At 55.0% G+C, this 56,628-nt stretch carries 54 protein-coding genes and 1 other annotated feature (2 of these 55 only partly in view); of the genes, 32 read left to right on the top strand and 22 right to left on the bottom strand.

From position 1 onward, the window contains the following. Positions 1-1,150 carry the 3' portion of a two-component system sensor histidine kinase CreC gene (gene creC / locus HYQ67_RS02880; protein ID WP_202301335.1) on the top strand. The gene continues 269 nt to the left of window position 1, outside the view, so 1,150 of the gene's 1,419 nt are visible here — the last part of the coding sequence; the start codon falls outside the window, past its left edge; the stop codon is at positions 1,148-1,150. 88 nt (positions 1,151-1,238) lie between these two features. Then, positions 1,239-2,597 (top strand): cell envelope integrity protein CreD, encoded by a 1,359-nt coding sequence (gene creD, locus HYQ67_RS02875; protein WP_202301333.1) that lies wholly within the window; start codon positions 1,239-1,241, stop codon positions 2,595-2,597. Positions 2,598-2,668: 71 nt separating this feature from the next. On the opposite strand, the gene arcA is transcribed toward creD, so the two are convergent. Further along, complete coding sequence (gene arcA, locus HYQ67_RS02870; RefSeq protein WP_034459438.1) at positions 2,669-3,385, bottom strand: two-component system response regulator ArcA; 717 nt, start codon at positions 3,383-3,385, stop codon at positions 2,669-2,671. A gap of 90 nt (positions 3,386-3,475) precedes the next feature. On the opposite strand from arcA, the gene yjjY reads away from it, so the two are divergent. The 7 genes from yjjY to HYQ67_RS02835 all read left to right on the top strand — a co-directional run bounded on the left by yjjY (position 3,476) and on the right by HYQ67_RS02835 (position 10,272). Next, positions 3,476-3,616 (top strand): YjjY family protein, encoded by a 141-nt coding sequence (gene yjjY, locus HYQ67_RS02865; protein ID WP_202301331.1) that lies wholly within the window; start codon positions 3,476-3,478, stop codon positions 3,614-3,616. A 398-nt stretch (positions 3,617-4,014) separates the two neighbouring features. After that, complete coding sequence (locus tag HYQ67_RS02860; RefSeq protein ID WP_202301329.1) at positions 4,015-4,719, top strand: tRNA/rRNA methyltransferase; 705 nt, start codon at positions 4,015-4,017, stop codon at positions 4,717-4,719. Between the two features lie 180 nt (positions 4,720-4,899). Beyond that, entirely contained in the window at positions 4,900-4,968 is a 69-nt protein-coding gene (gene thrL / locus HYQ67_RS02855) for a thr operon leader peptide (protein ID WP_072009468.1), read from the top strand. Then, positions 4,907-5,023: a sequence feature (Thr leader region), on the top strand. (Overlaps the previous gene by 62 nt.) A 26-nt stretch (positions 5,024-5,049) precedes the next feature. Then, the gene (gene thrA / locus HYQ67_RS02850) at positions 5,050-7,512 is read left to right on the top strand and encodes a bifunctional aspartate kinase/homoserine dehydrogenase I (protein ID WP_202301327.1); all 2,463 of its coding nucleotides are present in this window, start codon (positions 5,050-5,052) and stop codon (positions 7,510-7,512) included. Position 7,513: 1 nt separating this feature from the next. Continuing rightward, entirely contained in the window at positions 7,514-8,443 is a 930-nt protein-coding gene (gene thrB / locus HYQ67_RS02845) for a homoserine kinase (RefSeq protein WP_202301325.1), read from the top strand. A gap of 3 nt (positions 8,444-8,446) precedes the next feature. Beyond that, entirely contained in the window at positions 8,447-9,733 is a 1,287-nt protein-coding gene (gene thrC / locus HYQ67_RS02840) for a threonine synthase (RefSeq protein WP_202301323.1), read from the top strand. Between the two features lie 242 nt (positions 9,734-9,975). Beyond that, on the top strand, positions 9,976-10,272 hold the full coding sequence (locus HYQ67_RS02835; RefSeq protein WP_202301321.1) for a DUF2502 domain-containing protein: 297 nt from the start codon (positions 9,976-9,978) through the stop codon (positions 10,270-10,272). Positions 10,273-10,371: 99 nt separating this feature from the next. Here the strand turns inward: HYQ67_RS02835 and yaaA are convergent, their stop codons facing one another. Next, on the bottom strand, positions 10,372-11,145 hold the full coding sequence (gene yaaA, locus HYQ67_RS02830; protein WP_202301319.1) for a peroxide stress protein YaaA: 774 nt from the start codon (positions 11,143-11,145) through the stop codon (positions 10,372-10,374). A gap of 69 nt (positions 11,146-11,214) precedes the next feature. Next, a complete protein-coding gene (locus HYQ67_RS02825; RefSeq protein ID WP_202301318.1) occupies positions 11,215-12,660 on the bottom strand; it encodes an alanine/glycine:cation symporter family protein in 1,446 nt (481 codons plus the stop codon). A gap of 216 nt (positions 12,661-12,876) precedes the next feature. Between HYQ67_RS02825 and tal the strand changes: the two genes are divergently transcribed. From tal to HYQ67_RS02810, 3 genes are all read left to right on the top strand, one after another. After that, positions 12,877-13,830, top strand: coding sequence for a transaldolase (tal, locus tag HYQ67_RS02820; protein ID WP_202301317.1), 954 nt, complete (start codon positions 12,877-12,879; stop codon positions 13,828-13,830). Between the two features lie 110 nt (positions 13,831-13,940). Continuing rightward, on the top strand, positions 13,941-14,528 hold the full coding sequence (mog, locus tag HYQ67_RS02815; protein WP_202301316.1) for a molybdopterin adenylyltransferase: 588 nt from the start codon (positions 13,941-13,943) through the stop codon (positions 14,526-14,528). A 125-nt stretch (positions 14,529-14,653) separates the two neighbouring features. Further along, entirely contained in the window at positions 14,654-15,967 is a 1,314-nt protein-coding gene (locus tag HYQ67_RS02810) for an MFS transporter (protein ID WP_202301315.1), read from the top strand. A 50-nt stretch (positions 15,968-16,017) separates the two neighbouring features. Here the strand turns inward: HYQ67_RS02810 and satP are convergent, their stop codons facing one another. After that, entirely contained in the window at positions 16,018-16,584 is a 567-nt protein-coding gene (gene satP / locus HYQ67_RS02805; protein WP_202301314.1) for an acetate uptake transporter, read from the bottom strand. A 123-nt stretch (positions 16,585-16,707) separates the two neighbouring features. On the opposite strand from satP, the gene HYQ67_RS02800 reads away from it, so the two are divergent. The 5 genes from HYQ67_RS02800 to HYQ67_RS02780 all read left to right on the top strand — a co-directional run bounded on the left by HYQ67_RS02800 (position 16,708) and on the right by HYQ67_RS02780 (position 21,746). Next, positions 16,708-16,884 (top strand): hypothetical protein, encoded by a 177-nt coding sequence (locus HYQ67_RS02800; protein WP_202301313.1) that lies wholly within the window; start codon positions 16,708-16,710, stop codon positions 16,882-16,884. Further along, positions 16,885-18,801: a molecular chaperone DnaK gene (gene dnaK / locus HYQ67_RS02795; protein WP_202301312.1), complete on the top strand. Its 1,917-nt coding sequence runs from the start codon at positions 16,885-16,887 to the stop codon at positions 18,799-18,801. An 83-nt stretch (positions 18,802-18,884) separates the two neighbouring features. Next, a complete protein-coding gene (gene dnaJ / locus HYQ67_RS02790; RefSeq protein ID WP_202301311.1) occupies positions 18,885-20,018 on the top strand; it encodes a molecular chaperone DnaJ in 1,134 nt (377 codons plus the stop codon). 324 nt (positions 20,019-20,342) lie between these two features. Further along, complete coding sequence (locus HYQ67_RS02785; RefSeq protein WP_202301310.1) at positions 20,343-21,272, top strand: LysR family transcriptional regulator; 930 nt, start codon at positions 20,343-20,345, stop codon at positions 21,270-21,272. A gap of 150 nt (positions 21,273-21,422) precedes the next feature. Continuing rightward, complete coding sequence (locus HYQ67_RS02780) at positions 21,423-21,746, top strand: phage holin family protein (RefSeq protein ID WP_202301308.1); 324 nt, start codon at positions 21,423-21,425, stop codon at positions 21,744-21,746. A gap of 49 nt (positions 21,747-21,795) precedes the next feature. Here HYQ67_RS02780 and HYQ67_RS02775 read toward each other — a convergent pair whose 3' ends face one another. After that, entirely contained in the window at positions 21,796-22,338 is a 543-nt protein-coding gene (locus HYQ67_RS02775; protein WP_202301306.1) for a glycoside hydrolase family 108 protein, read from the bottom strand. Positions 22,339-22,359: 21 nt separating this feature from the next. After that, a complete protein-coding gene (locus HYQ67_RS02770; RefSeq protein WP_202301304.1) occupies positions 22,360-22,806 on the bottom strand; it encodes a winged helix-turn-helix domain-containing protein in 447 nt (148 codons plus the stop codon). A 409-nt stretch (positions 22,807-23,215) separates the two neighbouring features. Between HYQ67_RS02770 and HYQ67_RS02765 the strand changes: the two genes are divergently transcribed. From HYQ67_RS02765 to nhaR, 3 genes are all read left to right on the top strand, one after another. Next, on the top strand, positions 23,216-25,279 hold the full coding sequence (locus HYQ67_RS02765; protein WP_202301302.1) for a glycoside hydrolase family 18 protein: 2,064 nt from the start codon (positions 23,216-23,218) through the stop codon (positions 25,277-25,279). 405 nt (positions 25,280-25,684) lie between these two features. Further along, positions 25,685-26,854 carry a Na+/H+ antiporter NhaA gene (gene nhaA / locus HYQ67_RS02760; RefSeq protein ID WP_202301300.1) on the top strand — a complete coding sequence of 390 codons (1,170 nt, stop codon included), beginning with the start codon at positions 25,685-25,687 and terminating at the stop codon, positions 26,852-26,854. A gap of 73 nt (positions 26,855-26,927) precedes the next feature. Further along, positions 26,928-27,815, top strand: a complete 888-nt coding sequence (gene nhaR, locus HYQ67_RS02755; RefSeq protein ID WP_202301298.1) for a transcriptional activator NhaR — start codon at positions 26,928-26,930, stop codon at positions 27,813-27,815. A 67-nt stretch (positions 27,816-27,882) separates the two neighbouring features. Here nhaR and rpsT read toward each other — a convergent pair whose 3' ends face one another. Beyond that, positions 27,883-28,146: a 30S ribosomal protein S20 gene (rpsT, locus tag HYQ67_RS02750; protein WP_202301296.1), complete on the bottom strand. Its 264-nt coding sequence runs from the start codon at positions 28,144-28,146 to the stop codon at positions 27,883-27,885. A 326-nt stretch (positions 28,147-28,472) separates the two neighbouring features. On the opposite strand from rpsT, the gene ribF reads away from it, so the two are divergent. From ribF to ispH, 5 genes are all read left to right on the top strand, one after another. Further along, positions 28,473-29,405 (top strand): bifunctional riboflavin kinase/FAD synthetase, encoded by a 933-nt coding sequence (gene ribF, locus HYQ67_RS02745; RefSeq protein WP_202301294.1) that lies wholly within the window; start codon positions 28,473-28,475, stop codon positions 29,403-29,405. A 28-nt stretch (positions 29,406-29,433) separates the two neighbouring features. Next, positions 29,434-32,250 (top strand): isoleucine--tRNA ligase, encoded by a 2,817-nt coding sequence (gene ileS, locus HYQ67_RS02740; protein WP_202301292.1) that lies wholly within the window; start codon positions 29,434-29,436, stop codon positions 32,248-32,250. Continuing rightward, on the top strand, positions 32,250-32,750 hold the full coding sequence (gene lspA, locus HYQ67_RS02735) for a signal peptidase II (protein ID WP_202301290.1): 501 nt from the start codon (positions 32,250-32,252) through the stop codon (positions 32,748-32,750). The genes ileS and lspA overlap by 1 nt, the downstream gene beginning before the upstream one ends. A gap of 74 nt (positions 32,751-32,824) precedes the next feature. Continuing rightward, positions 32,825-33,295: an FKBP-type peptidyl-prolyl cis-trans isomerase gene (fkpB, locus tag HYQ67_RS02730; protein ID WP_202301288.1), complete on the top strand. Its 471-nt coding sequence runs from the start codon at positions 32,825-32,827 to the stop codon at positions 33,293-33,295. Beyond that, entirely contained in the window at positions 33,276-34,223 is a 948-nt protein-coding gene (gene ispH, locus HYQ67_RS02725; RefSeq protein ID WP_202301286.1) for a 4-hydroxy-3-methylbut-2-enyl diphosphate reductase, read from the top strand. The genes fkpB and ispH overlap by 20 nt, the downstream gene beginning before the upstream one ends. A 76-nt stretch (positions 34,224-34,299) precedes the next feature. On the opposite strand, the gene HYQ67_RS02720 is transcribed toward ispH, so the two are convergent. The 9 genes from HYQ67_RS02720 to HYQ67_RS02680 all read right to left on the bottom strand — a co-directional run bounded on the left by HYQ67_RS02720 (position 34,300) and on the right by HYQ67_RS02680 (position 43,907). Continuing rightward, entirely contained in the window at positions 34,300-35,082 is a 783-nt protein-coding gene (locus tag HYQ67_RS02720; protein WP_202301285.1) for an SDR family NAD(P)-dependent oxidoreductase, read from the bottom strand. Between the two features lie 39 nt (positions 35,083-35,121). Then, positions 35,122-36,027, bottom strand: a complete 906-nt coding sequence (locus HYQ67_RS02715; protein WP_202301284.1) for a dihydrodipicolinate synthase family protein — start codon at positions 36,025-36,027, stop codon at positions 35,122-35,124. Further along, positions 36,027-37,733, bottom strand: a complete 1,707-nt coding sequence (ilvD, locus tag HYQ67_RS02710) for a dihydroxy-acid dehydratase (RefSeq protein WP_202301283.1) — start codon at positions 37,731-37,733, stop codon at positions 36,027-36,029. The genes HYQ67_RS02715 and ilvD overlap by 1 nt, the downstream gene beginning before the upstream one ends. A 17-nt stretch (positions 37,734-37,750) precedes the next feature. Beyond that, positions 37,751-39,151: an MFS transporter gene (locus tag HYQ67_RS02705; RefSeq protein WP_202301282.1), complete on the bottom strand. Its 1,401-nt coding sequence runs from the start codon at positions 39,149-39,151 to the stop codon at positions 37,751-37,753. A 54-nt stretch (positions 39,152-39,205) separates the two neighbouring features. Beyond that, a complete protein-coding gene (locus HYQ67_RS02700; protein WP_202301281.1) occupies positions 39,206-40,630 on the bottom strand; it encodes a sugar porter family MFS transporter in 1,425 nt (474 codons plus the stop codon). Between the two features lie 26 nt (positions 40,631-40,656). Then, a complete protein-coding gene (locus tag HYQ67_RS02695; protein WP_202301280.1) occupies positions 40,657-41,526 on the bottom strand; it encodes an SMP-30/gluconolactonase/LRE family protein in 870 nt (289 codons plus the stop codon). 4 nt (positions 41,527-41,530) lie between these two features. After that, a complete protein-coding gene (locus HYQ67_RS02690) occupies positions 41,531-42,178 on the bottom strand; it encodes a 2-dehydro-3-deoxy-6-phosphogalactonate aldolase (protein WP_202301279.1) in 648 nt (215 codons plus the stop codon). Beyond that, positions 42,175-43,077 (bottom strand): 2-dehydro-3-deoxygalactonokinase, encoded by a 903-nt coding sequence (locus HYQ67_RS02685; protein ID WP_202301278.1) that lies wholly within the window; start codon positions 43,075-43,077, stop codon positions 42,175-42,177. The genes HYQ67_RS02690 and HYQ67_RS02685 overlap by 4 nt, the downstream gene beginning before the upstream one ends. Before the next feature lie 98 nt (positions 43,078-43,175). After that, the gene (locus HYQ67_RS02680) at positions 43,176-43,907 is read right to left on the bottom strand and encodes a FadR/GntR family transcriptional regulator (RefSeq protein ID WP_202301276.1); all 732 of its coding nucleotides are present in this window, start codon (positions 43,905-43,907) and stop codon (positions 43,176-43,178) included. A gap of 95 nt (positions 43,908-44,002) precedes the next feature. Between HYQ67_RS02680 and rihC the strand changes: the two genes are divergently transcribed. From rihC to HYQ67_RS02665, 3 genes are all read left to right on the top strand, one after another. Further along, on the top strand, positions 44,003-44,920 hold the full coding sequence (gene rihC, locus HYQ67_RS02675) for a ribonucleoside hydrolase RihC (protein ID WP_202301274.1): 918 nt from the start codon (positions 44,003-44,005) through the stop codon (positions 44,918-44,920). Positions 44,921-45,020: 100 nt separating this feature from the next. After that, entirely contained in the window at positions 45,021-45,584 is a 564-nt protein-coding gene (locus HYQ67_RS02670; RefSeq protein ID WP_202301272.1) for a glucose-6-phosphate isomerase family protein, read from the top strand. Continuing rightward, positions 45,577-46,359: a glucose-6-phosphate isomerase family protein gene (locus tag HYQ67_RS02665; RefSeq protein WP_202301271.1), complete on the top strand. Its 783-nt coding sequence runs from the start codon at positions 45,577-45,579 to the stop codon at positions 46,357-46,359. Before HYQ67_RS02670 ends, HYQ67_RS02665 begins: the two co-directional genes overlap by 8 nt. Positions 46,360-46,435: 76 nt before the next feature. Here HYQ67_RS02665 and HYQ67_RS02660 read toward each other — a convergent pair whose 3' ends face one another. The 6 genes from HYQ67_RS02660 to HYQ67_RS02635 form a co-directional block, all read right to left on the bottom strand. Further along, positions 46,436-47,101, bottom strand: coding sequence for a glycosyltransferase family 25 protein (locus tag HYQ67_RS02660; protein WP_237391050.1), 666 nt, complete (start codon positions 47,099-47,101; stop codon positions 46,436-46,438). Between the two features lie 256 nt (positions 47,102-47,357). Beyond that, entirely contained in the window at positions 47,358-48,173 is an 816-nt protein-coding gene (locus tag HYQ67_RS02655) for a PTS system mannose/fructose/sorbose family transporter subunit IID (protein WP_202301270.1), read from the bottom strand. Beyond that, positions 48,173-48,967, bottom strand: coding sequence for a PTS mannose/fructose/sorbose/N-acetylgalactosamine transporter subunit IIC (locus HYQ67_RS02650; protein ID WP_202301269.1), 795 nt, complete (start codon positions 48,965-48,967; stop codon positions 48,173-48,175). Before HYQ67_RS02650 ends, HYQ67_RS02655 begins: the two co-directional genes overlap by 1 nt. 11 nt (positions 48,968-48,978) lie before the next feature. Continuing rightward, positions 48,979-49,473 (bottom strand): PTS sugar transporter subunit IIB, encoded by a 495-nt coding sequence (locus HYQ67_RS02645; protein ID WP_202301268.1) that lies wholly within the window; start codon positions 49,471-49,473, stop codon positions 48,979-48,981. 9 nt (positions 49,474-49,482) lie between these two features. Further along, positions 49,483-49,911: a PTS sugar transporter subunit IIA gene (locus HYQ67_RS02640; RefSeq protein ID WP_202301267.1), complete on the bottom strand. Its 429-nt coding sequence runs from the start codon at positions 49,909-49,911 to the stop codon at positions 49,483-49,485. 4 nt (positions 49,912-49,915) lie between these two features. Beyond that, positions 49,916-51,661, bottom strand: a complete 1,746-nt coding sequence (locus HYQ67_RS02635) for a class I mannose-6-phosphate isomerase (RefSeq protein WP_202301266.1) — start codon at positions 51,659-51,661, stop codon at positions 49,916-49,918. Between the two features lie 196 nt (positions 51,662-51,857). Between HYQ67_RS02635 and HYQ67_RS02630 the strand changes: the two genes are divergently transcribed. From HYQ67_RS02630 to carB, 4 genes are all read left to right on the top strand, one after another. Then, complete coding sequence (locus HYQ67_RS02630) at positions 51,858-52,865, top strand: LacI family DNA-binding transcriptional regulator (protein WP_202301265.1); 1,008 nt, start codon at positions 51,858-51,860, stop codon at positions 52,863-52,865. Between the two features lie 152 nt (positions 52,866-53,017). Further along, complete coding sequence (gene dapB, locus HYQ67_RS02625) at positions 53,018-53,839, top strand: 4-hydroxy-tetrahydrodipicolinate reductase (RefSeq protein ID WP_202301264.1); 822 nt, start codon at positions 53,018-53,020, stop codon at positions 53,837-53,839. Between the two features lie 458 nt (positions 53,840-54,297). After that, positions 54,298-55,458 carry a glutamine-hydrolyzing carbamoyl-phosphate synthase small subunit gene (gene carA / locus HYQ67_RS02620; RefSeq protein ID WP_202301263.1) on the top strand — a complete coding sequence of 387 codons (1,161 nt, stop codon included), beginning with the start codon at positions 54,298-54,300 and terminating at the stop codon, positions 55,456-55,458. Between the two features lie 18 nt (positions 55,459-55,476). Continuing rightward, positions 55,477-56,628, top strand: partial view of a carbamoyl-phosphate synthase large subunit gene (gene carB / locus HYQ67_RS02615; RefSeq protein WP_202301262.1) — the beginning only. 2,073 nt of this gene lie beyond the right edge of the window; 1,152 of the gene's 3,225 nt are visible here — the first part of the coding sequence; the start codon lies at positions 55,477-55,479; its stop codon lies off the right edge, out of view.

Here is a 56,628-nt window from a genome sequence, read left to right as displayed (position 1 = left end):
AAACGAGTACCGGGTCTACCTGACGGATGCTAAAGGCATCGTTTTATTCGACTCCAGCGGGGTTGCTGTCGGGCAGGACTATTCGCGCTGGAACGATGTCTGGCTGACGCTGCAGGGAAAATACGGCGCGCGCAGCTCACCGCAGGATGCCAGCAACCCTGAAAGCACCGTCATGTACGTCGCGGCCCCTGTCCGTGACGGCACCACGCTGCTTGGCGTGCTCAGCGTAGGCAAACCGAACAGCGCGATGGAGCCGGTTATCCGCCGCAGCGAACGCCGTATTCTGTGGGCCGGCGTGGCGCTGTTGGGGATTGCGTTGCTGATTGGCCTTGGGGTTGTGTTGTGGATTAACCGTTCAATCGGCGGCCTGGTGCGCTATGCGGACTCCGTTACCGATGAGCATCCTTTGCCGCTGCCGAAACCCGGCAGCGGCGAACTTCGCAAGCTGGCGCTGGCTCTGGAAAGTATGCGGCTTAAACTTGAAGGGAAAAGTTATATCGAAAAGTACGTGCATGCCCTGACGCATGAGCTAAAAAGCCCGCTGGCAGCCATCCGCGGTGCGGCAGAAATTCTGCGTGAGGGGCCGCCACCGGCCATCGTAGAAAAATTCTCTGCCAATATTCTCCAGCAAAATCTCCGCATGCAGCGGCTGGTGGATAATCTGCTGCAGCAGGCCAGACTTGAAAGCCGCGCCGAAATTGTGCCGCAGACAGTTGATACCGCTCTGCTGTTTAGAACGCTCTGTGAGCAGCGTGAGGCGATCGTCAGCACTAAGCAGGTCTCTTTGCACGTTATTACCGATGTCGTCTTTGTACGGGGCGATGCAGCGCTGCTGGAGCAGGCCGTTGGCAACCTGCTTGATAATGCGCTGGATTTCACCCCTGCCGGAGGAGAAATAACGCTATCGGCAAAGCAGGCTGGCGGACAAACGATTATTACGGTGGCGGATAACGGCAGCGGGATCCCGGATTATGCACAGGATCGCGTTTTTGAACGCTTCTATTCGCTCCCGCGCAGCAACGGGCAGAAGAGCAGCGGGCTGGGGCTGGCGTTTGCTCAGGAAGTGGCTCGCCTGCATCGCGGAACTCTCACGCTTGATAATCGCCCGCAAGGCGGAGCGCAGGCCCGCCTGACGCTGCCGGAAAAATAATTCATCCACTTCACCGTCCCTTCACACAACTTCATTTATCCCCCACATACGCCGGCTAACCTCGCCATATCAAAAAATGGAGGGGACTATGTTGAAATCTACGCTGTTCTGGAAAGTCATGACGCTGGTGGGCTGTATGCTGCTGCTGTTAATCCCGCTGAGCATGCTCAGCTCGCTGATTGCCGAACGCAGCAGCTATCGGGACGATGTTGAGCAGTCTCTGCGCCAGAGCACCAGCGGGCCGCAAATGCTGGTTGGCCCGCTGATAGCTATCCCGGTGACGGAACTGACAACCGTGCTGGAAGATAAAAAAGAGGTCAAAAAAGAGCGCCGCTTCATCCGTTATTATCTGCCGGAGAATCTGGTCGTGTCGGGAAAGCAGGCCGTTGAACCACGCCGCATTGGGATTTATGAAGGACAGATCTGGCGGACCGATCTGACGTTCAGCGCCACGTTTAACCGTGAGATGCTGGAGGGCAACAATGAAGGCGTGGAAACGCATACGGGTACGCCTTACGTTGTGCTGTCGGTGGGCGACTCCCGCGGCATCGGTAAAGTCGGTGAACTTGAAATTAATGGCAAAGCCTTTCCGCTTGAGCCAGGCGGTAACCTGCGGGGGCTTGAACAAGGGCTGCACGCCGAAGTTCCCCCGACGCTGCTCGATAGCGACAAGCTTAACCTGCGCTTTACGCTCGGGCTGATGGGGACGAAACAGCTCGCTGTCGTGCCGCTTGGGCGCAATAGCCAGTTTGGGTTAACCAGCAACTGGCCTCATCCGAACTTCGTCGGGGATTTCCTGCCGCAGGAGCGTGCGCTTACGCCGAAAGGATTTACCGCCGGCTGGCAGAGCACCTGGTTTGCCAACAACCTGAACCTGAGCTTTGCAGAGGGAAGCCGGATCGTGGTGGAGCAGCTTCCCGCATTCAGCGTGACGGTCGCTAATCCCGTCGATCAATATCAGCTCACTGACCGGGCCGTAAAATACGCCGTCCTGCTGATTGGCCTGACGTTTATGAGCTTCTTCCTGCTGGAAACGCTGACCGGGCTGCGGGTTCACCCGATGCAGTATCTGCTGGTGGGGCTGTCGCTGGTCATGTTCTATCTTGTGCTGCTGGCGCTCTCCGAACATATCGGTTTCAACGCGGCATGGCTGCTGGCAAGCCTGGTCTGCGCGGGAATCAACGGTTTCTATCTTAAGGCGGTGCTGAACGGCTGGAAGATTAGCCTGATGTTTACGGCGGGGTTGCTGACGCTGGAAGCGATTCTCTGGCAGCTGTTACAGTCCGAAGACAGCGCTTTGCTGCTGGGCACGGGAATTCTGTTGGCGGCGCTGTCGGCTATTATGCTGCTTACCCGCGGCGTTGACTGGTACAGCGTTAGCAGGAAATCTATTGAAAAGGCCACGGCAGCGACGGAGGATGCGGACCGCTTCAGGCTGTGGAAATAGTGCTAAAAAGAGAAAAGAAAAAGGGCGGATAATCCGCCCTTTCGCATGAAAAAACCGCTGTAAACCGGAAGTTATTCCTGCAGATCGCCGCAGAAACGGTAACCTTCACCGTGGATGGTAGCGATGATTTCTGGGGTGTCCGGCGTGGATTCGAAATGTTTACGAATGCGGCGGATGGTCACGTCAACGGTACGATCGTGCGGCTTCAGCTCGCGGCCGGTCATTTTCTTCAGCAGCTCTGCGCGGGACTGAATCTTGCCCGGATTTTCGCAGAAGTGCAGCATGGCGCGGAATTCACTGCGCGGCAGCTTATACTGTTCACCGTTCGGGCTGACCAGAGAACGGCTGTTAATATCCAGCTCCCAGCCGTTGAACTTGTAGCTTTCAACAGAGCGGCGTTCTTCGCTGATCGCACCCAGGTTCATGGTACGGGACAGCAGGTTGCGCGCACGAATGGTCAATTCACGCGGGTTGAACGGCTTGGTGATGTAATCATCAGCGCCAATTTCAAGCCCGAGGATCTTGTCCACTTCGTTGTCGCGGCCAGTCAGGAACATCAGCGCCACGTTAGCCTGCTCGCGCAGTTCACGTGCCAGCAGCAGGCCATTTTTGCCCGGCAGGTTGATGTCCATAATGACCAGGTTAATGTCATTGTCTGACAGGATTTGATGCATCTCTGCGCCATCAGTCGCTTCAAAGACATCGTAGCCTTCAGCTTCGAAAATGCTTTTTAACGTGTTGCGTGTTACTAACTCGTCTTCGACGATAAGAATGTGCGGGGTCTGCATGTTTGCTACCTAAATTGCCAACTAAATCGAAACAGGAAGTACAAAAGTCCCTGACCTGCCACATGTCATAAATTAACATGTCGGGCTAACATGACTAAAGTACGTAATTGCGTTCTTGATGCACTTTCCATCAACGTCAACAACATCATTAGCTTGGTCGTGGGTGCATTCCCTCTGGACCCGACGGTGTCAAAAACGGCTGCTATCCTAACCATTTTAACAGCAACATAACAGGCACGACCGCTTTAGACATCTGATAAAACTACGCTTCGTTGACATATATCAATTCCAATTGTAGCACGTTAACAGTTTGATGAAATCATCGTAGCGAATTGTTAGCGCTCGTCACAATTTTTTAATAATCAATGTAGTTACGTGAAATTTTCTATGAAATTACACCATCCAATTTACTTATGATATTTACCCTGATTTTAGTGATAATAAACAGTAACATATCAATATGGTGAATGACTTTTCAGCCGTTGGTTAGCTGAATACATATGCAAATCATTTATGTTTTTATAACTTATATTTCCAACGTGTATGTTGCAATAAAGTAAATTTGTGACGCGCATTATCATTTTTTAGCACCGGTTACACTCGTAATCGGATTTTTTAAGAGAGTAATCATGCAATTTCCTGTCATTCTGGTCTCTCCCGCCAGGGACGAAAACATCGGTGCCGCCGCCCGCGCCATGAAAACTATGGGGTTTTCTGAGCTTCGTATCGTGGCAAGTGATGCTTATTTGAAACCGGAGGCGCGATGGGTTGCCCATGGCTCCGGGGATATCCTTGATAATGTTCAACATTTTTCAACGCTGGCCGATGCGCTTCACGATGTAAATTTCACTATCGCCACGACCGCACGTAGCCGAGCCAAATTCCATTATTACGCCACTCCCCAGGAACTGGTGCCAATGCTGGAAGAGAAACGTCAATGGGTAGGGAAGGCAGCACTGGTCTTTGGGCGTGAGGATTCCGGTTTGACCAACGAAGAGCTGGAGCTGGCGGATGTGCTCACCGGTGTGCCCATGGTGGCAGATTATCCTTCGTTGAACCTGGGGCAGGCGGTGATGGTGTATTGCTACCAGCTGTCCTCATTAATGCAACTGCCCGTCGTGGAAGAACATAAAGCAGATGCTCAACAATTGAGCGCCTTACGTCAGAGAGTCTCCGCTTTGACGACCCGCCTGAACGTTGAGGATGACCAAAAAATGGCCGACTGGCTGCAGCAGCGATTAGGCCGGTTGGCCCAACGAGATACCGCAATGTTGCACCGTTTGCTGCATGACATAGAAATAAATCTTCCAGTTAAAAATGCTGCTGATAAGTGATGTGGTAGTCAAATGGCCAGGTTTTTACCCGGTGTTACTGGTGTAATGACGCACTCCTGGCGATTAAATCAGAGAGTGGTGAGATAGTAACTTTAGGTGACAAACTTAAAAAATAATTGACTTCACCTGACGGATACTTTAACCAATATAGGTAAATCAGATTAAGAGCACACAACATCCATGATCCGCATCAGCCCGATGACCACAATTATTACAACCACCATTACCACAGGTAACGGTGCGGGCTGACGCATAAAGGAAAAACGAAAAAAGCCCGCACCTGAACAGTGCGGGCTTTTTTTTCGACTAAAAATCAAAGGGTAATATCTTATGCGAGTGTTGAAATTCGGCGGTACATCGGTGGCAAATGCGGAGCGTTTTCTTCGCGTTGCCGATATCCTGGAAAGTAATGCCAAACAGGGGCAGGTGGCGACGGTACTGTCTGCCCCGGCAAAAATTACTAACCACCTGGTGGCGATGATTGAAAAAACCATCGGCGGCCAGGACGCACTGCCGAATATCAGCGATGCGGAGCGCATTTTCAGCGAGCTGCTCAATGGGCTCGCCGAAGCGCAGCCGGATTTCCCGCTGGCAAAACTCAAAGCTTTCGTCGAGCAGGAGTTCGCCCAGCTCAAGCATGTTCTGCACGGCATCAGCCTGCTGGGGCAATGCCCGGACAGCATCAACGTGGCGATCATCTGCCGGGGCGAAAAGCTCTCAATCGCCATCATGGCGGGGCTGCTGGAGGCTCGCGGCCATAAAGTGACCGTGATCGATCCCGTTGAAAAACTCCTCGCCGTTGGGCATTACCTCGAATCCACCGTTGATATCACTGAATCCACCCGCCGCATTGCCGCCAGCCGCATTCCCGCTGACCATATGGTGCTCATGGCTGGCTTCACCGCCGGTAACGACAGGGGCGAACTGGTCGTGCTGGGCCGTAACGGCTCGGATTACTCTGCCGCGGTGCTGGCCGCCTGCCTGCGGGCAGACTGTTGTGAAATCTGGACCGACGTCGATGGGGTCTATACCTGCGACCCGCGCCAGGTGCCCGACGCCAGGCTGCTGAAGTCAATGTCGTATCAGGAAGCCATGGAGCTATCCTACTTCGGCGCTAAAGTTCTTCACCCCCGCACGATTACCCCCATCGCCCAGTTCCAAATCCCTTGCCTCATCAAAAATACCGGTAACCCGCAGGCGCCAGGCACCCTGATTGGTGCAGAAGGCGACGAAGACGGCCTGCCGGTGAAGGGCATCACCAACCTTAACAATATGGCGATGTTTAACGTTTCCGGCCCCGGCATGAAAGGGATGGTAGGCATGGCGGCTCGCGTGTTTGCCGCCATGTCCGGAGCGGGGATCTCCGTTGTGCTGATCACCCAGTCCTCTTCTGAATACAGCATCAGCTTCTGCGTGCCGCAGGGCGACTGCCATCGTGCCCGTCGTGCGATGGAAGAAGAGTTCTACCTTGAGCTGAAAGAAGGCCTGCTGGAGCCGCTGGCCATCATGGAGCATCTGGCCATTATCTCCGTAGTTGGCGACGGCATGCGCACTCTGCGGGGGATTTCCGCTAAATTCTTCGCGGCGCTGGCTCGCGCAAATATCAATATCGTGGCCATTGCTCAAGGCTCGTCCGAGCGCTCAATCTCCGTTGTTGTCAGCAATGATGACGCCGTGACCGGCGTGCGCGTGACTCACCAGATGCTGTTCAATACCGACCAGGTTATTGAGCTGTTCCTGATTGGCGTGGGTGGTGTGGGGGCGGCATTGCTCGAGCAGGTTAAGCGTCAGCAGACCTGGCTTAAGCAAAAGCACATCGACCTGCGCGTATGCGGCGTGGCGAACTCGAAAGCGCTACTGACTAACGTTCACGGGCTGGACCTGGAGAACTGGCAGGCGGAGCTGGCGGAAGCCAAAGAGCCCTTTAATCTGGGCCGCCTGATTCGCCTGGCAAAAGAGTACCATCTTCTCAACCCGGTCATCGTCGACTGTACTTCCAGCCAGGCGGTTGCCGATCAGTATGCTGACTTCCTGGGCGAAGGTTTCCACGTGGTGACGCCAAACAAAAAGGCGAACACCTCCACCATGAATTACTACCATCAGATGCGCAACGCGGCGGCGAAATCCCGTCGTAAATTCCTCTACGACACCAACGTGGGCGCGGGCCTGCCGGTTATCGAAAACCTGCAAAACCTGCTCAACGCGGGGGATGAACTGCAGCGCTTCTCGGGTATTTTGTCCGGCTCGCTGTCGTTTATCTTCGGCAAGCTGGATGAAGGCGTGAGTCTGTCAGAAGCAACCCGGGTCGCTCGCGAGTTGGGTTATACCGAACCCGATCCGCGCGACGATCTTTCCGGCATGGACGTGGCGCGCAAGCTGCTGATTTTGGCTCGTGAAACGGGCCGAAATCTTGAGCTTTCGGACATCATCATCGAACCGCTGCTGCCGGAATCCTTTGATGCAACGGGCGATGTGGAATCTTTCATGGCCCGCCTGCCGCAGCTGGATGATGAATTTGCGGCCCGCGTCGCGAAAGCGCGTGACGAGGGCAAAGTGCTGCGCCTGGTCGGTGCCATCGAAGAAGACGGCAGCTGCAAAGTTAAAATTGACGCCGTGGACGGTAACGATCCACTGTATAAAGTGAAAAACGGCGAGAACGCCCTGGCCTTCTACAGCCACTATTATCAGCCGCTGCCCCTTGTGCTGCGCGGCTACGGCGCGGGCAACGACGTCACTGCTGCCGGTGTCTTTGCGGACCTGCTTCGCACCCTGTCATGGAAGTTAGGAGTTTAAGATGGTTAAAGTATTTGCACCGGCTTCCAGCGCCAACATGAGCGTCGGCTTTGACGTGCTCGGGGCCGCCGTCACGCCCGTTGATGGCTCGCTGTTAGGGGATTACGTTACGGTCGAAGCGGCAGACTCGTTCAGCCTGAACAACGTCGGGCGGTTTGCCAGCAAGCTGCCGGCCGAACCGCGTGAGAACATCGTTTATCAGTGCTGGGAGCGCTTCTGCCAGGAGATTGGCAAAAACGTTCCCGTGGCGATGACGCTGGAAAAAAGCATGCCGATTGGCTCGGGGCTGGGATCCAGCGCCTGTTCGGTGGTGGCAGGCTTAGTGGCGATGAACGAGTTCTGCGGCAGGCCGCTGAACGAAACTAAGATGCTCACGCTGATGGGCGAGCTGGAAGGGCGCATTTCCGGCAGCGTGCATTATGACAATGTGGCACCGTGCTACCTTGGCGGCATGCAGCTGATGATCGAAGAAAACGGCATTATCAGCCAGTCGGTACCGGGCTTTGACGAATGGCTTTGGGTGCTGGCCTATCCGGGCATCAAGGTGTCGACAGCCGAAGCGCGCGCCATTCTTCCTGCTCAGTATCGTCGTCAGGACTGTATCAGCCACGGTCGTCATCTGGCGGGCTTCATTCACGCCTGTCATACCCGTCAGCCGCTGCTGGCGGCAAAGCTGATGCGTGACGTCATTGCCGAACCTTACCGCGCAAAACTGCTGCCCCGCTTTAACGAAGCGCGTCAGGCGGTGGCCGATATCGGCGCGCTGGCAAGCGGCATCTCGGGCTCCGGCCCAACCCTATTTGCGCTGTGTGATAACACCGATACCGCACAGCGAGTGGCCGACTGGTTAGGCCAACACTATTTGCAGAACCAGGAAGGTTTTGTACATATCTGCCGTCTGGATACGGCTGGCGCACGAGTTTTGGGATAACGCATGAAACTGTATAACCTTAAAGATCATAACGAACAGGTCAACTTTGCCCAGGCAATTACCCAGGGCCTTGGCAAACAGCAGGGGCTCTTTTTCCCGCACGATCTGCCAGAATTTGAACTGACCGAAATCGACGAAATGCTGAAGATGGATTTCGTCTCCCGCAGCAGCAAGATCCTCTCCGCTTTTATCGGCGATGAAATTCCGCCGGAGCTTCTGGAAGAGCGCGTGCGTGCAGCGTTTGCCTTCCCTGCGCCGGTGAAAAGCGTCGAGCCGGATATTGGCTGCCTTGAGCTGTTCCACGGCCCTACGCTTGCGTTTAAGGATTTCGGCGGGCGCTTTATGGCGCAGATGCTGACCCACATCAGCGGCGACAAGCCTGTCACTATTCTGACCGCGACCTCCGGTGATACCGGTGCCGCAGTAGCCCACGCCTTCTACGGCCTGAAGAATGTTCGCGTGGTGATCCTCTACCCGCGCGGCAAAATCAGTCCGCTACAGGAAAAGCTGTTCTGTACCCTGGGCGGCAACATTGAAACCGTGGCAATTGACGGCGATTTCGATGCTTGTCAGGCGCTGGTTAAGCAGGCCTTCGACGATGAAGAGCTGAAGGTGGCGCTGGGGCTTAATTCCGCCAACTCCATTAACATCAGCCGTCTGCTGGCGCAAATTTGCTACTACTTTGAAGCCGTCGCGCAGCTGCCGCAGGAAGCCCGCAACCAGCTGGTGGTCTCCGTACCTAGCGGTAACTTCGGCGATCTTACTGCTGGCCTGCTGGCAAAATCTCTTGGCCTACCGATCAAGCGCTTTATTGCCGCAACCAACGCCAATGATACCGTTCCGCGCTTCCTGGCCGACGGGAAATGGACGCCGAAAACCACCGTTGCCACGCTTTCTAACGCGATGGACGTTAGCCAGCCGAACAACTGGCCGCGCGTTGAAGAGCTGTTCCGCCGCAAAATCTGGCGTCTGACGGATCTGGGTTATGCCGCGGTCACCGATGAAACCACTAAGACGACCATGCACGAGCTGAAAGCCGTAGGCTATGTCTCTGAACCCCACGCAGCAATCGCCTACCGTGCGCTGCGCGATCAGCTGCAGCCTGGCGAATATGGCCTGTTCCTGGGGACGGCACATCCGGCGAAGTTCAAAGAGAGCGTGGAAGAGATCCTTGGTGAGCCGCTGGCGCTGCCGGAAGAGCTGGCCTCCCGTGCCGACCTGCCGCTGCTGTCGCACAACCTGCCTGCGGACTTCGCCGCTCTGCGTAAGCTGATGATGGCAAAGGCTTAACGACATACTGGTGAATGGCGCTGGCGCTTATCCACCCTGCGATTTCGGCCACCCGAGAGGGTGGCTTTTTTACATCTGAAATATGGAGAAAATGCGCAGGGAAAGTGGAGGGAAAACGGAGGAATTCCCATAAAATGCGGGCACTTAGATATTAGGATTGCACAGTATTATCACTTGATGTCGTTCGTCATAAGCTCACTCCAACAGCCCATATCGGGACAAAAAGAAGTAAGGAGTGACTTATGTTGAAATCTATCGTTCTGGCGTTATCGATTCTGGTGGTGACTCCTCTGGCCGTACAGGCTTCCGAAATCACGTTGGTACCGGCAGTGAAGCTGCAAATTGGTGACCAGGACAATCGTGGGAACTACTGGGATGGCGGCCAGTGGCGCGATCATGGCTGGTGGGGTAATCACTACGAGTGGCATGATAACCACTGGCGTCCACACGGTCGTCCGGACCATCATGATGATCATCACGATAACCATCATCAACATCATGACAACGGCAACCATTACGGCCAATACAAGCATCACTGATTCGTAGGCCGGATGAGCTTTGCGTCATCCGGCATTGCCAGTCTACATGACAAGGGAATTTAGTGGATGACGCTGACGCTTATCCACCCTGGAAACCCGTTACTGTTCGTGGCGTTTAAATACCAGCTCGTTTTTCGTTGAGGCCGCTTCATCAAAAACGTAGCCGTCCGTATTAAACGCTTTCAGCTGCTCAGGCTTCGTAAGGCGGTTTTCAATGATGTAGCGGCTCATTAAACCGCGCGCTTTCTTGGCGTAGAAGCTGATCACTTTAAACTTGCCGTTTTTCTCATCGAGGAAGACGGGTTTGATGATTTCCGCATTCAGCTTCTTCGGCTTAACCGATCTGAAGTATTCATCAGATGCCAGGTTAATCAGAACGTTATCTCCCTGGGCTACCAGCGTCTGATTCAGCTTTTCAGTAATCGTCTCACCCCAGAAATGATACAGGTCTTTGCCCTTCGGGTTCTCGAGACGAATCCCCATCTCCAGGCGGTACGGCTGCATCAGATCCAGCGGGCGCAGTACGCCGTACAGGCCGGACAACATACGCAAATGCTGTTGGGCAAAATCAAACTCTGCGTCGCTAAACTTTTCCGCCTGCAGGCCGGCGTAGACATCGCCTTTGAAGGCCAGAATGGCCTGACGGGCGTTGCGCGGAGTGAACTCCGGATGCCATTCGTGGAAGCGGGTCTCATTAAGCGACGCCAGCTTATCGCTGATACTCATCAACGAGGCGATTTGCGGTGCGCTGAGCCTGCGCGCAATACCAATGAGCTGCTGGGAATGCTCCAGCAGCTCCGGTTGAGTATAGCGATCCGTTGGCAGATCGCTTTGATAATCAAGAGTTTTAGCAGGTGAAATGACGATTAGCATGGTTGATCCTTACAGGTCTTTGCGGGGTACTGTAGCAAATTTCCTGAAAGTATCCGCCAATGGTTGCGATTAACCGCCGCTTTGCTTTTCTTTCAGGTTGTCCCACACGCCCGGCTCAAGCTGGCTTTTGATTTCCGGGAAACGGTTAGGGTCGAAAGTCGGTGTGAAACCAAGCCGCTGCTGGCGCATATAGTCTGCGGTTAACTCTTTGACCACCGGAGAAAGAAGCAAGATGGCGCTGAGATTGGTCATTGCCATAAACGCCATTGCCACATCGGCGAGCTGCCAGACCAAAGGCAAAGGAGAAAGGGTGCCCAACATCACCATTATCAGCCCCAGACAGCGAAGGAGAACCAGAGAGAAGGCACTATTTTTCTTCAAAAACAGCAGGTTGTTTTCTGCATAAGCATAATTGGCAACGATGGAAGTAAAACCAAACAGGAAGACGATAAAAGCAATAAATGCCATCGCCCAGTTACCTGTCATGCCGCTTAACGCCATTTGCACAAGGGGAATACCGTCCACGCTGCTCGCCGTGGTGTCCAGCATGCCGGAAACCAGCACGATAGCCGCTGTCGCGGTGCAGATAACGATCGTATCGAAAAAGACACCGAACATTTGAACCAGGCCTTGAGAGGCAGGGTGAGGCGGCCAGGCCGAAGCGGTTGCCGCGGCATTAGGCGTCGATCCCATACCCGCTTCGTTGGAAAACATACCGCGTTGGAAGCCAGTGGTGATGGCCTGGCTTATTGTGAATGCCAGCGTGCCGGAGGCCGCTTCGCGCCAGCCAAAGGCACTTTTAAACACCAGGATAAGGATATCCGGTATGCGATCGAAGTGCAGTATCACGACGTACAGGGCCATCAGCACCCAAATCAGTCCCATAAAAGGGACCAGGTACTGTGACAGTTTTGCCGTACCGCGCATGCCTCCCCAAATAACGCCACCGGTCAGGACGACCAGCAGAATGCCGACCCACTCTCTCGGCACGTTAAAGGCGAAGTGGGCCGCATTCGCGATAGCATTCGCCTGCACGGCGTTAAATATCAGGCCAAAGGCAACCATCAGAAAGATCGAGAACATGACCCCCATCCAGCGCATGCCCAGCCCACGTTCCATGTACCACGCCGGGCCACCGCGAAAGTGTCCTTCACTGTCGCGGGTTTTATAAAGCTGTGCCAGGGAGCATTCGGCATAGGAAGTTGCCATGCCAATAAGAGCGATGACCCACATCCAGAATATCGCGCCAGGCCCGCCAATGGTCAGCGCTAAAGCGACCCCCGACAGATTGCCGCTGCCGACGCGTGCAGCAAGGCTGGTGAACAGAGCCTGCATTGGCGAAATGCCTGATTTATCCGTGTTTTTTCCAGGGGCAAGTAGGGCGCGGAACTGGGTAAAATAACGAAACTGGACGAAACCGCAGCGGACGGTGAACCAGATACCTGCGCCGATGAGCAGGTAAATCAGTACCGACCCCCAGAGTATCTCGTTGATAAAATGTAGAAAACCGATCATTAACGTCCCTCTTGTCAATGTGTTACGAAAGTGGCCGGGAAGCGATCTCGACCCGTAGTCCATTACATCGCAGGCAAATATTATAGCGAGTTTATCATATTTATCTTTGCTTCCAGGTGGTCGATTGTCACGGTTGCACCTGTGTTGCGTCGTGATATCATCGGGTAAGACCGGTTACATCTCCCTAACAAGCTACACCTGACGAGAAACACTATCATGACGGATAAATTGACCTCCCTGCGTCAGCTGACCACAGTGGTTGCTGACACCGGGGATATCGCGGCAATGAAGCTGTACCAGCCGCAGGATGCTACGACTAACCCTTCTCTGATCCTCAATGCAGCGCAGATCCCTGAATACCGTAAACTGATTGATGATGCGGTGGCATGGGCGCGTGAGCAGAGCAGCGATCGTGCTCAGCAGGTCGTGGACGCCACTGATAAACTGGCGGTAAACATTGGTCTGGAAATCCTCAAGCTGATCCCAGGTCGCATCTCCACTGAAGTTGACGCTCGCCTGTCTTACGACACCGAAGCCAGCATCGCGAAAGCAAAACGTCTGATTAAACTGTATAACGATGCGGGTATCAGTAACGAACGTATCCTTATCAAGCTGGCTTCTACCTGGCAGGGCATCCGTGCTGCCGAGCAGCTGGAAAAAGAAGGCATCAACTGTAACCTGACTCTGCTGTTCTCCTTCGCTCAGGCTCGTGCCTGTGCCGAAGCTGGCGTGTTCCTGATCTCTCCGTTTGTTGGCCGTATCCTCGACTGGTACAAAGCTAACACCGACAAGAAAGAGTACGCACCGCAGGAAGATCCGGGCGTGGTGTCTGTGGCTGAAATCTATCAGTACTATAAACAGCATGGCTACGAGACCGTAGTGATGGGCGCAAGCTTCCGTAACGTCGGCGAAATTCTTGAGCTGGCCGGCTGCGACCGTCTGACCATCGCACCAGCGCTGCTTAAAGAGCTGGCTGAAAGCGAAGGCGCGGTTGAACGCAAACTGAGCTACACCGGCGAAGTGAAAGCCCGTCCGGAACGCATCACTGAATCCCAGTTCCTGTGGCAGCACAACCAGGATCCAATGGCCGTTGATAAACTGGCTGACGGTATCCGTAAGTTTGCTGTAGACCAGGAAAAACTGGAAAAAATGATCGGCGACCTGCTGTAATCATTGGCGTGGCCGGGTATCCCGGTCACGCTTTTTAACGTTATCCCCTGTCTGCAAATCCCTCCGCCGTGTATCATTCCGCCCAAGTTTGCTGATTTCCCGGAATTGATATGAATACCTTACGCATTGGCTTAGTTTCCATCTCTGACCGCGCCTCCAGCGGTGTTTATCAGGACAAAGGCATTCCGTCGCTCGTTGAGTGGCTGGAACGGACTTTAACCACCCCTTTCCAGATTGAAACCTGCCTTATCCCTGACGAGCAGCCGATCATCGAACAAACGCTGTGCGAGCTGGTGGATGAAATGGCCTGCCACCTGGTGCTGACCACGGGTGGAACCGGCCCTTCCCGACGTGATGTCACGCCAGACGCAACGCTTGCCGTTGCCGATCGCCTGATGCCGGGCTTTGGCGAGCAGATGCGCCAGATAAGCCTGCACTATGTGCCAACGGCGATTCTTTCCCGCCAGGTTGGCGTCATCCGCAAGCAGGCGCTGATCCTCAACCTGCCGGGCCAGCCGAAGTCGATTCAGGAGACGCTGGAAGGGGTGAAAGACGAAAACGGTAAGGTTGTGGTGGCGGGTATCTTCGCAAGTGTACCGTATTGTGTACAGCTGCTGGATGGGCCTTATATCGAAACCGATGACCAGGTTGTAGCAGCATTTCGCCCTAAGAGCGCGCGTCGCGAGACAAAATCCTGAAGATAGACCGTTTGTGACATAAGATGCAGTGCCTGTGGAGTGTTGATGGTTAACCGTTATAGTAAGCATTGCTTTACAGAAAAACGGTTAATCGGCTTCTCGCTTTCTCATACGCACGGTTTCTTATGTCAAAACAACAACAGACAAGACCTCTGAACCGTCAGGACTACAAAACCCTGACGCTTGCCGCTCTGGGCGGTGCGCTCGAATTCTACGATTTTATTATTTTCGTCTTCTTCGCCTCCGTCGTCGGAGCGCTGTTCTTCCCGGCTGATATCCCTGAATGGCTGCGCCAGGTGCAGACCTTCGGCATTTTTGCCGCCGGTTATCTTGCCCGTCCGCTGGGCGGCATCGTCATGGCTCACTTTGGCGATCTGGTTGGCCGTAAGAAGATGTTCACCCTGAGCATCCTGCTGATGGCGGTGCCGACGCTCGCCATTGGACTGCTGCCGACTTACGCCTCGCTGGGCATCGCTGCGCCAATATTGCTGCTGCTCATGCGCGTACTGCAAGGGGCCGCAATTGGTGGTGAAGTGCCGGGTGCCTGGGTTTTCGTCGCGGAGCATGTGCCTTATAAACGCATTGGTATCGCCTGTGGAACGCTGACCGCTGGGCTGACGGTCGGTATCCTGCTGGGGTCAGTGGTGGCCACCATTATCAATACGGCGATGACGCAGGAAGCCATTCATAACGGCGGCTGGCGTATTCCATTCCTGCTTGGTGGAGTGTTTGGGCTGGTCGCGATGTATCTGCGCCGCTGGCTTCAGGAGACGCCGATTTTTATTGAGATGCAAAAGCGTAAGGCGCTGGCTGATGAGCTGCCGTTGAAATCCGTGGTGATGAACCACCGAAAAGCCGTCGTGATTTCAATGCTGCTCACCTGGCTACTGTCGGCGGGGATTGTCGTGGTGATTCTGATGTCGCCGACCTGGCTGCAAAAACAGCTGGGTATTGCTCCAGCCCTGACCCTGCAGGCCAACAGCATTGCCACTATTATGCTTTGCATCGGCTGTATCGTTGCCGGGCTGGTCATCGACAAAATTGGCGCGAGCAGGACGTTTATCTTTGGCAGCATTCTGCTGGCGGTGTGCAGCTGGATGTTCTATCACCTGACGGCCAGCCATCCTGGCTATCTGTTCTTTTTATATGGCCTGGTTGGGCTGAGCGTGGGCGTTGTCGGCGCGGTGCCATTTGTGATGGTGAGAGCGTTCCCGGCGGAAGTTCGCTTCACCGGCATTTCGTTTTCCTACAATGTTTCCTACGCGATTTTTGGCGGGATGACACCAATCCTTGTCACCCTGCTAATGGGGGTTTCGCCAATGGCTCCGGCCTGGTATGTACTGGCGTTGGCGCTGGTAGGTCTGGCGACGGGTATCTGGCTGCGAAGGGATTTGAATCATGAGGATGGGGTGGTGGAAAGACCGCTGCAGCCTTCATAAAAAAATGCGGAGCCAGGCTCCGCATTTTTATTTCTCCCGGCTGGCGAGAATTAGCGTTTTTCGCCCAGCGGCAGCACGGTGCGGCCAAACTGTTCGTTGATCACTTCGCCCATCGCGGTGTAAATAGCGCTGGCGCCACAGGCCAGGCCAACCCAGCCAGCTGCGTGGATAATGCTTTCGCTATCGGCAAAGTGGCCGGCAGACAGCAGGGCAAACAGCACGGTCAGGCTGCCAAAAATGAACTGCTGCATGCGTGAACCCTGCAATGTGCCGATGAACATGAACAGCGTGAAGACGCCCCACAGGCCGAGATAGGCACCGAGGAAGTGAGGGTTCGCCGCATCGCCCAGGCCCATTTTCGGCATCAGGAAAATAGCGACCAGAGATAACCAGAATGCACCGTAGGAGGTGAAAGCGGTCAGGCCGAAGGTGTTGCCCTTTTTATACTCAAGCAGGCCAGCAAAGATTTGCGCGATGCCACCGTAGAAGATCCCCATGCTCAGGATCGTAATGTCAAAACCAAATAGCCCGCTGTTGGTCAAGTTGAGCAAAATGGTGGTCATGCCGAAGCCCATTAAGCCCAGGGGAGCTGGATTAGCCAACTTAGTGTTGCCCATAGTTCCTCTGAAAAATTCGTCTGAAAAAGATGATGAGTAAATGGCCCGCTTGCCGTGAAAGGGCAGCGGGGCGCGGCATCATAAAGGGGTGTCAGGGCTGAGTCCATGATCTAAACAGGTGTGATGATGAAATTTTTTTTTGCTTTGCCCCTTGATGGTGAGCAAGCCGACCCCATCTTGTATGCAACCGCAGTTGGCGGACCTGTAAAAAAACACGTTTGGGCAGTTGAAACACTCTTGTTTGCCCGCATAACAGGTTCACAACCACATGACGAACAAATTTTAAGTGGAGACGTTTAGATGGGTAAAATTATTGGTATCGACCTGGGTACAACCAACTCTTGTGTAGCAGTGATGGATGGCACCACCGCACGTGTGCTGGAGAACGCCGAGGGCGACCGCACCACCCCTTCCATTATTGCTTATACCCAGGATGGCGAAACTCTGGTTGGTCAGCCGGCTAAGCGTCAGGCAGTGACTAACCCGCAGAACACCCTGTTCGCGATCAAGCGCCTGATTGGCCGTCGTTTCCAGGACGAAGAAGTACAGCGTGACGAAGCTATCATGCCGTACAAAATCATCGGCGCTGATAACGGCGACGCATGGATTGACGTGAAAGGCCAGAAAATGGCACCGCCGCAGATCTCTGCTGAAGTGCTGAAAAAAATGAAGAAAACGGCTGAAGATTACCTGGGTGAGCCAGTAACCGAAGCGGTTATCACCGTACCTGCTTACTTCAACGATGCTCAGCGTCAGGCAACCAAAGACGCCGGTCGTATCGCAGGTCTGGAAGTTAAACGTATCATCAACGAACCAACCGCAGCGGCACTGGCTTACGGCCTGGATAAAGAAGTTGGCAACCGTACTATCGCGGTTTACGACCTGGGTGGTGGTACTTTCGATATCTCTATTATCGAAATCGACGAAGTTGATGGTGAGAAGACCTTCGAAGTCCTGGCGACCAACGGTGATACCCACCTGGGTGGTGAAGACTTCGACAGCCGTCTGATCAACTATCTGGTGGAAGAGTTTAAGAAAGATCAGGGTATCGATCTGCGTAACGATCCGCTGGCGATGCAGCGTCTGAAAGAAGCCGCTGAAAAAGCGAAGATCGAACTCTCTTCTGCACAGCAGACCGACGTGAACCTGCCGTACATCACAGCAGACGCGACTGGTCCAAAACACATGAACATCAAAGTGACTCGCGCGAAACTGGAATCCCTGGTCGAAGACCTGGTAAACCGTTCTATCGAGCCGCTGAAAGTTGCGCTGCAGGATGCTGGCCTGTCCGTATCCGACATCCAGGACGTGCTGCTGGTTGGCGGTCAGACCCGTATGCCAATGGTGCAGAAAAAAGTTGCTGAGTTCTTTGGTAAAGAGCCACGTAAAGACGTTAACCCGGACGAAGCCGTTGCCGTTGGCGCAGCCGTTCAGGGTGGTGTTCTGACAGGCGAAGTGAAAGACGTACTGCTGCTGGACGTTACCCCACTGTCTCTGGGTATCGAAACCATGGGCGGCGTGATGACTGCGCTTATCAACAAAAACACCACTATCCCGACCAAGCACAGCCAGGTGTTCTCTACCGCTGAAGACAACCAGTCTGCGGTCACCATCCATGTGCTGCAGGGTGAACGTAAACGTGCTGCGGATAACAAAGATCTGGGCCAGTTTAACCTGGATGGGATCAGCCCGGCACCGCGCGGCATGCCGCAGATCGAAGTGACCTTCGACATCGATGCTGATGGTATCCTGCACGTTTCCGCGAAAGACAAAAACAGCGGTAAAGAGCAGAAGATCACTATCAAGGCCTCTTCTGGTCTGAACGAAGAAGAGATCCAGAAAATGGTTCGCGAAGCAGAAGCTAACGCCGATGCTGACCGTAAGTTCGAAGAGCTGGTTCAGACCCGCAACCAGGCCGATCACCTGGTGCACAGCACCCGCAAGCAGGTTGAAGAAGCAGGCGACAAACTGCCGGCTGACGACAAAACTGCTATCGAAGCTGCTCTGACCGCGCTGGAAGGTTCTCTGAAAGGCGAAGACAAAGCAGATATCGAAGCGAAGATGCAGGAACTGGCTCAGGTTTCCCAGAAGCTGATGGAGCTGGCTCAGGCACAGCACGCTGAGCAGCAGGCGGGGAACGCGGCTGATGCAACCAACGCTGGCAAAGATGACGACGTGGTTGACGCTGAGTTCGAAGAAGTTAAAGACAAAAAATAATCGCCCTTTGAACGGGTAAATACTGGCACGGGCGTAGAGGGTTTCCTCTCCGCCCGTGTCCGCATGTTAGGGGCAGAAAAAACATGGCGAAGACAGACTATTACGAGGTTTTAGGCGTCGCTAAAACCGCTGACGAACGTGAAATCAAAAAAGCTTACAAGCGTCTGGCGATGAAATTCCACCCGGACCGTAACCAGGGTGATAAAGAGGCCGAAGGTAAGTTTAAAGAGATCAAAGAAGCTTACGAAATTCTCACCGACGAGCAAAAACGTGCCGCTTATGACCAGTACGGTCACGCCGCGTTCGAGCAGGGCGGTATGGGCGGCGGCGGTGGCTTTGGCGGCGGCGGTGCCGATTTCAGCGACATCTTTGGCGACGTATTTGGCGATATCTTTGGCGGCGGTCGCCGTCAGCGTGCCTCACGCGGTGCTGACCTGCGCTACAACATGGATCTTACTCTGGAAGAAGCCGTCCGCGGCGTAAACAAAGAGATCCGTATCCCTACGCTTGAAGAGTGTGACGTTTGCCACGGCAGCGGTGCGAAATCCGGTTCCAAACCGCAAACCTGTCCTACCTGCCATGGTGCGGGTCAGGTGCAGATGCGCCAGGGCTTCTTTACCGTACAGCAGAGCTGTCCCCACTGTCAGGGCCGCGGTTCGATTATTAAAGATCCGTGCAACGCCTGCCATGGCCATGGCCGTGTAGAAAAAACTAAAACCCTGTCGGTGAAAATCCCGGCGGGCGTGGATACCGGCGATCGTATTCGTCTGACAGGTGAAGGTGAAGCGGGTGAACACGGCGCGCCAGCAGGCGATCTGTATGTTCAGGTGCAGGTGAAGCAGCACCCAATATTCGAACGTGAAGGCAACAACCTTTACTGTGAAGTGCCAATCAACTTTGCGATGGCAGCGCTGGGGGGCGAAATCGAAGTCCCTACGCTTGATGGCCGCGTGAAGCTGAAAGTGCCGGGTGAAACCCAAACCGGTAAGCTATTCAGAATGCGTGGCAAAGGTGTGAAATCGGTGCGTGGCGGAGCGCAGGGTGACCTGTTGTGCCGTGTCGTTGTCGAGACACCTGTCAGCCTGAACGAAAAGCAGAAGCAGCTGCTACGCGATCTGGAAGAGAGCTTTGGTGGCCCGACCGGCGAGCACAACAGCCCACGGTCCAAAAGCTTCTTTGACGGTGTGAAAAAGTTCTTTGACGATCTGACCAGCTGATCCCCCGGGAGAGTAGCCAGATCTGATTCCCTTCAAAACCTGAAGCGTTCTGCAAGTGCGCTTCAGGTTTTTTATGTCTGCGATTCAGCGTTGTTCGACGCGCTATCATGGATGATTAAAATGTTAATGATATTCTTGGCTTAAGAATTATCCTGCATGAAGAAATAAACAATAAATTGCTTATCAGACAGCCAAAATTAATTCATCTTTCCTCATTAACTTTTTGAATTGTTGAAAGATGATTGTCTTTTATTGGCATAAATATCTACTTTTATCACTGACTCTCATTACCGAGGTGAAGTGACGGTGAATAACAGGAACGACTTGAAGAATTTTGATTTAAATTTGATCAAAATTTTTGATGCGGTCATATCTGCGGGGAATGCCAAACGAGCTTCACAGCGGTTGAACGTTACCCCCGCGGCAGTAACCTTCGCCATGCAGCGTCTGCAGGCAATCTATAAAGAAGAGCTGTTTATCAGAACTTATCAGGGGCTAACCCCTACCGCAAAAGCGAAAGAGATCCACCGAATATTTTCCCACGTTATTGCCAGTATTCAGTCAACGATGGACGTACCCCTCCCGGAGAAATCCGCCCATGAGATTACAGTCATGGGCGGTGAGGTCAGCCAGGAATATTATATATCCCAGATGCACGGCATGGAGACGTTTGAGCGGTTCATCATTAGTCACTATCAGGGACGAACTTATTCGATTGAAAAAATAAAAGATTTTCTTGTTCTCGGGGATATCGATTTAGCCGTGAGCAATACGTCAATGGATGATATTGATATTGAAACCATAAAAATTGATAAATACTCTAAGTTTACCGCAATTTGCAGCAGCAATAGTCCGCTGGCGGAACTAGAACGCTTGAGCTTATACAACTTTTATTCCAGTGCCCATGCCGTGTATCACACGAACGTTTTTACTTCAAACTTTAGCGATGAAGTTGATTTTATTCATTCCGATTTTCCTTTTTCGGGAGTCAGAAAGATTAGCTACCGGTCAGATTCGATGCGGGCCGTAGTGAGTGCCGTTGAAAACACACCCATGATTGCCGTCATGCCATTGAAACTCGCGCGGTATTATCAATCAAAATATAACGCCAGCATTTCCATGATTGATCTGCCTTCCGAGTTAGCGTTTAAAACGGTGCCGGTGTATGCCTCGTGGTACAGACAAAGCAGCCGAAGAGGCTACATTAAAGAATTTGTCAGTATGATGCAGACCCTCTCTTCTTTCCGTAAGTAAGCGAGTAGCGTCATCAACGCCATGAGGGGACACACTTTGTTCAGTGATTTATATATCAGTGGTTTTGATTGTTATTGATTATCCCACTCATTTTATGCCCGCTATTTTATCTGTAGCGGTAAATGTCCGCATAATTGAGTTGGGAATATTATGAACGTTTCTTCTAATGTGGAAGGCACAAAGGTCATGCTGCTTGAGCTGGAAGTGCTGTCAACGGTCATTATCATTGGCGGTTGGGGGGGCATTGTCAGCTTCTTGATAAAAAACCAGAAAACGGACCGTAGCCTGGAGCAATGTTTAAAAAATATTGTTATCTCATGCTTTACCGGTTTTATGCTGAGTGCTATTGCCTTCGAAAACCATATGAGCATGTATATGATCATCATGGTTGCCGGGGTGGGCGGAGTATTTGCGGTGCCGATTCTGAACATCCTGGGCGAGCGACTTAAGAAGATACTGGAGAAGCTCGTGTGAAAAACATCTACGGGATACAGTGTATCCCGATTAGATGATGAGTCGTACCTTAATCAAGGGCAATTCTTTCTTTTAGCCAGCCATAAATAAACTCTTCATTAGCCTCACGTTTTTCGCTAATAGTGAGGTAATGATTTCCCTGGCTACAGTTGATCGCCTTGAGCAATACCTTTTCCCCTTCCGTACCTCGCCAGGATAAGTACTGCTGCAACGATGAGCGTGTTTTCTCGCCTATCACACCATCAACGGTGATATCCGGGTAGTGCTTTTGCCGTTGATTAAATAAGTTGAGCCACTGCTGCAGCCAGCGCCCTGGGTAATTGGGGCCAATATGCACCGCCGTATCGCACAGCTTAAATGCGACGGGGATGGAGATCTGCGAAAGCTTATCCAAACCAGGCCTAAGCCAGTAGTCCTCTTCAATGATGCTATACGCCTCGTCGCGGGTGAGGTCTTGCATATCACCTTTAAAACCATGGGCCCGCGCAACGGCCTCGGTAATCCCCCAGTTTGTGGGGCCACCCTTATCTGCAGGGTTGTTTACGTAGCCACCTTCTTTCATAAAGATGCCGTCTATGACAGGATTATTCATGTTGACCTTCCATTCACGCTTTTAAAATAAGGTAATTTCTATGACGCTGCACAGGGACAGTAGCGTCATTGCCAGCATGACAGCAAACAAGACCTGCCAGCGTGTTATATGTAGGGTGGGCCTTTTATTCTCGGCCATGGATTCAATACTGATATTATCGTTAACTTTAATTCCCTGGCGGGGAACCGTGACGAAAAGGTCAGTTATACCAAGCGACTTTAGATCGCGACGAATTAAATAGAGAATCTGGGTCAAATTCGCATCGCTGACAAATTGCCCCCTGTTTCCCCATAGTTCAGTGGCCAACTCCTCTTTTTCGATAATGCCGTTCTCGGCATGAGAAATAATATAGCTAAGGCAGCGGCAGCGCATCGATGTCATTTTTACAATACATGAGTTGTCTGCCATTTTAAGTTCGTTTTTATCTTCATTATAGATACAGCTATGATTGATTAGATAACATTTCATTAGATACACCTGACTATTATCAGAACGGATAGGCATTTTTTGTCGAGAGCCTGGATATTAATAATGCGGATAAGATTAATCTATACCTACATTTAGTAAATAAGCATGGGCGTGTCTTTTTAGTGACGTGCATTACAAATAGCATGGCAAGTAAAACGGAATTTAATTCCTAATTAAATGCCGCTTAATGTTATCTACCTCGTCTTCTTTGCATTGCACCCCAGGAAGGGCGACAAATAAAAATGATGAATGTTTAAAAAAATTATTTATTCTTTTTAATGTATAGATTTTTTCATCAATAAGGTAAATGAGGAGGAATGAGTCAGGATGATTTGTCTGAACAGCAGGTTACGGACAACATGTTCATCGCGGCAATCAGTCGCATATTAAAAACGAAAGGACAAATATAATGACTGCGAGCAAATTAATTAAGGGTGACGGTTATACTGAAATAAGTAATGCTGCGGATGGATTCAACCCTGCGGTGGAAGTCGAAAAATATAGTTATACCTCTGCCCGAGTACAGAATTACGTATACAACAAATATAATACAGCAGGAAAACCGAAGGTATTCGGTTACTTTACCGACTGGTCTCAATATGATGGCCGTTTACAAAATAACGATCTTCCTGCCGGTCGCGGTCGCGGCTTTGACCTCGCCAATGTTTCTCCGACGGCTTATGACAAAATCATTGTTGGTTTCCTTGGAATAGTCGGTGATAAAGGCGAAAAACAATATACGATTACAAACGCGGCCAACCAGACTAAAAAAGTCGCCAATGAGCCGACTTTCCTCGACCCGTGGGGCGATTTCCAGTCCAGCACTAACTGTAACGTTGATGCCGGCTGGGTAGACATTAATCCAGCTACCGTCACCCAGGCACAGTCAAAAGGCCTGGTGGGTGGGCTGCGTAACCTGCAGCAGGCCGCGAAGCAACAGGGTCACGAGCTGGCCTTATCGATGAGTATCGGCGGCTGGACCATGAGTAATGGCTTCCACGATATGTCCGCCAGCGATACGAGTCGCTCCACTTTCGCTAAAGGCGTCGCAAAACTGTTTAAACAGTTCCCGATGTTCAGCGAAGTGGATATCGACTGGGAATACCCGAATGACGCGGGCAACAATAACCCGTTTGGCCCGGAAGACGGCGCTAACTACGCTCTGTTGATTAAGGAGCTGAAAAAAGAGCTGAAGGCGATTAACCGTAGCGATGTGAAAATTTCGATTGCCAGCTCTGCGGTCGTTGAGATCCTTGGCTATTCAAACGTGAAGGCGCTGCTGGACGCCGGCTTATACGGCATTAACGTCATGACCTATGACTTCTTCGGTACGCCGTGGGCTGAGACTCTGACTCACCACACTAACCTGAAAGCGCTGGTTAAAGATGGCTGGGGTATCGATTCGGTGGTGGATTACCTGATTGCCGAAGGCTTCCCTGCTGACCGTATTAATATCGGTTATGCCGCCTATTCACGTAATGCCCGCAACGCTGAAATTGAGTCCTTCTCTCCGCTGAAAGGCAGCTATTCAGCGGGCACTGGCACCACCACCGGTACCTTTGAGTCCGGCTGTACGGAATGGTACGACACCATTTATAACTACCTTGATCTTGAGAATCAGCGCGGTCGCAACGGCTTCAACGTCTACACCGACAAAGTGGCCGATGCGGACTACCTGTTTAATCCGCAAAGCAAACTCTACCTGTCTCTGGATACGCCACGTTCCGTTAAGGCGAAGGGGGCCTATGCTGCCAGCCGTAACCTCGGCGGCCTGTTTACCTGGACTATCGATCAGGATAACGGCGTGCTGGTCAACGCGGCTCGCGAAGGCCTGGGCTGTGAAATTGTGGATGAAGTTGTTGATATGCAGCCGTTCTATTTTGAAGGCATCAATATTACCGGCGAAGATGACGATGACGACGTGCCAGTGCCCGTTGTTAACCATGCGCCAGTCGCCAAAATCGCGATGAATATTGTTGGGGGCTCTACCGTTCAGCTTTCGGGTAAAGGCTCAAGCGACGAAGATAACGACGCGCTGACCTACAGCTGGGGCGTGCCTGCGGCTATTACCGTTGCGGATAAAACTGCTGCGATCGTCGAGTTCAGCGTACCGGTGGTGACTGAAGAAACCCTCTACCAGTTCACCCTGTTTGTTCGCGACAGCCAGGGTGAACCTTCCACCCAGCAGCGTTATGAACTGACCGTTGTGCCTGCTATCACGCCTGACGTCGATCCCATTCCGGACCCAACGCCGGATCCAGACCCGGAACCTACTCCAGATCCTGAGCCAGATAATGATGACTCTGAATATCCTCAATGGAACGCAGAAACTATTTATGGTCAGACCTGGGGCGTCTTCGAAACGGTTAGCTGGAAAGGCCAAAACTATACCGCCAACTACTGGACGCAAGGCGACCAGCCGGACCTGAACAGCGGCGGATCAGAAAAACCGTGGAGCATCGCGAAGGCATAATAAACCCTCCGCTCGTTCAGCTACACCTGAAAGCCCCGATTTCATCGGGGCTTTCAGACTGATGACAAACCTAAAGCGAATGAATTTCGCAAAGATCTCAGCGAGTAAATAACAAGGAAAATCAATTCATTGATTTTCGCCTGCTTATCACAAAGAAGGAGAAACCACGCTTTTTCCTTCTTTGTCAGCAACTTATAAGCCCCGATTGCATCGGGGCTTTTTTACGTTCTCTTGCCTATAGTTAAGCGGACCGGACTCCGTACGGTTAATACGATGATGTGATCTGACAGCTCGTTATTTTCGATTCATAAAGCTAAAATAACCTGCTTTTATCGATGTGTTAAGACTGTTATCCTCGCACTCATTGGTGGCCTATATGACTGGCTGCCGGAAAAGGGAGGGAAAATGACGAAATCACTACACAATTTTTTCAAGAATGACGCCGCTGGCGGCATTCTGCTGATTATTGCCGCATCTTTGGCTATGCTTCTGGCGAACATGGATGCCACCAGCGGCCTGTATCAGGCGTTTCTGGAAACGCCTGTCGAAGTCCGTATTGGCGCGCTGGATATCAGCAAAAATATGCTGCTGTGGGTTAACGATGCCCTGATGGCCATCTTCTTCCTGATGATTGGCCTGGAGGTCAAGCGGGAGATGGTGGAAGGGTCGCTGGCCAGCCGCCGTCAGGCTGCTTTCCCGATGATTGCCGCCCTGGGGGGGATGGTGATCCCGGCTGCGATCTACCTGATTTTCAATTTCCAGGATCCGGTAACCCGTCAAGGCTGGGCGATCCCGGCGGCGACGGACATTGCTTTTGCTCTCGGTATTCTGGCGCTGCTCGGCAACCGCGTACCCATTGCATTGAAAGTATTCCTGATGGCACTGGCCATTATCGATGACCTGGGTGCCATCGTCATCATTGCTCTGTTCTACACCAACGACCTCTCTTTGTTGTCGCTGGCGGTAGCGGCTGGTGCCATCGCTGTGCTGGCTTTAATGAATATCTTCAACGTGCGGCGTACCGGGGTTTATATTCTCGTCGGAGCCGTGTTGTGGACTGCGGTACTGAAGTCCGGGGTGCATGCGACACTTGCCGGAGTCATCGTGGGCTTCCTTATTCCGCTTAAAGAGAAAAATGGCAGTTCGCCTGCAAGAGATCTCGAACATGTCCTCCACCCGTGGGTTGCGTTTCTGATCCTGCCGCTGTTTGCCTTTGCCAACGCCGGTGTTTCTTTGCAGGGCGTAACGCTCGAAGGGCTGACGTCGCTGCTGCCGATGGGAATTATCGCCGGGCTGTTTATCGGTAAGCCGCTGGGGATTAGCCTGTTCTGCTGGGCTGCGCTGAAACTGAAGCTGGCCAGCCTGCCGGAGGGAACAACCTGCAAAGACATACTGGCCGTTGGCGTGCTGTGCGGGATTGGCTTTACCATGTCGATCTTCATCGCATCCCTTGCCTTTAGCAGCGTTGATCCTGCGCTGATCACCTGGGCTAAGCTCGGTATCCTGATAGGCTCGCTGCTTTCAGCCGTGGTCGGATACACCATGCTAAGAAAGCGTTTTTCAGTCGCGTCATAACCAGACTTTACTTCACTGCTGGCAGCCCGTGCGCTGCCAGCCCACGGATATTATCTCAGGGAGTGGAAGCCGGATGTCCCACATCAACTACAACCATCTCTACTATTTCTGGCACGTCTGCAGAGAGGGCTCGGTGGTCGGGGCGGCAGAAGCGCTGTATCTGACGCCGCAAACCATTACCGGGCAAATCAAAGCGCTGGAAGAACGGCTGGACGGCAAACTCTTCAAACGAAAAGGCCGTGGCCTTGAACCGTCCGAACTGGGTCAGCTGGTGTTTCGCTATGCTGACCGCATGTTTACGCTAAGCCAGGAGATGCTGGATATCGTGAACTACCGCAAAGAGTCCAGCCTGTTGTTTGACGTGGGTATTGCGGACGCGCTCTCGAAAAGGCTGGTCAGCGGCGTGCTGGATGCCGCTGTCGTTGAAGACGAACAGATTCATCTGCGCTGTTTTGAATCCACGCACGAAATGCTGCTCGAGCAGCTCAGCCAGCACAAGCTGGACATGATTATTTCAGACTGCCCAATTGATTCCACGCAGCAGGAGGGGCTGTTCTCCGTCAAAATTGGCGAATGTGGCATCAGCTTCTGGACCCACGATCCGTTGCCGGCGCTGCCGTTCCCGGCCTGTCTTGAAACAAGGCGTTTGCTGATCCCCGGCCGTCGCTCAATGCTGGGGCGCAAAATCCTCAACTGGATTAACACCCAGGGGCTGAAGGTCGAGATACTGGGCGAGTTTGACGATGCGGCGCTGATGAAGGCGTTTGGCGCGACGCACAATGCGATATTCGTAGCCCCGACGCTGTACGGGCAGGACATCTATAAAGACGATCACATCATTGAGATAGGGCGTATCGAGAGCGTGATGGAAGAGTACCACGCGATTTTTGCGGAACGCATGATTCAGCACCCGGCGGTGCAGAGAGTCTGTAAAAGAGATTACTCGGCGCTGTTTAAATAGCGCCAGATTTCAGGCATAAAAAAACCGGCGTGAGCCGGTTTTTTTTAAGCTGACAACAGAATGGCGATTAAGCCAGTTTGTTGATTTGCGCAGTAAGGTTAGCCTTATGACGCGCAGCTTTGTTTTTGTGGATCAGACCTTTGCTAGCCTGACGATCCACGAGTGGTTGCATTTCGTTAAATGCTTTCTGTGCAGCAGCTTTGTCGCCAGTTTCAATCGCTGCGTATACTTTCTTGATGAAAGTACGCATCATAGAGCGACGGCTTGCGTTGTGCTTACGAGCCTTTTCAGACTGTACAGCACGTTTCTTAGCTGATTTGATATTAGCCAAGGTCCAACTCCCAAATATGATCTATGTGGACAATTCAAAGGCCGAGGAATATGCCCGGTTAGCCTTCTTTTGTCAATGGATTTGTGCAAATAAGCGCCGTTAACTTTCCGACACCTCTTACGTTGTGATGGCGCGGATTCTACCAGCATCGGGCCTGCGAATACAGCCTTTAGCTAACAAAAATCCATCAATAACGGCTAAGCGACGCAAAAGCGTCCCCCAGCGTAATGAAAACCTTAAAGCTTTATGTCAAACGGACAATCGCTGGTTAACGTTCATCGCGGTAGTTGATATAATCCGCCGATTTCCACTGTTTTGAGCCAGCCATGAAGCTGATACGCGGCATACATAATTTACGCCAGAATCACCACGGGTGTGTCCTCACCATTGGTAATTTTGATGGCGTGCATCGAGGCCACAAGTCTCTGCTACAAGGGCTGTGTGAGGAGGGGCGTGCGCGCAACCTTCCGGTCATGGTGATGATTTTCGAGCCTCAGCCGCTGGAGCTTTTTGCCGCAGGCCAGGCGCCCGCGCGCTTAACCCGGCTGCGCGAAAAGCTACGTTATCTTGCTGAGTGCGGCGTGGACTATGTGCTTTGCGTGCGGTTTGACCGCCGCTTCGCCGCCCTCACGGCGCAAAACTTTGTCAGCGATCTGCTGGTTAACCGCCTCGGGGTGAAATTTCTCGCCGTCGGGGATGATTTCCGCTTTGGTGCTGGTCGCCAGGGGGATTTCTTGTTATTACAGAAGGCTGGCCTGGAATACGGCTTTAACGTCATCAGCACGCAGACTTACTGCGAAGGTGGCGTGCGCATTAGCAGCACGGCGGTTCGCCAGGCGCTGGCGGATGACAACCTCGAGCTTGCAAAAAGCCTGCTCGGGCATCCGTTTATCATCTCCGGACGCGTTGTCCACGGCGACGAGCTGGGCCGCACCATAGGTTTTCCGACGGCGAATATACCGCTGCGTCGTCAGGTCTCCCCGGTAAAAGGGGTCTATGCGGTAGAAGTGGCGGGCCTCGGCGACAGGCTGCTTCCTGGCGTTGCCAATATCGGCACCCGCCCTACGGTGGCGGGAATGCGCCAGCAGTTAGAAGTCCATTTGCTGGATGTTGCAATGGACCTGTATGGACACCATATAGATGTGGTGCTGCGTAAAAAAATACGCAATGAACAGCGCTTCGCTTCGCTCGATGAACTGAAAGCGCAGATCGTTAACGATGTAGTAACCGCCCGCGAATTTTTTGGCTCTAATACCTGAGCAAGCTAACTACGGAACCGAGAATCTAATGAGTGACTTTAAATCTACCCTGAACTTGCCGGAAACAGGGTTCCCGATGCGTGGCGATCTCGCTAAACGCGAACCGGGCATGCTGGCGCGCTGGAACGATGATGACCTGTACGGCATCATCCGTACTGCAAAAAAAGGCAAGAAGTCCTTTATTTTGCACGATGGCCCTCCTTACGCGAACGGCAGCATTCATATTGGTCACTCCGTAAACAAGATTCTGAAAGACATTATCGTTAAGTCCAAAGGGCTTTCCGGTTTTGACTCGCCGTATGTGCCGGGCTGGGACTGCCACGGTCTGCCAATCGAGCTGAAAGTAGAACAGCTGATCGGCAAGCCGGGCGAAAAAGTGTCCGCGGCGGAATTCCGTGCGGCGTGCCGTAAGTACGCGGCAGAGCAGGTTGACGGCCAGCGCGAAGACTTCATCCGCTTAGGCGTGCTGGGCGACTGGTCGCGTCCGTACCTGACCATGGATTTCAACACCGAAGCGAACATCATCCGTGCGCTCGGTAAAATCATCGGTAACGGCCACCTGCATAAAGGGGCTAAGCCAGTTCACTGGTGCGTCGACTGCCGTTCAGCGCTGGCTGAAGCGGAAGTCGAGTACTACGACAAAACGTCTCCTTCCATCTTTGTTAGTTTCCAGGCCGTCGATGCCGACGCGGTAAAAGCGAAGTTTGGTGCGGCTGCGGTGACCGGCCCGGTTTCTCTGGTTATCTGGACAACCACCCCGTGGACGCTGCCGTCTAACCGTGCGGTGTCCCTGAACGCTGAATTCGAATACGTGCTGGTGCAGGTTGATGGCCAGGCGCTGATCGTGGCTAAAGATCTGCTTGAAAGCGTAATGAAAAGCGCGGCAATCAGCGACTGGACAGTGCTGGGCGAAGCGAAAGGTGCAGAGCTTGAGCTGATGCGCTTTAAGCATCCGTTCCTGGCTTTCGATGTGCCGGTGATTCTGGGCGACCACGTTACCCTGGATGCAGGTACCGGTGCGGTGCATACCGCAGGTGGTCACGGTCCTGACGACTATGTGATCAGCCAGAAATACGGTCTGGAAATCGCTAACCCGGTTGGCCCGGACGGCTGCTACCTGCCTGGTACCTATGAAGGTCTGGACGGCGTGCAGGTCTTTAAAGCCAACGATCTGATCGTCAACATCCTGCGCGATAAAGGTGCTCTGCTGCACGTTGAAAAACTGCTGCACAGCTACCCGCACTGCTGGCGTCATAAAACGCCAATCATCTTCCGCGCCACGCCGCAGTGGTTTATCAGCATGGATCAGAAAGGCCTGCGCGAGCAGTCCCTGAAAGAGATCAAAGGCGTGCAGTGGATCCCGGACTGGGGCCAGGCGCGCATTGAATCCATGGTTGCTAACCGTCCGGACTGGTGCATCTCCCGTCAGCGCACCTGGGGCGTGCCAATGTCTCTGTTCGTCCATAAAGAGACGGAAGAACTGCACCCGCGCACGCTGGAACTGATGGAAGAAGTGGCTAAACGAGTCGAACAAGACGGCATCCAGGCATGGTGGGATTTAGACCCGCGCGACATCATGGGTGACGACGCCGACAACTACACCAAAGTGCCGGACACCCTGGACGTGTGGTTCGACTCCGGTTCAACCCACTCATCCGTTGTGGACGTGCGCCCTGAGTTCAACGGCCACGCGGCGGACATGTATCTGGAAGGGTCGGATCAGCACCGCGGCTGGTTCATGTCCTCCCTGATGATCTCCACGGCGATGAAAGGCAAAGCGCCTTACCGCCAGGTGCTGACCCACGGCTTCACCGTAGATGGTCAGGGCCGCAAGATGTCCAAATCCATCGGCAACACCGTTTCTCCGCAGGACGTGATGAACAAGCTGGGCGCGGATATCCTGCGCCTGTGGGTGGCATCTACCGACTACACCGGTGAAATGGCGGTTTCCGACGAAATCCTCAAGCGTGCTGCCGATGCATATCGTCGCATCCGTAACACCGCGCGCTTCCTGCTGGCTAACCTGAACGGCTTCAACCCTGAAACCGACATGGTGAAACCAGAAGAGATGGTGAAGCTGGATCGTTGGGCCGTTGGCTGTGCGCAAGAAGCGCAGGCGGATATCCTGGCCTCCTACGAGAACTACGACTTCCACGAAGTGGTGCAGCGCCTGATGCGCTTCTGCTCCGTCGAAATGGGCTCGTTCTATCTCGACATCATCAAAGACCGTCAGTACACCGCGAAGCCTGACAGCGTGGCGCGCCGCAGCTGCCAGACCGCTCTGTATCACATTGCAGAAGCGCTGGTTCGCTGGATGGCACCGATCATGTCCTTCACCGCCGACGAAATCTGGGGCTTCCTGCCGGGTAAACGCGAGCAGTACGTCTTCACCGGCGAGTGGTACGAAGGTCTGTTTGGCCTGGATAACGCCGAAGAGATGAACAACGACTACTGGGATACCCTGCTGACCGTGCGCGGCGAAGTGAACAAGGTCATTGAGCAGGCTCGCGCCGACAAGCGCGTTGGCGGTTCTCTGGAAGCGGCAGTCACCCTGTATGCGGACAGCGATCTGGCGGCGAAGCTCAACGCCCTGGGCGATGAATTGCGATTTGTCCTGTTGACCTCAGGTAGCCAGGTTGCCGATTATGCGCAGGCAACGGAAGACGCTCAGCCGAGCGAAATCCTTAAAGGCCTGAAAGTCGCCTTGCGTAAAGCCGACGGTGAGAAGTGCCCGCGCTGCTGGCATTACACCACCGACGTCGGTCAGGTAGCGGAACACGCAGAAATCTGCGGCCGCTGTGTCAGCAACGTAGCCGGTGACGGCGAAAAGCGTAAGTTCGCCTGATGAGTAAACCGATTCTTTCTACCGGCCTGCGCTGGCTGTGGCTGGTGGCCGTGGTGTTAATCATCGACCTGGGAAGCAAGTACCTGATCCTCCAGCATTTCATGCTGGGGGACACCGTCTCGCTGTTCCCGTCGCTGAACCTGCACTACGCCCGTAACTACGGCGCGGCGTTTAGTTTCCTGGCGGACAAAGGCGGCTGGCAGCGCTGGTTCTTTGCCGGTATCGCGGTGGGTATCTGCGTAGTGCTGGCGGTGCTGATGTATCGCGCAAAAGCGACCCAGAAGCTGAACAATATCGCCTATGCTTTAATCATCGGCGGCGCGCTCGGCAACCTGTTCGACAGGCTCTGGCACGGTTTCGTGGTCGACATGATCGACTTCTACGTCGGCGACTGGCACTTTGCCACCTTCAACCTGGCCGATACGGCAATCTGTATCGGCGCGGCGCTGATTGTGCTGGAAGGGTTCTTCGTCTCTGACGGGAAGAAGAAAGCGGCATAATCCGGCCTGCGTGCCGTTTGATTTGTAGGGCGGGCAGGCGTTAGCGCCCCCGCCACAATAATAGGCTCTACTGCATGTCTGAATCTGTACAAGCTAACAGCCGCGTTTTGGTGCATTTCACGCTGAAACTCGAAGATGGTTCCACCGCCGAGTCCACCCGTAACAACGGCAAACCGGCGCTCTTCACCCTTGGCGATGAAACCCTGTCGCCGGGTATGGAAGACCAGCTTGTCGGCCTCAAGGCTGGCGACAAAAAGGCTTTTTCGCTGGCCCCGGAATCCGCGTTTGGTATCCCAAGCCCGGACATGATCCAGTACTTCTCACGTCGTGAATTCATCGACGCGGGGGAGCCGGAGCCGGGCGCGATTATGCTTTTTACCGCAATGGATGGCAGCGAGATGCCGGGCGTGGTGCGCGAAGTGAACGGGGATTCCATCACCGTTGACTTTAACCATCCTCTCGCCGGGCAAACCATTCATTTTGATATCGAAGTACTGGAAGTCAACCCGGTACTGGAGGCGTTGCATGCAGATCCTGTTGGCTAACCCACGCGGCTTTTGTGCCGGGGTCGACCGCGCTATCAGCATTGTGGAAAACGCGCTGGCTATCTACGGCGCGCCAATTTACGTTCGTCATGAAGTGGTGCATAACCGCTACGTGGTGGACAGCCTGCGCGAGCGCGGAGCGATTTTCATCGAGCAAATCAGCGAAGTGCCGGACGGCGCGATTCTGATCTTCTCGGCGCACGGCGTTTCCCAGGCGGTGCGCAACGAAGCCAAAGGCCGTGATTTAACGGTATTCGATGCGACCTGCCCGCTGGTCACCAAAGTGCATATGGAAGTGGCGCGCGCCAGCCGCCGTGGTGAAGAATCCATTCTGATTGGCCACGCCGGCCACCCGGAAGTGGAAGGCACCATGGGCCAGTACAGCAACCCGAAAGGGGGCATGTACCTGGTGGAGTCGCCGGAGGATGTCAGCAGGCTGAACGTCAAAAACGAAGGCAAACTGTCGTTTATGACCCAGACCACGCTGTCGGTGGATGATACTTCCGATGTGATTGACGCGCTGCGCCAACGCTTCCCGAAAATCATCGGGCCGCGCAAAGACGATATCTGCTATGCCACCACTAACCGTCAGGAAGCCGTGCGTGCGCTGGCAGACGAGGCGGACGTGGTGCTGGTCGTCGGCTCGAAGAACTCTTCTAACTCCAACCGCCTGGCGGAGCTTGCCCAGCGCATGGGGAAAGCGGCGTATCTGATTGACGACGCGACGGACATCCAGGAAGAGTGGGTGACCGGCGCGAAATGCGTTGGCGTCACCGCCGGTGCTTCTGCCCCGGATGTGCTGGTGCAGAACGTGCTTGCCCGCCTGCGTGAGCTTGGCGGCAGCGAAACCCGAGAGCTGACCGGCCGTGAAGAAAACATCGTGTTTGAAGTGCCGCGCGAGCTGCGTATCGATGCCAAAGAAGTGTAGGCGTAGGGTGGATAAGCGATAGCGTCATCCACCTTTTTTGCCAGTTTTAAATGGGGAGCTTCGGCTCCCCATTTTGCTAAGCGTCGTCCTCGTCCTGCATTATCGCGCTGCGCCCGCCGTCCATCACAATCGTCGTTCCCGCTATGAACCCGGCCCTGTCGCTGGATAAGAACAAACAAAGATCGCCGACTTCTTCCGGGCGGCCAATCCGGCCTACGGGGTGTTTCTTAATGGTTTTCTCGCGTGCGGCTTTGCCGTCGGCGTGGGAGTCAAACCACGTCTGGTTGCCGTCGGTGTCGATGAAGCCGGGGGCGATCCCCACGGTGCGAATTTCTGGCCCCCATTCAATAGTCAGGCTTTGCACCAGCGAGAGCAGCGCGCGTTTGCTGATGTTGTAAGGTGCGCAGCCCGGCATGGTGGAAAACGCATGGTTGGAGGTGATGATAACAATCACGCCTTTGCTTTTTTGCAGCGCCGGGCGGGCGCATTTAGCCAGATACCAGTGGGAGCGCAGGTTCAAATCGAAGTTGTGCGCCCAGTCGCTCTCCTCGCAGTCGATCCCCTTAAAGACGTTCTTCCCGGCGTTGGAGACAACAACGTCTATGCGGCCAAACAGGGCCTCGACCTCGTCAACGAACCGTTTGATGGCTTCCGTGCTGGTGACGTCTACCGAATAGTAAAAGTAGCGATCAGGATTTTCGGCCAGCATTTTCTGGGCCAGCGGCGCTTTATCGAGGGCTGAAAAGGCGCAGCCGATCACGATATCGCCGTTGTTAAGATAGGTTTGTGCGATAGCGTGGCCGATTCCCTGGCTGGTGCCGGTGACGATAACCACTCGGGCTGTGTTTTGATTTGTCATGGAAACCTCGGTGGCTGCGGGCAGGCCGCAGCCTTAAAATTATAGTTGGAAGTCGGCGATAAATTTATCGATAAGCAGGCCGTCTTCGGCGGTAAGCGCCCAGCCCGGCCTGCGGCAGTAGTCGCTGGCAATGATCCCGCGCCGCATCAGAATCGTTTTCTCAGCCTGGATGATGTATTCGCAGTGGCTCATCCAGCGCTGGATGTACGGCAGCAGCGCGGTGTGTAACGCTTCGGCCTGCTGCTGTTCCCCTTTAAGCCAGTGGCGATAAATCTGCACGTAGACCTCGGTAAACGAGCAGCCCGGCATCACGCCCTTGCCGCCCGCTTCGAGCATTTGCAGCATATACAGCCCGGCATAGCCGTTAAGCACGCTGGCCTGCGGTGCCTTAGCCAGAAACTCGCGGGTGTAGTCTACCGGCGGGTTACATTCGATTTTGAAAACGGCATGGGGATAGCGGGCGGCGACCTCTGCCAGCTGCTCCGGGGTAATAGCCAGGCCGGTTTCTCCCGGTGCATATTGCACCATCACTGGAATATCCACCGCTTCGAGCACGGCAAAAATGTGTTCCTGAATTGCTTGCTGGTTTGGCTGCAGGAAGAAAGGCGGTAGCAGCATCAGTGCATCCGCGCCCAGGCTGGCGTACCGGCGAGCGCGCTTTACCGCCAGTTCCGTACTGTGGTCGGTGATGGACATCGCACGGTAAAGCGGGCTGCCCGCAAGCGTAGTGACAAAAATCTGCGCCAGCCGATCGCGCTCGTGGTCGTCCAGCTTGGGGAATTCGCTGGCGATGCCAAACAGGGTGGTGCCCTGCGCGCCGCTATCCGCCAGATGTTCCAGCAGGCGGATCAGGCTCGCCTCATCGATTTCACCGCTGGCGGTAAACGGCATGGCGGTTATCGGGTTAACGCCGATGATATCCTGCGCCGCATAGTGCTTTTGCATCAGTCGTCCTCCCTGTCCGCCAGTACCGCACCTTGCGCAGCAGGCAGCGCCCAGCGGCGATATAACCGCAGGAAGCCGCGCGGAACCTCTTTGTTTACCGGCTTCCAGCTTTCGCGGCGGGTCGCCAGCGTGGATTCATCAACGTGGAGCGTCAGGGTGCGCATGGGGATATCAATGGAGATTTCATCGCCGTCTTCCACCAGGCCCAGCTCGCCGCCGTCCACCGCTTCCGGCGAGATATGCCCGACGAACAGGCCGCGATTAGAGCCGGAGAAACGCCCGTCGGTGATAAGCGCACAGGTATCGGACAGGCCCATCCCCTCAAGAGATTTCATCGGCTTATACATCTCCGGCATTCCCGGCCCGCCTTTTGGCCCCTCGTAGCGCAGCACCAGCACGCTGCCCGGCTGGATCTGGCCGGACATTATCGCGTCCACGGACTCCTGCTCGCTGTTAAAGACAACGGCCGGGCCACGGAACACCATTAGATTCTCCGGCACGGCGGCGGGTTTCACCACGCAGCCGAGCGGAGACAAATTGCCGTGAAGTACGGCTACGCCCGCTTCGTTACGTACCGGGATAGCAAGCGTATGGATGACTTCCGGGCGGCAGCTTCGCTGCGTTTGGGCGAGCAGATCGCGCTTGGTTTTGCCCGCTACCGTCAGCGCATCAAGATTCATCAGCCTGCTGATTTCATACTCCACGGCCCGCACGCCGCCAGCTTCCCAGAAGTCGATCATGTCGTGTTCGGAGGCCGGATAGAGTGAGGCAACCAGCGGCACATGATGGCTGAGCTCATCAAACGCGGAGAGCGGCAAATGACCCAGCTCGGCCTCATAGTAAATGGCCTGCAAATGCAGGATCGCGTTCGTGGAGCCGCCGGTCGCCAGCAGATAAACCATCGCGTTGCGGATAGATTCCGGCGTGATGATCTGGCGAGCGTTAACCCCGTCCAGCACCAGCCTGACGGCCTGACGGCCCGTTTCTACGGCGCATTCGCGACGCTCCGGCGAGACGGCGGGCAGGGTACTGCTGCCCGGCAGGCTCATGCCCAGCACTTCACCGATGCAGCACATGGTGTTAGCGGTGCCGTACATGGTGCAGGAGCCCGGCCCCGGCTCGGCAATGTTCTCGATGTGCGCGAACTCTTCTTCGGTGATTTCGCCGCGTTTTTTCCAGCCGATGGCCTCGGTAACGATGTTGCCGTCCCAGTGTTTACCTTTGTATTCAGCGGGATACATTGGCCCACCGTTGACCATAATCGCCGGGATATCCAGCCGCGCGGCGGCCATCAGCATCGCCGGAACGATTTTGTCGCAGGAGCCAAGCAGCACCATGCCGTCGAAACGGTGGGCGCGCATCATCACTTCAATGGAGGCGGTAATCACCTCGCGAGCGGCGAGAATATAGCGCATGCCAAGGTGACCTTCAGCGATGCCATCGCACGGGGCAATGGTGCCAAAGACCATGCCGACGCCGCCTGCCTCTTCAATACCCTCCAGCACTTTGGCCGTCAGCTCGTTAAGATTGGCGTGTCCCGCCGTCGCGTTGGTGTAGCTGTTCACCACGGCAATCACCGGGCGGCGAAGCTGCTCATCGCTATGGCCCATTGATTTGTACAGCGCACGTTTCAGCGCGCCGTCGTCACCTTCAAGGATTGGGTTGAAATGCGTGCCACAGCTGGCACATCCTCCACATCCACTCATAATTTCAGTCTCTTTTCTTAGCGGCGAAGAGCCGCATTGTCAGGGTGTGCAGCGTCAGGCTGCGCGGTGTTCTGTTCAGGGACAGCGATAACTTTTTTTGGGTTAGCGAGACGGGCCGGCAGGGCCAGAATCAGCGGGGCGCAGAGCAGCAGGAAGCCCGCCAGAATGTACAGGCCGAGGTCGGTGCGCCCGGTGGCATCTTTCAGCCAGCCCAGCACAGTTGGGCCAAAGAAGCCCGCCAGGTTACCCACGGAATTGACGAAGGCGATCCCGGCTGCGGCGGCCGTGCCGGAAAGCAGGGCGCCGGGCAGGCTGATATAAGTAGGGATCAGCGCCAGGGTGCCGGACATTGCCACGCAGATCCACGCCATCATCCAGAAGGTGGAGCCGCTGCAATAAGCGCTTAATGCAAGGCCAACGCAGCCAATCAGCGCCGGTATCGCGATATGCCAGCGGCGCTCCTGCTTCAGGTCGGAGTGGCGGCTGTTCCACACCATAAAGGCCGCGCCAAAGATGTAGGGCAGGGCGGCGAGCAGGCCGATGTAGAAATCGTCGTTCACGCCGGAGCTTTTGATAATCGACGGCAGCCAGAAGTTGATGCCGTAGTAGCCGATGTTAAAGCTGAAGAACACCAGCGCCAGCAGCCAGACGTAGCCGTTAGCGAGCATGCCCTTCAGGCTGCTGTCCACCTTGCCCCGGTTGGCCCGTTCGCGGTTGACGGCATCTTTGCGCAGGTCGTCAAAGACAATCTGCTTTTCTGCGTCGCTCAGCCATCTGGCGGATTTCACGTCGTTATCCAGGTAGCGCAGCACCACGAAGGCCAGCAGGAACGACGGAACGGCTTCCACCAGGAACAGCCACTGCCAGTTATGCAGGCCGCCGACGTCCTCAAACAGCTTGAGGATCAGGCCCGAAAGCGGGCTGCCGATGATGGTGGAAAGCGGGGTGACGAGGATAAACAGCCCGAGCGTGCGGGCCGAACGCCATGACGGGAACCACAGCGTAAGGTAGAACACGATGCCGGGGAAGAAGCCCGCTTCCGCCACGCCCAGCAGGAAGCGCACGACGTAGAACTGCGTTGGCGTGGTGACAAACATCATGCCTGCGGAGAGCACCGCCCAGGTTGCCATAATTCTGGCTATCCAGAAGCGGGGGCCGAAGCGCTGCATCAGCAGGTTGCTCGGCATCTCAAACAGGAAGTAGCCGATAAAGAAAATCCCGGCCCCCAGCCCGTAGACCGTGTCGCTGAAGCTCAGCGCATCCTGCATGTGCAGCTTGGCGAAGCCGACGTTAACGCGATCCAGGTAGGCGAAGAAGTAGCAGAGGATTAAAAAGGGAATCAGGCGTCGCGTGATCTTACTGTAAACCCGCGACTCAGCGGCTTTGGCCGATGATTTGCTGTCCAGCGTCTCGTTCATAGTCTTTCTCCAGAGGTGTAAATTGCCCGAGCCTCGGCGGCCCGGGCTTATTAGTTATTTCGCCGTGGCGGCGATCGGGCTATTGGTGCTTAGCTGCCGCCCGATGTGGCGCAGGGGCTCGCCGCGCATCAGGTTGCGTTCAATGTGCTCCAGTGAAATGTTCTTGGTTTCGGGGACGAAGAGGATGGTCAGCACGATGCAGACCACGTTCAGCACGCCGTACAGCCAGAAAGTATTCGGGCTGCCGATGGTGTCGATGAGCGTCAGGAAGGTCGCGCCGATGATCATGTTAGCGATCCAGTTCGCCATGGTGGAGCAGGTGACGCCAAAGTCGCGCCCGGCCAGCGGCTGGATCTCCGAGCAGAGCACCCAGATCAGCGGGCCTGCGCTCATTGCGAAGCCGACGATAAAGATCAGCAGCACGATAACGGCGGAGTACTGCTCCGTCGGGTTGGTGATGCCGCTGTAGAACATGTAGCCAAGGATCCCCATGCAAACCGCCATGACGGAGAAACCAAGTTTGAGGATCGGCTTACGCCCCCATTTATCCACCAGGCCAATGGCGATAAAGGTCGCCAGCACGTTGGTCAGCCCGGCAATTACCGTTCCCCACATCTGCTCTTTAGTGGTAGAGAAGCCCGCGATTTCGAAGATCTTCGGCGCGTAGTACATGATCACCGTCATGCCGGTGAACTGCTGCATAAACTGCAGCAGCACGCCCAGGTAAGTTGAGCGGCGGAAGTGGGTATTTTTGCGGAACAGCTGCCAGCCGCGCTGTTTCATCATCACGCTTTCGCGGATCTGATCCAGCTCCTGCTGGGCCTCTTTATCTGAATTACGCAGAAGCCTGAGCACCTTACCGGCAAGCTCATGGCGATCTTTCATTGCCAGCCAGCGCGGGCTTTCCGGCAGCGTCAGCACGCCGACGAACAGAATGATGGCCGGGAAGGTGATCACCCCGAGCATCCAGCGCCAGTGGCCGCCGGAGCTCAGCGCCGTGTCGGAGAGGAACGCCGCCAGAATACCGATGGTGATCATCAGCTGGTACAGAGAGATCATGCTGCCGCGAATGCGCTCCGGGGCGATTTCAGACAGATAAAGCGGCGCGGTAAACGAGGCCACGCCCACCGCCAGGCCGAGGATAAAGCGGGAAACCGAAAGAATTTCCATATTATGGGCAAGGGCGCAGCCGACGGAGCCGATGACAAACAGCGCAGCGCCCAGCAGCAGGCTTTTTCTGCGGCCAAGCGAGGAGGACATCGGACCGCTGCACAGCGCACCAAGAGCGGCGCCAAACATCATGATGCTGACGACTATCTCCTGGTGGTGGCTGCTGAGGCTAAATTCATGGGCGATGAAGGGCAGTGCGCCCGCAATGACGCCCATATCCAGACCGAACAGCAGTCCGGCCAGGGCCGCAAGGAAGCAGACGAGGTACGTCTGCCGGTTCGTTTTTGTAGGGTGGGTAGCCGTGTTCATAATAACACCTTGATAGTTTTATAATTTTAGTAAACGAAGTGACCGGCAGGCTGGCCGGTAAGCCTGGTCGCCGTGCAAAGCAGAGCGCCGTCCGTTGCGCCGGGCTGTAAAAGCCCGTCGCGTGCGGAAGTGATAAAAAGGGTAGAGAGATCCGGCCCGCCGAAGGTGCAGCTGCTGGGCTGGCGAACCGGTAAAGGCAAAGCGTCCAGCTCGCGCATGTGCGGGCCTGAAAGCCGGCAGCGCACCAGCCGGGACTGGCCCCAGCGGGCGTTGATTAGCTGACCTGAAGTCGTCAGCGCGGAGCCGTCCGGGATGCCGTCAACAGGATGAGTTGTGAGGCAGGAAAGCGCAGTATCGGCCGCAGGCGCGCAGTAAAAACTGTGCCGCAGGGAGTCCGCAAACCAGACGTGGCCGTCATGCCACTGAAGCGTATTTGGAACGAGCTGGCTACCCAGCAGGCGACGCGGGGACACATCGCCCCAGGCAAAGCGATACCAGCTCCCGATGGTCCGGCTAGCGGCAGGCTCCATCGTGCTGAACCAGAGCGCACCGTCGGGGGCGATGGCCGCCTCGTTAGGCCGGGTGTCTGCCGCATCCGTCGGATAATCACAAAGCGGCTCAAAGCGCTGGTGGGCGTAGTCATACAGCGCGATACCGCTCTGGCTTACGGTAAGAAAAACCTCTTCTTTATTAGTCAGCAGCACCGCGCTGGTAAAAAGCGGCATGGCGTGGATTTCAGTGCGGCCATTGGGTGCGGGCCAGTAGCGCAGCAGGCGCTGCTGCAAAATATCGACCCACAGCAATGACTGGCTGCGTGCGCACCAGACGGGCGTTTCACCTAGCTGTGCGCGGTAGTCGTTTACTACCTGAATGTCAGCACTGTTCCAGTCAGCCATCATATTACTCCGCGCACTCGCGCCAGGCCTGCTGGTATGCCAGCGCCCGGCCCCGCAGCGTGTCGATGCTCATGCCCGCCTGGTACAGCCCGCCGCCAAGGCCAAAGCCGTTGGCACCGGCCTGAATATAACTGCGCATCTGGGCCGCGTCGGGCTGGATGCCGCCTACCGGCAGGAGAGCGACTTCTGCCGGGATCACCGCGCGGAAGGCTTTAGTGATTGCCGGGGAGATCTGCTCCGCCGGGAAGAGCTTCAGCGCGCTGGCCCCGGCGCTGATTGCGCGGAAGGCCTCGCTCGGCGTCATCACGCCCGGCAGGCTGACCATTGCGCGCCTCACTGAATGGGCGATCACGTCGGGATCACAATTTGGGGAGATGATCAGCTGCCCGCCGCACTCGGCCACCCGATCCACCTGCTCAACGCTCAGAACGGTGCCTGCTCCCACATAACCTCGATCGCCTACGGCTTTGCGCATCAGGCTGATTGATTCGTAAGGGGATGGGCTGTTGAGCGGCACTTCAAGATAGCGAAAGCCGCACTCGAGCAGAGCTTCCGCCGCCTCTGCGGCCATGTCTGGCGTGATGCCGCGCAAAATAGCCACAAGCGGCAGAGGTTCCTGCTGCCAGCGCTGAAGAAACGATGTCGGGTTCATGATGCGTGTTCCTGAAGAAGGGAATAGAGATGGCAAAGGCCGCTGATAAAACAGTCGTCGCCGCTGACCGGCACAAGATCTAAGCCGATCTGTGTTGCCGCCAGCGCATAGCGAGCGGTGAGAGCAGGGCTGCCAACCAGCCAGGCGCGCTGCGCACCGGGTAAAGCCAGCAGTTCATAACCGATAACCAGGCCGGAAAGGTAGCTGTGGACGTGCGCGTCCGATATCTCACCGGCAAGGCGACGGGAGCGGGCAGAGAAAATTAAATGGCTGAAAGGCGCGCCGTGCAGGGCCGTCGAGACACCGAGTAAGAAGGCATTTTCATCTTCCTGTTGCGGCGGCAGGGCGCGTCCGAGGAGTGAGTGCTGGCTGAGCAGCGCGAACAGCTCGCCGCTCATAAACGTGGAAAAGGCGGCGATCTCGCCGTTGATCATCTGCGCGTGTTTGCTGTGCGTACCCGGCAACAATGCGTAGTGCTGCGCCGCCGGGTGTAAAGCGTAAAGGCCAAAGAGCTGGACTTCCTCGCCGCGCATTACATCTGGCTGTCCAAACGGACTGGTGCCGCTGACGCCGGGCACGATCCACGCAGGACTTCCCCATGAGGTGGCGATTCTTCGCGTTCCCTCAATAAGGCTGCGCGTCGTGGCGGGAAGCGGGGCGTAGGCAACTTCAAACCAGCCTTGCTGCGAGCCAACCATCCCCGCCAGCACGATCGGTACGGCAGGATGCTCCTCAAGCCACGGCTGAATAAGTTTTTGCAGCGTGGCGGCAAACTCCCCCTGTCCCACGGACAGCAGCCCGCAGGCCTGATTTATGTGGGCAACCTGAACATCGTCATGCATCAAGAATGCACGGAAGTTGGTGGTGCCCCAGTCGATAGCGATCCAGTGTCTGCTCATATCAAGTAATACAAACCAATCAATCTTGTAATACAAGAATGTTAGGGCAAAAAACAACCACGATCTGTGAGGGCGATCGAAATTACGTCAGAAGGGGATCAGATGATGTGGTCGAACATTTCCGGGCGATCGTGCCAGATGCGTTTCTTCGCGGCGTTAAGCACGATGCTGCGCATCTGCTGACGGGCGTTGTCGACCTGCTTCAGACGGATGGCGTCGAACAGCTGAAAGTGTTCATCAATGGCGGTTTTCGTCTGGCGCACGTCTTTTTCTATCGTTTGCCGGAAGGAGAGCTCCATTGCGGCAGAAAGGGCGTTGCCGAGGGCGAGCAGGAAGGGGTTGTGCGTCGCGCGCAGTAAGGCCTGGTGGAAGGCCATGTCCCCTTGTTCAAACAGCGGCCGCTCCGCCTCAAGCTGGCCCTGACGCATCAGCTGCAGCGCGTCTTCCATCGCTGCCAGGTCGTGACCGTTGGCGTTGAGCGCCGCAAGGGTGGCGACGTTAGGCTCGAAGATCAGCCGCGTGACCATCAGCTGCTCAACGAGCTGCAGATCGACTTCCCCTTCAGAGAGCCAGCCCAGCACGTCTATATCCAGCAGGCTCCACTGTTCCCGGCCGTTAACCGTGCTGCGCTTTTTCGCCTGAATGGAGATCAGGCCTTTTGCCGCCAGCACCTGCAGGGCGTTGCGCACTGACGTCCGGGAAACGTCATATTCCTGAGCCAGCTCGTTTTCGCCCGGCAGCGAAAGCCCCGGCGCGAGATCGCCATGCATGATGCGGCGCGCAAGGTGCTGCGTAACGGATTCAGAAATACTTGCCTGCGTGACTTTCATCGTAATTTCCCGGCCAGGACTAAATACAGAAACGAGCTACATAGTAAGCTAAGAGCGGCGTATGTGCCTAATAAGGTTAAAAGAGAGAGCCACTTATGGAAAGAAACCCCATCATCCTGGATACGGATCCTGGTATAGACGACGCCGTTGCCATTGCCGCGGTGCTGTTTGCCCCACAGCTTGATTTAAAGCTGATGACTACCGTTGCAGGTAATGTTTCTGTAGAGAAAACCACGCGTAACGCATTGGCGCTAATGGAGTTCTGGCAGTCTGATATCCCGGTGGCAAAAGGAGCCGCAACGCCGCTGGTGCGTAAACTGCGCGATGCCGCCTATGTTCACGGCGAGTCGGGTATGGAAGGGTATACATTCGTTGAGCATTCCCGCCAGCCGCTGGCGGAGCCTGCTTGTGAAGCTATTTATCAGTACCTGAAGGCCAGCGATAAGCTCGTAACGCTTGTCACCATCGGGCCGCTGACCAATATCGCTCTGCTGTTAACGCAATACCCGGACTGCAAAGACAAGATCCAACGCCTGGTGATGATGGGCGGATCGGCCGGGCGCGGTAACTTCACGCCGAACGCGGAATTTAATATCGCCATCGATCCCGAAGCCGCCGCGCGGGTATTTGAAAGCGGGCTGGATATCGTGATGTGCGGGCTGGACGTGACCAACACGGCGCTGCTAAGCCCTGAGTATTTGCAGCAGCTTGCGCATCTGAATCAAACCGGAAAGATGCTTCACTCTCTTTTCAGCCACTATCGCAGCGGCAGCATGGCGACTGGCCTGCGCATGCACGATCTCTGCGCGATTGCGTTCCTGGTAAAACCAGAATTGTTCCGCGTGCAGAACTGCTTTGTGGCGGTTGAAACGCACGGCGAGTACACGGCGGGCACCACGGTTGTGGATCTGGAGGGGCGGTTTGCGCGTGAGCCCAACGCCCGGGTCGCGTTAGGGCTGGACGTTGCGGGATTCCAGGCCTGGGTGGCAGAGGTGCTGGCGCTGGCACCTTAAATAATGCGAAGTGGCTCTACTTTCTCCGGCTTGAAGGCTTCGGTTAATCGATTAACCGGCTATACTGGCTACGCAGTTCTCCTTGGGCCGGAGAAAGTAAATGAGTACATCCATCAGCATGCCGCCGGGCGTGGCGTTTCTTACTGGCCAGTTCTCGGGCGGTAACGTTATTAAAAAAGTAACCCGCTGCGGCGATCTAAGCGGTGTCTTCCACGATTTTACCGCCTGGCAGGCGATTCCCGCCGATACGCCGGTTTATGAAGTTGAAATGCTGGACTCGCCGCAGGGCGAAGGGGAGCTGTACGTCGGTATGACGCACCTGCATCCTGGCCTGGTAGGCGATGAGTTCTACATGACTCGCGGACATTTCCATCAGCGGCGCGAACAGGGTGAAGTCTATTTCGGCATTCGCGGCAGCGGCCTGCTGCTGCTGCAAAACGAGCAGGGTGAGGCGCGGCTGGAGCAGGTCTCACCCGGCTCTGTGCATATCATTCCGGGCAATACAGCCCACCGGCTCATTAATACCGGTACTGAAATCCTTTCTGCTCTCGCCGTCTGGCCGACCGTCGCCGGGCACGATTATCGTTCGCTGGCCGAGGGATTTGCCCTGCGCGTGACGGGATTCGGAGGAAAAATCCAGGCGAAGGAGGTGCAAAATGGCTGAATCAGCGCGCAGTTTTGGTCTGGATATGGCGATCCACCACTCGCCGATGGGCTTCAGCTACGGCGAAGAGGTGATCGGCCCGGTGCCGGAGATCCGCAAGCTGGATCAGGTCCGCGCTTCTTTACGGGATCCGACGTGCGACGGCCCCGAGGATGTGTACGCTATCGCGATGGACGTTGCCCGCCTCAAAGATCGTGACGAGCTGAAAAAGCGCATGCTGCTGTTCGGCGTGGTGACCTACGCCCGTGGAAGACTGGGCGACGAACCCATTCGTAGCCAGGGGCATATCCACCGCATCAGCGGACACAGCGGCTGGTCGCCGCCGGAGCTGTACGAGGTCTGGCAGGGCAAAGCGATTATCTATATGCAGGAATTTGTGGCGGACGATCCGGGGCGCTGCTTCGCCGTCTGCGCAGGGCCCGGGGAGAAGGTGCTTGTTCCGCCGGGCTGGGCGCACGCCACTATCTCAGCCTCACCGGACGAACCGCTGACGTTTGGCGCATGGTGCGATCGGGAGTACGGTTTTGAATATGATGCGGTGCGCGCCATGAAGGGGCTTGCCTGGTATCCTCTTTTACAGGAGGAGCACATCGCCTGGCAGCATAACCGCCGCTATATGCCGGGGCGGTTACAGGTGACCTCACCGAGGATTTACAGCGAGTTTGGTATCACCGGTGAGCCGCTGTACCAGCAGTTTATTGATGATCCGGCCCGCTTCCAGTTTATCTCGAAGCCGGGAATGGCCGCCCAGAAATGGGTGAATTTTCATCCTTAGCTTTTGTCCCTTCTCCCTTCTCCCTTCTCCCTGGAAAGGCGGGGAGAAGGGGATCTCTGCGGTATATAACGGCATTTTAATATGACCCAAAGCGTTTTATATCATCAATTGGTCGTTTAAAGTGATCTCGTCGATCGATAATCTTCTTTTCTATATCGCTCTGCCCCGGGCGTTGATAGCCAACGCAGGGATAAACACCGTACCAGTTATCCTTCTCCATCAGTTTTATCCAGCTGGCATCTATACCGGCGTTGGCTTCGATGTTTTGCATCCGATAAATTGCCTCGGAAAAGGTATTTATCAGTTTCCTGTAATAATGCTGGTTAACAAGGTAGCTGTTTGCCATGTAGGCCCATTCTACCCTGTAGAAACCTTCCGTCATTTTTTTGATGATATAATAACTGGCGGAGAGAAAAGCGACATCCCAGCTTATCGTTACCAGTTTATCGAGGAAATTATTGAGCCTGGTACAGGACTGGCTGTCATTTTCAAAAACCATATCATCTTCAAGAATAAGAACGTTATTCCAGCCGTTATCTCTGGCCATTTCCAGCGCGGCAATATGTGATTTTGCACATCCCACGGCACCGTTTTTTTCTTTAATAGCTTTCAAATGAATGACTTTATCTGCCGGGGCTTTGACCTTTTTTAATTCAGCAGTGATTTCAATTAATCGATCGGGGCGACTTTCCAGATTAATAAAGACAATTTTATCAATTAAGCTCCAGTTAACTTCATCCATTATTAATCCTTTTACAATACGGATGCTTAGAACGAGATCGATTATATAGCAGGGGAAAGGAAATGGAAATAAGCGGTTTACTCATGACTTACCGCCATGAAGGATTATAAACAGGCGTTCTGCTCGGGAAGGAGAGTATTTTACAGCATAAAACTAAGTGGCATTAAATATTCTGTTCAGTATTAATTAAATTTGCTCGTCATTGCTGCTGCCCCTGGCGAATAAATAAGATTTCTCCAGGGGGCAGCATGTCACCTCAGGCAAACAGCCCAACCGCCACGCCAGCCGCGGCGAGAACCAGCAAAAGCAGCATGGCTTTCACGGGCGACACGCCGCGCTTCGCCATCAGATACCAGGTGCCAATGACCACGATAAGCGGCAGCAGGTTCGGGAAGATACCGTCCAGCATCTGCTGCAGGTGAATGTTCACGCCGTCTTTGGTGATGAACTCCAGCCCGGTGCCCAGCTTCACGTAGCTTGCCGCCACGCCGCCCATGACGAAGACGCCGAGCAGCGAAAGCGCCTCGCGCAGGCGGGTTGATTTGCTGCTGACCAGCATCTCAACGGACGTTGACCCCATGCGGTAGCCCTTTAAGAACAGGAACCACGAGCCGGGGATGATAATCGCCAGCCACGCCACGCAGTAAAACAGCGGCCCGAGGATATTGCCGCCCGCCGCCAGCGCCATGCCGATGCTGAGCAGGATGGGGATCAACATGCCGGGGATCATCGAATCACCAATCCCGGCGACCGGCCCCATCAGGCCCACCTTCAGGGTGTTAATCGTTTCACCGTCGATGGGTTCGCCGTTGGCGCGCTTCTCCTCCAGCCCCAGCACCATGCCGTTCACAATCGCCCCGAGCTGCGGCTCGGTGTTATAGAACGAAGCATGGCGCTTGAGCATCTCCTTGCGCTCCTGCTCGTCAGGGTAGAGCTTCTTCGCCACCGGCAGCATGCTCAGGCAAAAGCCGAAGGATTCCAGGCGCTCAAAGCTCATTGAGGAGAGGTTGTACATCATCCAGCTACGCCAGCAGCGTCTGAGATCCTGGCGGGTAAGTTTGCGTTCTTCCATCAGAATTCATCCTCGTCATCGGCCGGTTTTACCGCGCTTGCGGTCTGCGGCTCCGGCTTGTAGTTGTAGTGGATCAGGGCCAGCAGGCTGCCGACGATAACCAGCGCCACCATGTTGAGCTTCAGGAAAACGATGCAGATGAAGCCCACCAGGAAGTAAATCAGCATGCTGTAGTTTTTGATGATCTGCTTGAGCAGGATGGCGATACCCACCGCAGGCAGGATGCCGCCCAGCACGTTCATGGTCGACAGCACGATGTGCGGCAGGCTGTCCATGAAGGCGTTGATGTACTGCGCGCCAAAGTAGACGGCGATAAAGGTGGGAATAAAGCGCATCAGGAAGTTGGTGAACTGTGGCCAGATGGCGCTGTTAAGGTACACGCCGCGCTCATCGCCTTTTTCCAGCGCGATGTCCGCCCGGTGGTTCCACCAGGAATTCAGCACCATCATGGCGTTGAACAACACGGTTCCCGCAATGCCGATGGTTGCCGCCAGCGCAACCGCTACTTCCGGCCCCTTATTGGATAGGATCCCCAGCGCGATGGCCGGGAAGGCGACAAAGTTAAGATCGGCGGGCATCGATCCTCCCGGGGTTACCATCGCAATGTACACCGCCTGCACGGCGACGCCGATGATAATCCCGGTCTGGACATCGCCGAGGATAAACCCGACCAGCATCCCTGAAACCAGTGGGCGGGTAATCAGATACCAGCCGCCGGTCAGCCCAAATAGCCAGGGGCTACTGAGCGCACCGAGGTAACAGAGAAGGCCGATTAATGCAGCTTCAAAAGCCATAATGCGTTCCCTTATTTGATTTTTTGTCGTGCGTCCTGCCAGCTGTAGCAGCTGGCGTCCGGCACCAGACGAAACTCAACCTGGTGGCCCTGCTGCGACAGAAAATCAAACGCTGCCGCCTCTTGCTGGGTCACCGCCTGGTTAGGCCCGATGGTGGTGGTACCCGCGCGGGCGCTCATCGGCCCGACGTTAATCTTGCGGTTGCCGTTTTGCAGGCTGATCCCCGCTTCTTCTATACGTTTCAGGGTGACCGGCGATTTGCCAATCACGAAGTAACGCTTCTCGCTGGCGATAATCTTCGGCAGCTTCTCAATCGCCGTCTGGGTGTCGAACAGCCAGACCTTGATGTCCTGAACGGCCCCTTTCATCACCGACGAGAGCAGGGGATCGGCAGCCACGGCGTCGTCGATGGCGACAATCCCGTCGCACGGCAGCTCTTTCGCCCAGCGGGTGACAAGCTGGCCGTGAATAACCCGGTCGTCGATACGCACAAATGAAATGCTCATTTTTCCTCCTTAAAAATCATCGGACTGCACGGTTTCGACCAGGCGAGCCTCAACCAGCGAGTCGCGGGATTGTGCCAGCAACTGCCCGGTTGCCTCTGTCAGACAGGTAAGGTCTTTTATCTCGTCGCTGAGCAGCAGCATCGGGAAGTTAACCCCGGCCAGCACCGCAACGGGCGGCTGCGTTTGCGGATTAAAAGCGTGATGGCAGGCGACGTTCCACGGCGTGCCGCTTTGCAAATCGCACAGCACTATCACTCCGTCCGCCCCTTTGCTGGCCTCTTTGAGCACGGCGGCAAACTCTTCGCTAAAACTGTTGATGCCTTTTGTTTCGCTGAGCATGACCGGGAAAACGTGGGGCAGTTCGCCGTACACCATGTGGGAGCTTGTCAGCAGCGCGTCGGCCAGTGAGCCGTGTGTCGCCAGAACGATATTGATCATGTTTTTATCCTCTTACCCAGGCTTTCATGGTGGCAAGCTGCTGACCTGCGGCGCTGCCGTAAGGTGAAATGCGGTATTCGCCGACCGCGGCGGGGATGATAAAGGTTTCGGCGTAGTGAACGATGAACGGCTCGAAGGCGTCAGTCGGGCTGTCCACCAGGGCCTCGATGCCTTCGACCAGATTAAGCACGTTCACGCCGCCGTGGGTGTGATGAACGACCGGCTTGTTGAACCAGTGGCGGCGCGTCTCGATAAACTCCCGCTCGTGCAGCCCTGTCCGCTCTTCCTGCCAGCCGTCGCCTTCGGCTACGGGTTCAAAATGGTTAATCAGATGCTCGGTGACCCACGCCGTATCCCGCTGCCAGTCGATAACCTGCGCGCCGTGCTCCAGATGTACCGGGCGCGGCAGACCGTCCAGCCCCAGGCGACCCCAGTCCCACAGTTTGAAGGTGAAGATGTACGGCGTGGCGCTGATCTCCAGCACCATCGCCCCCGAACCGGAACAGTGAACGGTGCCCGCCGGGATCAGGAAGTGATCGTGTTTGCGCGCCGGGAAGCGGTTAACGAATTTCTCATCGTCAAACGCTTTCTCGCCGCGCTGGGCGCTCGCCAGATCGTCGAGCATTTCCTGCGGATCGATACCCGTTCTGGTGCCGAGATAAACCTCTGCCCCCGGCTCGGCTTCAAGCATGTAGTAGCTTTCGTCCTGGGTGTAGTGCATGCCGAAGTGCTGCTGGATGTATTCGGTCAGCGGGTGAACCTGGAAGCTGAGGTTCTGGCCGCCCACGGTGTCGAGGAAATCGAAGCGGATCGGGAATTCTGCCCCAAAGCGCGAGTGAACCTTTTCGCCCAGCAGCGGGCGAGGGTAGAGCAATACCAGATCCTGAGAGGGGATCTCGATCCGCACATCACCAAAACGCAGTAACAGGCTGTTCTCCTCGGGCACACAGTCAAAACACCATGCGTAGTTTGGCTTTGCGGGATCGAGATCGAATTTGTCTTTCATCCATTGTCCGCCCCACACGCCGGGGTCGAAGAATGGCACCACGCGGAACGGCCGCTGGGTAGTTTGCTGTAGTCCGTGACGCAGCGCTTCACCGCTTACCATCGCAGGGCTGTCAGCCGCGTTGGTATCCAGCAGGAAATCGGCACGTTTCAGGAGGGGAGTTTTATGGCGGTCAAACACGCGCCATTCGATGAAAAAGGCCCGTTTATAGCGGCGCAGAATATCTTCGTTTTCGTTGCTGGCGCCCCAGTTGCCCAGCTCACCGGTACGAAAACGCTGCTGGATTTCCCAGCGGGCTAAATCGGCGTACACCAGAATATCGCCCTCATGCACCAGCGCAGCGCCGGGGCCATACACCACGACCAGTCCGCTTGCCAGCTCCACTTCCTGCTGAAGCGCGGCGAGCTTATCGGGGCAGAAAAATTCGTCAAGCTGGTGGCATGAAAGGACGCCGAACACGCGATCGTCCGTCAGATTTTGTGCCAGAAGATCGTGCAGATGCTGTTCGCTCAGGCGAGCCGTTTCGGCATTGATGAGCAGCTGCGGGTTAAGCGTATCAATCAGTTTTTCACGCAGCGCTTCAAGCCGAACGCCGGGGTAACAGTCAATAACTACAACGGTTTTTCCCATGTCCGTCAGTCGCGCCTTCAGCGCCTGGCGGATAGCCTGCCAGCCGGACCAGGCCTGATTTTCAAACCCTTTGATGCATACTTCAGGATACTTATCGTACGTCGCGTGCTTCATAAATGGCTCCCTGATGTCGATAATTTAAGATTAATCGATTAACCTTGTTTGAACAGGGTGGTTAACGCGATTAACCCGCCATATCCGCGATTTAATCTCGGGAGAAGCCGTTAACTGTGATGCCATTCACAGGTGAACAGGCAGTTATTTGGTTATTCGATTAATCTCTGAAGGCGAGCTTTAGTGAGGAGCGAAAATGAGCACTGTTACCCTGGCCCAGGTGGCGCAACGAGCGTCCGTTTCTACCGCCACGGTTTCCATGGTGTTACACAACCGGGGGCGAATTTCGGATGCGACTCGCCGGCGCGTCATGCAGGCGTTAGATGAGCTTGGCTACGTCTATAACCAGACCGCCGCTAACCTGCGTAACCGTTCCAGTAACCAGGTCGGGCTGCTGCTGCACGATATTACCAACCCATTTTACGGTGAGATGACGGCGGGGCTGAGCCAGGAGATGGAGCGGCACGACCTGCTGCTGTTTCTGGCAAATAGTGAAGAGTCAGGCGTTCGCCAGCAGAAATTCGTCGATTCTTTGATGGGCAACAATGCCTGTGGCATGGTGCTTTGCGCTGCGCGTGAAACGCCGCCGCTGTTTTTCGAAACGCTAAAACGCCGCAGCATCCCGGCCATTATGGTGGTGCGTCCGCTGGACGACGTCAGCTTTGATTTTGTGGGCACGGATAATTTTCTGGGGACACAGCTGGCCACACAGCATCTTCTGCGGCTGGGTCACCGCCACATCGCGTTTATAGGCGGCAGCGAAAACTCGATCAGCCGCGCCCAGCGTATTGGCGGCTACAGCAGCAAGCTGCTGGAGCACCGTATCCAGCCTTGCAGCGACTGGGTCGTGTCGACGGCCGCCAGCCAGAGCGACGGGGCAAAAGCGGCGGAAGCGCTGCTTAGCCGCTACCCGGAGATCACCGCCGCCGTCTGTTATCAGGACATCGTTGCGCTCGGCGTTATGCAGACTTTACGCAAAATGGGACGGACGCCGGGCAAAGATTTCGCCCTGGTGGGCTTCGATGACATCACGGAAGCAGCCCTTGTGCAGCCTGCTCTGACCACGGTTTCGGTTGCCGCTAAAGAGATTGGCCGTAAAGCGGGAGAGCTGCTGTTAAGCCGCATACAGGGTAATGATGAGCCGCCAAAGCGCATTATCCTGCCGCCTGCTCTGGTGGTGCGTGAGTCTTGCGGTTTCCAGTAAACCCTGATTTTGCTAAGCCTATGCATGCTTTTACTGATAACTGCGGCGGTTTGTCATAAATTTCTAATTATCGGTGTTTTCGGCTGGCGGCATTTCACGGTGCTGGGTAACCTGAGAACGTTTTGTAAGCAGATTAAATAAAGAGAGTGAATATGGACGAAGCACAGATCCGCGTCGCGATTGCGGGCGCGGGCGGTCGTATGGGACGACAACTTATTCAGGCGGCTTTGCAGCTTGATGGCGTACAGCTTGGCGCAGCCCTTGAGCGCGAAGGCTCCTCCCTGGTCGGCAGCGATGCGGGCGAGCTGGCCGGCGTGGCGAAAACAGGTGTGACAGTCAGCGACAGCCTTGAAAACGTGGTCAACGATTTTGACGTGTTTATCGATTTCACTCGCCCGGAAGGCACGTTAAGCCATCTGGCCTTTTGTCGCCAGCACGGCAAGGGGATGGTCATAGGTACAACCGGTTTTGACGAGGCGGGCAAGCAGGCAATTAACGAAGCTGCCGCTGACGTCCCCGTTGTCTTTGCGGCGAACTTCAGCGTCGGCGTGAACGTCATGCTCAAGCTGCTCGAGAAAGCGGCCAAGGTCATGGGCGACTACACCGACATCGAAATTATTGAAGCCCACCACCGCCATAAAGTGGATGCGCCGTCCGGCACCGCGCTGGCGATGGGGGAGGCTATTGCCCAGGCGATGGACAAAGACCTTAAAGAGTGCGCGGTTTATTCCCGCGAAGGCTATACCGGTGAGCGAGTGCCTGGAACCATTGGTTTCGCCACCGTACGCGCCGGGGACATTGTGGGTGAGCATACGGCGATGTTTGCAGATATCGGCGAGCGCATTGAAATCACTCACAAGGCTTCAAGCCGGATGACTTTTGCAAATGGCGCGGTTCGTTCCGCTTTATGGTTGAACGGCAAGAAAAATGGTCTTTATGACATGCGCGACGTGCTCGATCTCAATAGTTTGTAGCAAGAATTACCCATCGTGATGTGGTTATTACAATCATAATTGTTTGATTGACAGGGTAATAATTTATTGCCCTTTTTATTTTTACCGGTTTATTTGGATTTTTATGTCCAGATAGACAAAATACAAAGATTTCCTGTCAAAACGCGTTGCGTAAATGTTGTTTTTGACCATCTGGTCCACTTTTTGTAACCCTCGGTGATGGATTTCTATTCTTTCTGCCTCGCAACCGTTTACTTACCCTGAGTTAGCTAATCATTTCACCCCTCAATGTGCATATTTTTAATCAGAGCGTCAAAATAGACAGAAAAAGTTCGCTTTATGGTAGACTTTTTCCTGGCCAGTCCCTAGAATGCCGCCGTTTGTCAAAAATCCAAATGACAGGCTGTTTTGCATTGATTCTGGAAATCGTTTTGAATTAATATGCAAATAAATTGACTGTTTATTCCCTGGAGGGCGTTTTGATTAAGTCAGCAATATTGGTTCTGGAAGACGGAACCCAATTCCACGGTCGCGCCATTGGGGCATCAGGTACCGCCGTTGGGGAAGTCGTTTTCAATACCTCATTGACCGGTTATCAAGAAATCCTCACTGATCCTTCCTACTCCCGCCAAATCGTCACTCTTACTTATCCCCATATCGGCAACGTCGGCACTAACGCCGCTGATGAAGAATCCTCCCAGGTACATGCGCAAGGCCTCGTTATTCGTGACCTGCCGCTGATTGCCAGCAACTACCGCAATACCGAAGACCTCTCTTCTTATTTAAAACGCCATAACATCGTGGCGATTGCCGATATCGATACCCGTAAGCTGACCCGTTTGCTCCGTGAGAAAGGCGCTCAGAACGGCTGCATCATTGCCGGCGACAGCGTTGACGCGGCGCTGGCCCATGAGAAAGCAAAGGCTTTCCCTGGCCTGAACGGCATGGACCTCGCAAAAGAAGTGACAACGAAAGAGTCCTACGCCTGGCAGCAGGGCAGCTGGACGCTTGAGGGCGACCTGCCGGAAGCAGCAAAAGAAGAAGATTTACCTTTCCACGTGGTGGCCTACGACTACGGCGTGAAGCGCAACATTCTGCGCATGCTGGTGGACCGCGGCTGCCGCCTGACGATTGTTCCGGCGCAGACCTCCGCTGAGGAAGTGCTGAAGATGAACCCGGACGGCATCTTCCTCTCCAACGGTCCCGGTGACCCGGCGCCATGCGATTACGCCATCAGCGCCATTAAAGCCTTCCTGGAAACCGACGTGCCGGTCTTCGGCATCTGCTTAGGTCATCAGTTGCTGGCTCTGGCAAGCGGCGCGAAAACCGTGAAGATGAAGTTCGGCCACCACGGCGGCAACCACCCGGTAAAAGATCTGGATCGCGATTGCGTGATGATCACCGCCCAGAACCACGGTTTTGCGGTAGACGAAGCAACGCTGCCTGCGAACCTGCGCGTGACCCACAAGTCGCTGTTCGACGGCACCCTGCAAGGCATTCATCGTACCGACAAACCAGCGTTCAGCTTCCAGGGCCACCCTGAAGCTAGCCCGGGTCCGCACGATGCCGCGCCGCTGTTCGACCACTTTATCGACTTGATCAAGCAGTACCGCACTACAGCCACTCTTTTCAGCAAGTAAGAATCAGGAGCCTTAAAAATGCCAAAACGTACAGATATAAAAAGCATCCTGATCCTTGGTGCAGGCCCGATTGTTATCGGCCAGGCGTGCGAGTTCGACTACTCCGGTGCCCAGGCGTGTAAGGCGCTGCGTGAAGAGGGCTACCGCGTCATCCTGGTGAACTCCAACCCGGCAACCATCATGACCGACCCGGAAATGGCCGATGCGACCTACATCGAGCCCATCCACTGGGAAGTGGTGCGCAAAATCATCGAAAAAGAGCGCCCGGACGCGGTGTTGCCAACCATGGGCGGCCAGACCGCGCTGAACTGCGCGCTGGAGCTGGAACGCCAGGGCGTGCTCGCCGAGTTTGGCGTCACCATGATTGGTGCCACGGCCGACGCGATTGATAAAGCAGAAGACCGCCGCCGCTTCGACGTGGCAATGAAAAAAATCGGTCTCGACACCGCACGCTCCGGCATTGCCCACACCATGGAAGAAGCGCTGGCGGTTGCCGCTGACGTGGGCTATCCGTGCATTATTCGCCCCTCGTTCACCATGGGCGGCACCGGCGGCGGTATCGCCTACAACCGCGAAGAGTTTGAAGAGATTTGCGAGCGCGGTCTGGATCTTTCCCCAACCAAAGAGCTGCTGATTGATGAGTCGCTGATTGGCTGGAAAGAGTACGAGATGGAAGTGGTGCGTGATAAAAACGACAACTGCATCATCGTCTGCTCCATCGAAAACTTCGACCCGATGGGCATCCACACCGGCGACTCCATTACCGTAGCCCCTGCCCAGACGCTGACCGACAAAGAGTACCAAATCATGCGTAACGCCTCGATGGCGGTGCTGCGTGAAATCGGCGTGGAAACGGGTGGCTCTAACGTGCAGTTCTCCGTTAACCCGAAAAACGGCCGTCTGATTGTTATCGAGATGAACCCACGCGTCTCCCGCTCCTCGGCGCTGGCGTCGAAAGCTACCGGCTTCCCGATTGCGAAAGTCGCGGCGAAACTGGCGGTGGGCTACACCCTCGACGAGCTGATGAACGACATCACTGGCGGCAAAACGCCTGCTTCGTTCGAACCGTCCATCGACTACGTTGTGACGAAAATTCCTCGCTTCAACTTCGAGAAGTTTGTTGGCGCGAACGACCGTCTGACAACCCAGATGAAATCCGTCGGCGAAGTG

Source organism: Dryocola clanedunensis subsp. sulfonylureivorans (assembly GCF_016756775.1).
GTDB lineage: Bacteria > Pseudomonadota > Gammaproteobacteria > Enterobacterales > Enterobacteriaceae > Dryocola > Dryocola clanedunensis.
Note: the sequence above shows the minus strand (reverse complement) of the source record. Positions and strands in the feature narration are given on the sequence as shown.

What these genes read in the sequence shown, in the direction of transcription:
- HYQ67_RS02640 (WP_202301267.1), bottom strand. Translation starts at nt 49,911, where the DNA reads ATGATCAATATCGTTCTGGCGACACACGGCTCACTGGCCGACGCGCTG.
- nhaR (WP_202301298.1), top strand. Translation starts at nt 26,928, where the DNA reads ATGTCCCACATCAACTACAACCATCTCTACTATTTCTGGCACGTCTGC.
- fkpB (WP_202301288.1), top strand. Translation starts at nt 32,825, where the DNA reads ATGTCTGAATCTGTACAAGCTAACAGCCGCGTTTTGGTGCATTTCACG.
- ribF (WP_202301294.1), top strand. Translation starts at nt 28,473, where the DNA reads ATGAAGCTGATACGCGGCATACATAATTTACGCCAGAATCACCACGGG.
- thrB (WP_202301325.1), top strand. Translation starts at nt 7,514, where the DNA reads ATGGTTAAAGTATTTGCACCGGCTTCCAGCGCCAACATGAGCGTCGGC.
- HYQ67_RS02800 (WP_202301313.1), top strand. Translation starts at nt 16,708, where the DNA reads ATGATGAAATTTTTTTTTGCTTTGCCCCTTGATGGTGAGCAAGCCGAC.
- HYQ67_RS02720 (WP_202301285.1), bottom strand. Translation starts at nt 35,082, where the DNA reads ATGACAAATCAAAACACAGCCCGAGTGGTTATCGTCACCGGCACCAGC.
- HYQ67_RS02650 (WP_202301269.1), bottom strand. Translation starts at nt 48,967, where the DNA reads ATGGCTTTTGAAGCTGCATTAATCGGCCTTCTCTGTTACCTCGGTGCG.
- HYQ67_RS02825 (WP_202301318.1), bottom strand. Translation starts at nt 12,660, where the DNA reads ATGATCGGTTTTCTACATTTTATCAACGAGATACTCTGGGGGTCGGTA.
- HYQ67_RS02715 (WP_202301284.1), bottom strand. Translation starts at nt 36,027, where the DNA reads ATGCAAAAGCACTATGCGGCGCAGGATATCATCGGCGTTAACCCGATA.
- mog (WP_202301316.1), top strand. Translation starts at nt 13,941, where the DNA reads ATGAATACCTTACGCATTGGCTTAGTTTCCATCTCTGACCGCGCCTCC.
- HYQ67_RS02700 (WP_202301281.1), bottom strand. Translation starts at nt 40,630, where the DNA reads ATGAACACGGCTACCCACCCTACAAAAACGAACCGGCAGACGTACCTC.
- HYQ67_RS02685 (WP_202301278.1), bottom strand. Translation starts at nt 43,077, where the DNA reads ATGAGCAGACACTGGATCGCTATCGACTGGGGCACCACCAACTTCCGT.
- HYQ67_RS02835 (WP_202301321.1), top strand. Translation starts at nt 9,976, where the DNA reads ATGTTGAAATCTATCGTTCTGGCGTTATCGATTCTGGTGGTGACTCCT.
- HYQ67_RS02665 (WP_202301271.1), top strand. Translation starts at nt 45,577, where the DNA reads ATGGCTGAATCAGCGCGCAGTTTTGGTCTGGATATGGCGATCCACCAC.
- HYQ67_RS02670 (WP_202301272.1), top strand. Translation starts at nt 45,021, where the DNA reads ATGAGTACATCCATCAGCATGCCGCCGGGCGTGGCGTTTCTTACTGGC.
- HYQ67_RS02695 (WP_202301280.1), bottom strand. Translation starts at nt 41,526, where the DNA reads ATGGCTGACTGGAACAGTGCTGACATTCAGGTAGTAAACGACTACCGC.
- thrA (WP_202301327.1), top strand. Translation starts at nt 5,050, where the DNA reads ATGCGAGTGTTGAAATTCGGCGGTACATCGGTGGCAAATGCGGAGCGT.
- creD (WP_202301333.1), top strand. Translation starts at nt 1,239, where the DNA reads ATGTTGAAATCTACGCTGTTCTGGAAAGTCATGACGCTGGTGGGCTGT.
- HYQ67_RS02655 (WP_202301270.1), bottom strand. Translation starts at nt 48,173, where the DNA reads ATGGAAGAACGCAAACTTACCCGCCAGGATCTCAGACGCTGCTGGCGT.
- HYQ67_RS02775 (WP_202301306.1), bottom strand. Translation starts at nt 22,338, where the DNA reads ATGAATAATCCTGTCATAGACGGCATCTTTATGAAAGAAGGTGGCTAC.
- dnaK (WP_202301312.1), top strand. Translation starts at nt 16,885, where the DNA reads ATGGGTAAAATTATTGGTATCGACCTGGGTACAACCAACTCTTGTGTA.
- rihC (WP_202301274.1), top strand. Translation starts at nt 44,003, where the DNA reads ATGGAAAGAAACCCCATCATCCTGGATACGGATCCTGGTATAGACGAC.
- ilvD (WP_202301283.1), bottom strand. Translation starts at nt 37,733, where the DNA reads ATGAGTGGATGTGGAGGATGTGCCAGCTGTGGCACGCATTTCAACCCA.
- HYQ67_RS02645 (WP_202301268.1), bottom strand. Translation starts at nt 49,473, where the DNA reads ATGAGCATTTCATTTGTGCGTATCGACGACCGGGTTATTCACGGCCAG.
- dnaJ (WP_202301311.1), top strand. Translation starts at nt 18,885, where the DNA reads ATGGCGAAGACAGACTATTACGAGGTTTTAGGCGTCGCTAAAACCGCT.
- arcA (WP_034459438.1), bottom strand. Translation starts at nt 3,385, where the DNA reads ATGCAGACCCCGCACATTCTTATCGTCGAAGACGAGTTAGTAACACGC.
- HYQ67_RS02780 (WP_202301308.1), top strand. Translation starts at nt 21,423, where the DNA reads ATGAACGTTTCTTCTAATGTGGAAGGCACAAAGGTCATGCTGCTTGAG.
- HYQ67_RS02810 (WP_202301315.1), top strand. Translation starts at nt 14,654, where the DNA reads ATGTCAAAACAACAACAGACAAGACCTCTGAACCGTCAGGACTACAAA.
- HYQ67_RS02630 (WP_202301265.1), top strand. Translation starts at nt 51,858, where the DNA reads ATGAGCACTGTTACCCTGGCCCAGGTGGCGCAACGAGCGTCCGTTTCT.
- HYQ67_RS02680 (WP_202301276.1), bottom strand. Translation starts at nt 43,907, where the DNA reads ATGAAAGTCACGCAGGCAAGTATTTCTGAATCCGTTACGCAGCACCTT.
- HYQ67_RS02860 (WP_202301329.1), top strand. Translation starts at nt 4,015, where the DNA reads ATGCAATTTCCTGTCATTCTGGTCTCTCCCGCCAGGGACGAAAACATC.
- HYQ67_RS02705 (WP_202301282.1), bottom strand. Translation starts at nt 39,151, where the DNA reads ATGAACGAGACGCTGGACAGCAAATCATCGGCCAAAGCCGCTGAGTCG.
- ispH (WP_202301286.1), top strand. Translation starts at nt 33,276, where the DNA reads ATGCAGATCCTGTTGGCTAACCCACGCGGCTTTTGTGCCGGGGTCGAC.
- HYQ67_RS02690 (WP_202301279.1), bottom strand. Translation starts at nt 42,178, where the DNA reads ATGAACCCGACATCGTTTCTTCAGCGCTGGCAGCAGGAACCTCTGCCG.
- dapB (WP_202301264.1), top strand. Translation starts at nt 53,018, where the DNA reads ATGGACGAAGCACAGATCCGCGTCGCGATTGCGGGCGCGGGCGGTCGT.
- nhaA (WP_202301300.1), top strand. Translation starts at nt 25,685, where the DNA reads ATGACGAAATCACTACACAATTTTTTCAAGAATGACGCCGCTGGCGGC.
- HYQ67_RS02765 (WP_202301302.1), top strand. Translation starts at nt 23,216, where the DNA reads ATGACTGCGAGCAAATTAATTAAGGGTGACGGTTATACTGAAATAAGT.
- yjjY (WP_202301331.1), top strand. Translation starts at nt 3,476, where the DNA reads ATGACTAAAGTACGTAATTGCGTTCTTGATGCACTTTCCATCAACGTC.
- tal (WP_202301317.1), top strand. Translation starts at nt 12,877, where the DNA reads ATGACGGATAAATTGACCTCCCTGCGTCAGCTGACCACAGTGGTTGCT.
- HYQ67_RS02660 (WP_237391050.1), bottom strand. Translation starts at nt 47,101, where the DNA reads ATGGATGAAGTTAACTGGAGCTTAATTGATAAAATTGTCTTTATTAAT.
- ileS (WP_202301292.1), top strand. Translation starts at nt 29,434, where the DNA reads ATGAGTGACTTTAAATCTACCCTGAACTTGCCGGAAACAGGGTTCCCG.
- lspA (WP_202301290.1), top strand. Translation starts at nt 32,250, where the DNA reads ATGAGTAAACCGATTCTTTCTACCGGCCTGCGCTGGCTGTGGCTGGTG.
- HYQ67_RS02635 (WP_202301266.1), bottom strand. Translation starts at nt 51,661, where the DNA reads ATGAAGCACGCGACGTACGATAAGTATCCTGAAGTATGCATCAAAGGG.
- HYQ67_RS02770 (WP_202301304.1), bottom strand. Translation starts at nt 22,806, where the DNA reads ATGAAATGTTATCTAATCAATCATAGCTGTATCTATAATGAAGATAAA.
- thrC (WP_202301323.1), top strand. Translation starts at nt 8,447, where the DNA reads ATGAAACTGTATAACCTTAAAGATCATAACGAACAGGTCAACTTTGCC.
- yaaA (WP_202301319.1), bottom strand. Translation starts at nt 11,145, where the DNA reads ATGCTAATCGTCATTTCACCTGCTAAAACTCTTGATTATCAAAGCGAT.
- satP (WP_202301314.1), bottom strand. Translation starts at nt 16,584, where the DNA reads ATGGGCAACACTAAGTTGGCTAATCCAGCTCCCCTGGGCTTAATGGGC.